The sequence below is a fragment of the Psychrobacter sp. AOP7-C1-14 genome (genome assembly GCF_052376135.1).
Classification (GTDB): Bacteria; Pseudomonadota; Gammaproteobacteria; order Pseudomonadales; family Moraxellaceae; genus Psychrobacter.
Genome location: NZ_JBQSVH010000010.1, coordinates 1 through 57,671, shown reverse-complemented (window position 1 = coordinate 57,671; position 57,671 = coordinate 1). Strand labels below are relative to the sequence as shown.

The window sequence follows — 57,671 nt, the reverse complement described above, 5'->3', positions numbered from 1 at the left end:
GGGGTATCAGAGGTCATGGCTGAACTCTCTAAGCAGTTTGACTACATCATTTGCGACTCACCTGCCGGTATCGAGCGCGGTGCACAGCTAGCGATGTATCATGCTGATGAAGCAATTATTGTTACCAATCCTGAGATTTCTTCAGTACGTGACTCAGATAGAATCATCGGTATCTTACAAAGTCAGACAAAAAAAGTAGAAGAAAGCCAAGGCACTGTTCGTGAGCATTTGATTATTACTCGTTATAATCCTGAGCGTGCGGCTGCGAATGAGATGATGGATATTGACACTATCTCTAACGACATTTTAAAAGTTCCACTACTTGGCGTTGTTCCTGAGAGCCATTCAGTGCTTGAAGCGTCTAACCATGGCGAACCAGTTATTCATTATAACGACTCTGTTGCTGGTCAATGTTATGACGACATTGTCGCCCGTTTCTTGGGTGAAGAGCGTCCACTACGTCATATTAATGTGAAGAAAAAAAGTCTACTACAGCGCTGGTTTGGGGGTTAATGATGACTAAGAAAAAAGGATTTTGGAGCAGCCTATTTGGTACTGACGATAACAGTAACGCAGGTAGTGCAAATTTAGCAACTGAACGTTTAAAAGTTATTGTTGCTAGCGAAAACAGATTGAACAATCGCTTAACGGTAGACCGTATCGAAAAAATGAAGCGTGAAATTTTGGAAGTGGTGAACAAATACGTTAACGGTGTACAAATTGATGACGTCAATATCAACCATCGTTCTGAAGACAGCTTAGATGTATTAGAGATGAATATCAATTTGCCTGAGCATCAAAAGTAATCTTCTAATAAAAACCAACCTTCTAACTGTACGTATTTTCATAATGAACAAAAAAAGCCCCAATTTTAATACTTGGGGCTTTTTCATGTTTATCGATTATAAATTATTTCATACGGGCAATGAGATTGTCTTTTTTGACAAACTGATGATACAACGCTGCCGCTATATGCAAGACGGTAAAGCCAATAATCATTGGCCAAATAATCTCAGTATGCAAGTTATTATAAAAACGTGCCAAACTTCTATCTGTGTCAACAAATACTGGAATCTGAAAAATACCAAAGATATCGACCGGTCGTCCGCCATACACTGTCATCAACAAACCGACCAAAGGCATAGCAATCAATATGGCATAAAGCGCAAAATGGGAAAGCTGAGATATTAGCATCTGCCACTTTGGCATAGGCAATGCTGGTGGCGCTTTAGTAAAGACACGATTGATGACACGGGCAATCATCCAAAACAATAAACTTACGCCAAATGCTTTATGAAACCCAATGTACGAATTGCTATCTAGATTTTGATGTAACAATATCATTATCCATGTTACCAATAGCAAGACTGCACTGATCCAATGAAAGATACGGCTGCTAGCTGACCACTTTGATACATTCGAGTTGGCATTATTCATGAGCGACTCTACTACCTCTGTCAGGAATTATCTCTAAACAATTTTATAAGCCCGCTAATAACTATTTAATGGGTAAAATCATTAATATTATTGGCTAACTATTCATAGAATGGAGAATACCTTAAATACAGATAAGAATCTAGCCATCCAAATCAATCAGATGGTGGGCAATTTTATCTAAATCTGGCACTAAATAGACTTCGTCGTCAATCATTACTGTTTGATATAGGTAGGATGAAACATCGTTTTTATCAAAATATGCTTCTCCCTCTCCAACATCAGTACTACTAAACTGTTCAGGTGTCTCTATATCTTTTACTTCAGCAATACGTGCTTGCATCTGGCGTAAATTACCCGCAGTCTGTAGCGCAAAACGGTGCTCAGTCGTATTACCTTCCAAGATAATTATTTTATTTGGTATTTGGTCTTGTAATAACAAATGAAAAACCGCCAAATCTTGCTGTTGCCAGTTGTAACTAGAGACCTGCTGTTGACAATCATCCACACTCAAAATTAGAGTACTTGGAATGATCCAGTCCGGTTGATTAACTGCTGGAACAATGGTGACATCAAGCATGCCGTTGTTGGTAGTCAACAGACTGACAGCTTCAAACGAATGTTTCGAAATTTGTTTCATACGTCGCTCGCAACGAGTTAATGTAAATGGATAGTTGCCCTTTCACTAATGTAATCGATTAGTTTTTTTGCTAATTCGGTAGGGCTACCAACAAAGCCACAGTACCCTGAATCAATAATAGCCTTAGGTTGACTTGGACATGCACTCAAGCTTGGATCTTGTGCCCACAACTGACTATTATTGTCTTGGATTAAATCTAAATACTGAGAGCCGTCGTTACCCATACCTGAGAATATAATATTGATAAGCTCGCTACCATGAACATCACTGGTATTTTTGAGTAATTGTCCAATTGCAGGCTTATATTCACCACACCATTCTTGATCCAATAGTATCACGCGGCCTGTCGAATCACAGACAACCTGTTTATCAATAGGGACTATCAGACACTGTCCTGCTCGCAATCGCTGTGAAGAGGCAATCACTTTACAGCGCCAGTCATTATGGCGGTTAAGTATACGGGGTAACGTACCAATCATAGCCTGATTGAAGTGATGTGCCAATAAAATACATACTGGTAATGTGGCTGGTACATTATCTAAAAACTCTTTTACCGCACTAGGACCACCCATAGAGGCGCCCAAGAATACGACATAACACCAATCATTATCATTGCTCTTATAAACTGGAGCATCTGCCAATATTGGCAAGTCAAGCAATTGGGCAAACTTACGCTTCAATTTACGTTGCCATTTTGCGTATTCATGGGATTCATTTAGATATGGAGCCGGACTGAAGCCTACCAATACTGCTGCTGGTCTGGATGCTACAGTCGCGACTGCCACATTGTCATCATAATCACTGTCTATTAGCCAAATATCAATAGCTTCATGAGACAATGCATGTGTCTCCTGCCACTGTGCTCGTGAAACGCAGCCGACCAGCGTAAAACCAAAACCACGTACCGTATCTGAAAAAGCCATGCGCTGGCGGTGATCTTCTGCCACCACCATCACCTTAATATCGTTTTTATTTTTTTTTCGCAGCGCTAAAACACGTGCATTATCATTCATTAGTCAGGCTAACCCCTTCACCTAGTAATTTTTGCATTTTATTAAGCAACTCTTTTTCTTGGAATGGTTTGCCCATATAATCATTTACGCCAATCTCTAGGGCACGCTCACGATGCTTTTCACCAGTACGTGACGTTATCATAATAATTGGAATTTGTTTCAGACGACTACTATGTCTGACTTGAGTCGCCACTTCGAAGCCATCCATACGAGGCATCTCGATATCAAGTAATATCATATCTGGAGTGACGTCTTGCAGTATCTCGATCGCATCAATACCGTCTTTAGCGACTGCCACATTGAACCCTTGACGCTCTAAGAAACGTGAGGTTACTTTACGCACCGTCACGGAGTCATCGACGACTAGAATATTAGGTTTGGACTCTATGCGCCCTTTTTTGGTGTCAACAGCTTTCGTAATGTTTTTGACCAACTGCGCATTACGCATGAGAGCAATCAAATCTAAAATGAGCATCACTGAGCCATCGCCCATAATAGTAGCAGCTGAAACCCCTGGAATATTTGATAATTGCTGACCTAAAGGTTTGACGACGACTTCTATGCGCGAGCCTGCAATCTGATCCACTTGCAAAGCAATATTCTGTCCAGTACGGTTTTTAATAATGATAAGCGGTAAGCTAGTATTGGTATTTACAACCAACTCATTTAATTTATTACCTGATAGAATCTCATTTAGATAGCGTACTCGATACTCAGTATCTTCAATATTTAGCGTGGCGTCATTTGATTGATAATAGTCATAAAGTTTCTCTGGATTAACCCGAACCACACGCTCAATCTGTACCAATGGAATCGCATAGTAGCGATCTGCAGCACGAACAACCAATGCATCAGACACAGCTACCGTTAATGGTAGACGCATTGTGAAACTTGAGCCTTTGCCAGATTCTGAAACAACAGATACCGCCCCACCTAGCTGACGAATTTCACTAATAACAACGTCCATACCAACGCCGCGTCCAGAAATCTGAGTCACTTGCTGACTAGTACTTAATCCAGCATTGAAGACATATTGCATAATATCAAGGTCTGACAAACTATCATCGTCTTTATCAATCAGACCTTGAGAGACGGCCTTACTACGTACTGCTTCAACATCAATACCACGACCATCATCTGTTAGCTTTATGATGATTTCACTACCTTCACGATTTACCTCAAGAGTAATACGTCCACTACGCTCTTTGCCTGACTTCAGACGGGTTGACGTGGTTTCAATACCATGATCAACAGCATTACGTAACATATGCTCAAGCGGTGAAGTAATTCGCTCTAGAATGGTTCTATCCATCTCGTCATCAGCATTGATGATAGTCAAATCAACAGACTTATTAAGCTCATTGGCTGTTTGACGTACGATACGTTCAAGACGTGGTGTCAAGCGCGTAAATGGCACCATACGTGAGTTCATCAGGCCATCTTGCAGTTCAGTCTGGGTACGAGACAACTGTAGTAGCAAACTCTCACTGTCGCGTGTCTTTTCTAACAATGTATGGTTAATATCAACCAAATCTGAAGCCGATTCTGTCAATGACTTGGATAACTGATTCAAAGAGGAATATTGATCCATTTCTAGAGGGTCAAAGTCTTCGTTATGTATGAGTTCATCATCTATTTGAGACAAAATCTGTGCTTCCAGCTCAGTTTCCATACGACGTAACTGATCTGCCAAACGCTGTACCGTTGTACCCATTTCTTCAATACTGTTTGTTAAACTACTGATACCCATATCAATACGAGCACGGTTAATTGCTGACTCACCAGATAGATTAATCATATGCTCGATCAAACCACCCGAGATACGAATCATTTCATTACTACTAGTGCTCTGTTCTTCTTCGTGAGTATCTCTAAGCATAGATGGCATTTCACTGATATCTTTTGCAAGATACTGTGAGTCTTGGTTTGCTTTGGCAATTAAGACTGCTTCACGCTGCGTTTGTAAAGACTCTTTAGGTATTGTTTTTAGACTGTCAGGGTTTTTGCTAAACTGCTCTAACGCTTCAATCAATAACGTCGGTGTCGGTGGGTTAACCTGCTGTTGAAGAATAAATACTGCGTCAGCTAGCCAGTCATGACTTGCAACCAGCAACTCTAATACTTTTTTAGTAGCTGGACGTCGATTACTGACAAAATCGGTATAGACTGACTCCATCTCATGCGCCAAGTCAGCAATACCGGAGGCGGTAACCATTCGCGCCCCACCTTTTATGGTGTGCAAATCACGCTGGAGTGCTTGTAATGCTGTGGTATTACCTATGTCTTTCAAGAACAATTGCAGATACTTATTACGATTGGTAAGCTCTTCTGCTTCTTCTAAAAATACCGCTAATATATCAGGGTCAGGCAATCCATTAGCCCACGATTGCTTAATCATGCTATCTAGACTTAGGGTACTCAATAACTCATTGTTCTTGTCAGCAATATCGTTAGCAAGGCTACTCTCTGTAGGTTCGAAATGACTTTTCGGTGCTGGTATGACTAAATTAATTGTTTCTGGTAAAGCTTTCGCTTTTTCAATTTTTTGCAACTGCTCAATAAGCTCTGGAGTAAAGAAAGACTGTTTATGATTCACAATGTGCATTACTTGCTGCGACATTGTATCTTGCACCATTTGCATGATTTCAAGCCACTGCGCTGTTGGTGCTCTCCGGTTTTCTACAAACGACTCATAGACACTTTCTGCTTCATGGGTCAAATCACCAATACTACGGATACCCGCCATCCGTGCACCACCTTTAATTGTGTGCAGGTGACGCTGTAAAACCTTCAATGCATTTATATTTGTGATATCGACACGCCATTTATTGAAGCTTTCATCTAGTGCAGTATCAAGCTCTTGCGCCTCTTCTAAAAATATTTCTAATAGCTCAGCATCAGTGTCAATGGTCTCAAACTGTAGGTCAGGTGCTGGAACCGCTCTAACAACGAAACCAACGTCTTCGTTATCGTCACTTTCTTGATAGATACTCTGTAGCTCATCGATGACTTGTTTATCTACTTTTAAAGACGTACTTCCAGCTAAAGCATCAAACAAGCCTATTAGTTGAGCATGACCTGCATGCAATATTGCTTGAATGTTTTTATCTTGGGCTTTATCAAGATTATTGCTCAAATAACGATACACATTACCAAGTTCATCAAGAATTTTGACAAACTTTGGAAATGCTTGCGCCTTCTCCAGGAGAGAAGTTATTTGTGATACTTGCTGATCTACATAACCTTGGACATGCTCTACATCAGTATGATTCAATGCATCATCTAATTCCCACTCAGCATCAAGCAACGTATCAATATTACTATCTAATAACTCTTCTATCGTCGGTTTCTTATTCGTGATAATGGTAGTGTCATTAACCACGTGTTGCTCACCAAGCATGGCTTGCAACGACGCTATATCATTTTGACTCTGCGAACCATCATTCTCTAGCAAGTCATCATGCTGTTCTATATTTTGCTTATAATTATTTAGATAGCCATCTATTAATGTAGCTGACTGAGCTAACGCTTCCAAGTGTTGAGCATTCATCCCTCTATCTTGTTGTTGTAAGAGCTCTAAGCTATACTCGATAGTTGCACTGACCTCGCTGATTGCAGCCAAAGCACTAGATCCAGAAGCGCCGCGCAAAGTATGGAATGCGCGTACAATTTCATCTGTGATTTCTATATGATTTTGGTTTCTATTATCTTTGACAAACTGTTCGATACAATCAAGCAGCTCCTCTGCTTCATCGATAAATATCTTACAAAATGCTTTCTCTTCCTCGGTTTGAGGACTAAGGACAATCCTTGCCTCTGCCATTCTTTCATTGACTGAGTGAAAGGTTTGCAAGGTCGAGTCTATTGCTTCACTATCATCATAAGCATCGCCAGTATCAGCCATATCAGGCCACGATGTCGTCTCTTCATTTATCTCATCTGTAGGACTATCTACTGATTGTGCAAACAAATCAACATAGCTGAATTCACTACCCTTCTGTTTACTATACGCATTAGCACACGCAATCCACATTGGAACGACAGCTGGATAGTCTTGAGTATTATATTCAAATGCTGTTAGCATTTTAGGATAAGCCGCTAGTACATCTGTAATCAACTGACGCATATCAGCTGACATAGCAATACTACTATCTAAAACGCGGTTAAGCATGTTTTCTATAGACCATGCCAGTTCAGCTGTATAGTTAGCGCCTACCATACGGCCTGAACCTTTTAAGGTATGAAATCCACGGCGAATATCTTTTAGGCCTTCTAGGTCGGTCGGTGTTTTCTGCCAGCTTTCATATAAAGGTACGATTTCTGCCAATACTTCATTGACTTCTTCTATAAATATCTCTTTGATATCAGGATCTGCATCGTTGGCATCAGCTGGTAGTTGGTCGGTGTCTTTAATAAAAGGTGCCAGGCTCTCTGAAATAGCCAATGTAGATAGATATTCGTTGATATTGGCTTCTTTGTTACTCGAGTTAGTAATTAACGAGGTGCGGTCGTTATTAGAATCGTTATCGGTATCATCAATCTGTATTGGTGATTTTTCTATTTCTACATCATCTAACACAGCCGTTTTAGGTTCAAGTTCAGCTAGCGTCAGTCCAGCATTGACAGGCTGCTGGCTCATCAAATTACTGCTTCGTAAAATAGCAATCGCAGGATCAAAACTTGGTGGTCGCTGCGCTGAAAAATCTGCTACCAATACTGGTAGAGTTTTTGTTGTCTCAATTACTAGATTTACAACCTCATCTGTTACTGGTAATGTTTTATCCAATAAACGATTGAGTAAGTTTTCGATTGACCATGCTATCTCACTGATACTAAAAGCACCAACCATACGACCTGAGCCTTTTAGGGTGTGAAAACCTCTGCGCACTTCGGTCAATGGTGTTAAATCTTGTGAGTCTTGCGCCCAAATAGGAAGAAAATCTTCAAGATCAGTAATAACTTCTGTCACTTCTTCGATAAAGACATTGTGTACATCTTCATCCGTCTCAAAGTTGTCAAAATTATCGGGCTTCACGTTTTCACGCGCCTGTTTTAGTGCATCACTTTCAGTATTATTGGACGGGCTCGAGTTGTTTTGTTCAGCTACATGTTCATCATCTATATTAATGATTGGGTCGATCTCACCACTATCATCGTAACGTACAACATTTGTCGCCGCTAATTTCTGGGTGACTGCAGTCTCGTTAGTCATTTCTGGTGATGCGATATAAGTATTAAGAAGTTGTGTTGCTCTGGCCGTATGTTCGTTTGCTAAAGTGAGCAACTGCTGATCAAAAACCTGCTGTGCAAGGTAATCAAGTAATAGCTCAACAGAGGTTAAGCTCTCAGCCAACGCTTGCACCAAACTCCAACTTGGGGTGGTGATATTACGAGTAGTTAACTGTGCAAATAGGCTACCTATATCCTCTACTGTATGACGAATTTCTGGTAGTTCCATATCATCAAAGGCCTGACCAACACTGGTGAAATCAGTAGTCGTTGGCAACAATCCAATATCTTGATGTTGTATATACTCGTTGAAACTTTGCTTTATCCCTTCTACGGCTATTCGCAGCTCACGTAAGCCGTCATTGGTAGGAATGGTCTCATGCTTACCTGTCAACTCTGTCTCATGACTACTAGTCACTTCAGGCACAGTAGCGAAAGAAGTCGCATCACCAATTTTAAGTGAAATGGTTTGCTCAGTACTATAAATAGCGTTATATAGCTCTTGCAGCTTGCGCTCAATTTGCCATTGTTCCTGCGTAAAGCTTGTTTCTGATACGAGAGACTGCTTTAGATCTGTAAGGATTGATTCCACTTGAGACACATAATAAGTCCAGCCTCGGTTTCTGAGTTGTTCTTTGATATGTTGTAAAGGTGCTACCAAAGTATCAGGCTCATCTAGCTTAAAGATAAGCGCCTCAAGCTGAGTTAATAATTGCGGTAAAAAACGTGGCGCTGTCGTGGTGCTCTGCAATACCTCATCTAAAATAGACTGGGTACGTTTGCTACTGTGTGTTAGATAACTCAATTCGACATAGATTGCTATGGTCAATTTTACAACGATATTTGAAGGCACTTCATTTGACTGGGCACAAGATTCTATAACTTTATCAAGCTGACCTAATAATGGTGCATAACACTCAGGAAGCGGCGTCTCGTTGTAGGCTAGGTCGCTGAGCAGTGATTTGGTCAAGTACCATAGTTTTTGTAAGTCGCTATCTTGTGTTGTTTGCCATAGATACTGGCTAGCTTTTTCCAAAGTACTGAGTACTGATGGCTGATTTTTATTGGTGCTCAGTAATACTTGCACTTGCTGACGCCATACGAGTAACAACTGCTGGCACTGTTCGCTCGTTAGGTTAGTATTTGCTTGATTTGACGGAACAGCCGCTCCAATACTATTGATGATATTTTCGTAATTAGCATGATCATCTACGTACTCACGCTGAATATCACTAACGTTGATAAGGGCTTCAGTTTCTATTCCTCGTTGAGACAAGACTTGGGCCAGCTCATCAACTGCCCTACTTATTAGCGCTATATGATAGATGCCTGTACGCGCATACTGATTAATCTCACGTTTTAACAATAGATGAGAGAATTGACCTATACGGCGCTCTTCAGTAGAAAACTCATCATAACTTTCTACTTCTGCAAGTTGACTCAATTTACTAGCAATACTTGCTAGCAACGGCAGGTTGAGCATGGTGAGCGCACCACTAATCTGATGATAACTTGATGTTAGCTGCTCATAATCGATGCTAGATTCACCTAATTGCCAACCGTCAGTTACCTGTGATAACTGCTGATTGAATAATGGTAGCAACCACTCAAACGTCACTATGTCATTGGGCTGGTTTTTCATAGGTTTATCCTAACTCTTCTATGCACTAATTTAGGCACTAATTTTTTGCCACACATTAACTTGTGGGTGCGCAATACGGCGCATATTTGAAGGACGCCAGAACAACGCCTCACCTGGAGCCAATATAATATATCCCTCTAACGCACACTGCTCTGATAACCGTGCCAAAATATCACGCTGATCAAATTTTCTAAAATATAGCAGCATGTTTTGGCAAATAATAACGTGCTGAAGGTGCGTAGTGGGTGGTTCTTTTTCCAAAATGTTATGTACAGAGAAATTGACATGTGGCTGCAATATAGGCGCTATTTGCCAATTATCTTGCATCTTATTAGCCATTTCTGACGTGGCAGCGTTTAACCTGCTTTTAGCTGGCAGCAGCTGAACAAATGGTTGACACGATTGCGGAATCAAGGACTGCTGCCTGTTATCGTACTGTCCTAACCGTGCGCTTTTAATAGCCTCTTCGCTGACATCTGTCCCTAATATTGTATATTCTCGACAGTGCTGTGCTGCTAAGCTCATAGCCAATGACCAAGCTTCTTGTCCACTTGCGCAACCAACACTCCAAATACGAAACAAACTATCAACCTTGTCCGCTTTATGATGCTGCAAGGCATAATCTGCGATAAAGTCGATAGAGGGTTTATGTCGAAAAAAACGACTCTCATGAATGAGCACTTTATCTAATACTTGCTGACGCAACTCATCATTTTCTGATAATCGATACCATAATTGTTGAACGCTCAATCCGTTTGATAGTGCTGTACAGTCGACTGCATTAGCCAACCACTGCAGTTGTATATCTGGCAGTACAAACCCAGTCTCTTGCTCTATGTACCTTTGCCATCGATGTACATCTAAACTATCAACTTTCATCAAAATATTACCTAACATCAGCCTAGCTATATTAAGTAGATAATTTAACTCACTAATATTATTTGAGCTAAATATACCACCTACTATAAATACAGCTTCTTCGATCACTCTCACGACAGCGACTTTATTCCATATGAAAAATCATACATGCTGCCAGTCTGGTTCGAAAATAATAGCTACTTATTAAACACTTTCTCTTAACGCACTGTCAGCATCCAATGCGTCATAATCTAATAGTTCATCATCGTTCGTCACTTTAAAACCAGTTACCGATTCTTGAAGGGCTGCTGCCATTTCACTTAGCTCACCAATAGAACGGGCTGTTGCCATCGTTCCAGAAGAAGTTTGTGAGGTAATATCTTGAATGATGTTCATGGTATGAGAGATGTGACCAGCAGACTCAGCCTGCTGTAATGCAGCATTTGAGATGTTTTGGATCAAGTCAGCTAAGGTGTTAGAAACACTCTGTACTTCTTCTAGTGCTTCACCTGCATCTTTTGCTAAGCGTGCACCGCGTACAACTTCAGAAGTTGTTGATTCCATTGACATAACCGCTTCGTTGGTATCGGTCTGAATCGTTTTTACCAATGTTTCAATCTGCTTAGTAGCATTCGCTGAGCGCTCAGCCAGACGCTGAACCTCATCAGCAACAACCGCGAAACCTCGACCCGCTTCCCCTGCCATCGATGCCTGAATAGCGGCGTTCAATGCCAAAACGTTAGTTTGGTCAGCAATATCGTTAATCAGTCCAACGATATCACCAATCTCTTGCGAAGACTCACCAAGGCGTTTGATACGTTTTGATGTTTCTTGAATCTGATCACGAATAACGTTCATACCTTCAATAGAACGTTGTACAACTTCTGCTCCATTGTGAGAGATAGCAACTGAACGCTGGGCAACCGTTGCAGATTCTGCAGCGTTGTTCGAGACTTGGTCAATTGAAACTGTCATCTCATTAATAGCCGCTGATACACCAGCAATTTCTTGTGCTTGGTGTTCGGAAGCTTCGGCTAATTCAACAGCATTCATCTGCGTTTGATCTGAAGACTGCGATACTCGGTCAGCAGTACTGTTAATAACAAGTACCAACTGTCTTAATTGGTCAATTGCAAAGTTGACTGAGTCAGCAATAGCCCCTGTAAAATCTTCTGATACAGTCGCATTGACAGTCAAGTCACCCTCTGCCAAATCACCCAACTCATCAAGTAAACGTAAAATAGCGATCTGGTTACGTTCATTTTCTTCTTGAATTTGACGAGCTCGCTCGGATTCAGCCTCTGCTTCTTGACGGCGACGTAAGGTTTCTTTTTCAATAAGCAATCGCTCTGATCCACCACGTTGTTTCAGTAGCTGATACAAGGCAAACAGGATTCCTAATGCTCCGATTGCAAATACAGCTGCCGGTAAAACAACCGATTGGTTAAAACTATCAAAATATTGACTTACCAATGATAGCGAGTTAACTAGCCAAATCAGACAAGCCAAACTTAATAGAACAAAAAACCCCAATAAAAGCTTCCAAGTATTATCAGCATTTTTGCCATCTACAGGTTTTTTTATAACATCACTCATCTTGCGTCTTCCTTTCAAACAGTCATCAAAGTCTAATTGTGGCTGACTTTGACAATCTTATTGTTATCTAAACAATGATTAGCAAAGCCTGTATAATTGCTGAGTTTCTGGCATCAAACTTTATTATGCCAGTCGCTATTATTCTGTTATTACTCGACAGGCAGGTGTCATATAGTCAATAGCTATATCGCAGCATCTGAATACTGAGGGTCCTGTGCGAGCAAGCTTGGCATAAACACATACCAGTCTTGCTCGTTTTTAAAAAACTTACCGTGGTTGTAAGGCGCAAATGGTGACTCTGGGTCAATGGCCTCTGGACGATATTGTTCTTGCGTGAACTGTTCGATGCCAAGCACTTGATCGACTAATAGTCCTGAAAAATTATTATCATAATCAATGACAATAACTTTTCGTTGGCTCATTTGTGTTACACGACTTGGTACTTGTAAAAAGTGTGATAAATCTGTCAAAGGTAACAATCGCCCTCGAACATTAGCAATACCTAGCATCCATGGCTTTACTAGAGGTAGGCTAGTGTACTCTGGCATAGACAACACCTCTGATACCTGACCCATAGGGGCAACTAATCGCTGCCCACCGATTTCAAATACCACACCTTGCCAATCAAACTCTTGACCACCGCGGCGACCACTTTTGCGCGCACGTGCCAAATCTGCTAAACGCAGAAGCTCGATAAATCCTCTAGAAGCCACAAGTTACTCCATCACTTTACGAATCATATTGACCAATCCACTTTCATCAACTGGTTTGTTCATATATTCTTTGGCACCTTGACGCTTGCCCCACACTCTATCTGTCTCTTGGTTTTTGGTGCTAATCATAATGATAGGAATGTGCGCAGTGGTTTTACCGCGTGTAATCTTACGTGTGGCCTGAAAACCATTCATCTCAGGCATTACCACATCCATTAAAATCACATCTGGTAGATGTTCAGCTGCCATTTGGCAGCCTTGCTCACCATTGGACGCTTCCAACACTTGAAAGTTGTTTTTGGCAAGCATATCGCGAAATTTCGCCATTTCTGATGGCGAGTCGTCAATGACTAAAACAGTAGTCATAGCAAATTCCTTTATGTTCTAAAATATCTATGAAAATATATTGATATATGGTTCAGATAGAATGATTAAAAATATTACTGATAAATCTACTGGTAACAATTTTTCAATCGTGATCACTCTGTATTGAATAATCTGGTGCGATAATATCAACCACTAACTTTAAGTCTATATTTATTCGATTAACGGTACTGATTGATAGCATCAAAAAGCTCATCTTTGCTAAATGGCTTAGTCAGATATTCATCAGAGCCCACAATACGACCACGTGCCTTGTCAAATAGGCCATCTTTAGATGACAACATGATCACAGGCGTGTTCGCATAATCAGGATTGTTTTTTATCAACGCACAGGTCTGATAACCATCTAAACGTGGCATCATAATGTCGACAAAAATAATATCTGGATTGTTATCTACAATCTTTGCTAATGCATCAAAGCCATCTATAGCGGTCACTACTTCACAGCCCACTTTTTGTAATAAAGTCTCTGCCGTACGGCGGATGGTTTTTGAGTCATCAATTACCATTACTTTTAAACCATTAAAATCATTTTCCATTCTCATTATCCTATAAAACGACTATTTGTTCGTAACGCTATCTAGCAATACAAAATTTTCTTGGCTATTTTAGCTTTTATATCATTCATTGTCAGATCGATATAATTGCCTACGCTTGCATTGTTTACGTTGAAATTTGTGTTGATAGCGACTCTTTGCAGATTGATATGTATCAACCAATTGCGGTATCAACATAGCGTACTATACGCATTTTGTAGTTATTAGTCTCATGGAATCTAACGTTATTTGAATACTCTTAATTGGCTGACTTACCCTTCAAATATATAATGAAATAATACATATATGATATTTATTCAAATCTTGCTAAGACTACTGCAATATATTAGTTTTCATCTGAAGGGGAGCTTAGTTCGAAAAAAGAAGCTCTTCTTATGCTTGCCTATTGTATATATTCAATGGAAACCTTACTGGATAATTTTCATTTGTAATAAAAGTGTATCAATATATTTTATAGTGTTTGTTTTAGCATAGCTATTATTTCTTTTCCAGTGAATGACAAAACTATATCCAAACTCATCGGTATTACAAACAGCTGTACTTATTGTCTAAAAGCATAATTTTAAATTTTTTATGTCTTAATAGGCAGTTATCTCGAGGTTAGCAAATGTCTTACTGTCATTTCACCGCGTTGCAATTCACTATATAATGATATGACGACTACAATGGTGACATCTATGACAGCTTCTCGATATTTAAGAAAAAGCCTCTACTTATTCAGCGTGCTATTTGTTGCTGCCTGTCAGCCGTCACCTGTAAATGAATCAGTAGTTACGGATGCTAAAGAAGAGAGTGCTGACACGCCGCTTACTATCACAAATGACAGCGTCACAATGACGCCAGAACATATACTAAGTATTAAAACTTCAAGATATCAACCAAGCCTTGGATTACAAGGTAATATCGAACCTATCCAGCAGACCACATTTGTTGCGGTACATCCAATTACGATAGAAGAGACATTGGTTAGTGAAGGTCAGTGGGTAGAAAAAGGGAGCCCATTAGTTACTTTTAGGCGTGTGGGTACTGCCAGTAAAGTTGAAGACTTGAAAAAATCTACGCAAGAGACTCTAGAATCAGAGGGTGCTAATCAAATCAAATCAGAAAATCCGCAAAATCCTGATACTAAGTCCCCTGCTCTATCTGCACCAAATGCAGATATTGCGGTTGTTAGAAAGACTGACAACGTTAATGACAAAACATCGGAATCAAACTCTGCGATAGATACGGATAGCAAGAACCCTATTAATCAGAATGCAGACGTTAATACCGTTAAACAGGATGCACAGTATAATTTGATTACCATTCATGCTAGCTTCTCAGGTCGAGTAGAGAGCTTATCCGCTATTGCAGGACAAAAATTAGCTGCTCGCGACTCCCTACTGCAAATCAGTGATGAGACCAAACTACATTTTATGTCCACTCTTCCTATACAGGCAAAACCGCAGCTTTCAGTAGGTCAAACCGTTAACTTTACTGTAGAAGGTCTCTCGGATAAATTTACAGGACAAGTCAGCAAGCTGGTGTCGACCAGTCAGCCTAAAAAGCTCTTGGTCTATGTTAATGTTATCGACAACGAGGCTAGTCGCGATAAATTAAAGCCAAATATGAAAGTCACAGGGCGCGTCAATTATGGTCAAATAGATGTAGGTACTATCGTACCTGAGCGCGCGCTACATGATGTTGATCTGACAGAACTACAAACACCTCCTTATATGCCACTTCAACCATTGACTGCAAATGTTTGGATAATTGGGCAAGATCAACGTTTGACACGCCAACCTATCGAGGTAGTCGAGTACAATCCTACCACGCAGCAGTATTTGATAGCAGGTGTGAGCAATGATAGCTTAATTTGCTTGGCTGACTTACCTATTGATTCTAAAGGTAAAAAGGTAATTGTGTCATAATAGCTTATGTTGACAGTTACATTGCGTAGAAACATTAACAAAGCTTCTCTTGTTTTGTAACAGCAAAATTAGGCAATATAGACCTATTATATATAGCACTAACCGAGTATTAAGATACTATTTATATCTAATTATGCACTATTCTGTATATTTGAAAATGTAGAGGCTCAAAAGTTTAATTATTCGTCATTACCGAAAACGTTATACTTTTTATAAACCATAACAACAATTAAAGGAAATTCCATGAGTAAGCAAATTTTATTGATTGAAGATGATCCAGATTTAGCTGAGCTGATCAGCGACTACTTGACCATGAATTATTACGATGTGCATCACGCTGGCCTTGGTCAAGAAGGACTCGATCTCTTAGATACAAAAGACCGTGATATCGACTTAGTTGTGTTGGATCTTATGCTACCTGATATGGACGGTATGCAAGTGTGTCAAAAGATTCGTGGTAACAAAAACAACATGACCAACAAAGTACCTATCATCATGCTGACCGCAAAAGGTGATACAACTGATCGCGTGTTGGGTCTAGAAATGGGTGCTGATGACTATATCGCCAAGCCTTTTGAGCCACGTGAACTTTTAGCACGTATTCGTGCTGTTATCCGTCGTCACGAGCAACCAAATCAAGCTGACAGTCAATCAGATAGCTTAACTTTCGGTCGTTTAAGTGTATTCCCTGATAGTCATGAAGTCACTATCGATGATCAACCAGTACGTCTAACCACACACCAGTTTCAGTTACTACATTACTTTGCCACTCATTCTGGTAAAGTATTGAATCGCGAGCAACTGTGGCAAGCAATGCCAAACGATGACAGTTCAGACAACATTGACCGTGCGATTGATGTACATATTTCACGTCTACGTGCCTTGATTGAGGATAATCCACGTCAACCAAAACGTATCATTACTGTACGCGGCGTCGGTTATCAGTTTGCTACAGATCAGGTCTAATCGTAAAGAATACCTAGTTAGCTGGCTCATAGTGTAAACTTTATACTATGGGTCGATACAAGCGCTTAATAATAGAGATCGTTTAATGCAGCAATTGGGTTTTCGTTCCGTATTTGCTAAGCTATTTGCCAGCGTTATGCTGGCACTTACTTTATTCGCTGTGGCAATGGTGCTGTTGACCCAACTTGTCCATGATAAAGACGCAGGTATTCGATCAGAGATATTAGCGACGCAAATCTTAGGGCAAATCGATCCATTTTTGCATGAATTAAATATCTCTATCAGCAAGGATAATCGTTTACAGTCGCGCTTTATGCTAGCTGTCGTTAAAAAAAGCTTCGATATTTTTGATGAATCATTACAAGCAAAAATGGGGTTGTATGACAGTGAAGGTCGACTGCTCATGCAAACTGACAACAGCGATCTACCCTTAGAACTGCCCCCTACCCCGTCTTTGTTCTCGCGTGTTTTCCCGTCACTTGCCGATACGTCACCTACCAAACAAGCTCAAGTATATAGCAGTACAGGTTATACATTGCTGTACGAGTCACGTTTGACGCCCAAAAAGCCTGTCTTATCTGCGGCACTGAACTTGTTCACTGGTACCTTGCTACTCTTGTTCATTATGGCAGGTGTGCTGTGGCTGATTGCACGGACGATGACATGGCGTATTGACCATTTAAGTCAGCAAATGACTCAATTGGGTGACGGGGATTTTACTGTCCGAGTGAATGCGCGGGGTAATGATGAAATCGCCGCACTAGCACGTGGATTCAATCAAGCAGCACAAAAAATTGAGCACTTAATTGATGCCAATAATTTGCTACTAGCACATGCCTCTCATGAGCTACGTACACCTATTACGCGCATTCGTCTGCAGATTGAGATGATGGATATGCTAGCTGGTTCGCTGCCAACTGATACTAAAGCAAAATTTGACAAACGTGCAAAAGCTATTAATCGAGACTTATCAGGTCTTAACGACTTAGTAGAAAGCATATTGTTGGTTAGCAGGTTGGATGCAGGTCATGCCTTACAACAAGTTGAAACCTTAGATCTATATGATTTAGTAAACCAAGAACGTCAGCATTATCCTGAGGCCACGTTGATTGGTGAACATATTGTGATAGATGGTCAGTCATCAATGCTGACTCATTTAATCCGTAATTTGCTCAATAATGCGATGCTACATGGCGTGCCACCTGTGACTGTACTACTATATGGTGTTCAGAGCTTAGAAGAAGCTGGAACTGTGCCTGACTATTTGCTACAAACAGTGTTATGCAGTAGTTTTATCGATTATAACTGTTTAGACTTCGACGATTACGAAGAAAACACTGATGCCAAGGTAGTTGAGCACCAAGCTGCTAGAAGCGACGTTACGAGTTCGGCTGATAAAAGCAAAACAGCAACGACCGACTCTACAGTAAAGCTACCGACACCGACTATCTATAGAAACGGTGAAGACATAGCTGCCAAAAATGAAAATAACGAGAGCAATGATGATGCCAGCCTTGATAACCGTCTTGCAGATGGAAGCACAATAGACAGTGCTAGCAACCCTTCACCTACTACTATTGAGTCATCACTACTTGCTGATTATTATCGCTTTACCGGTGAGTTGACCGACAAAATAAAGAAGGTTGTTTGGAGGGCTGTTCAAGATTCTACTGAACCTACTGACGACACTGATAATACTAGCTTAACTGAAGTAGCGTCAAAAAATTCTACAAACAACATAGTTAGCGATCGTGCTGACACTATTAAGAATGGTAATGCTCAAAATTCCGATCAACCTATTACTGATACAGACATAAAAAATAATAGTTCAAGCAATACAAAAATTGACGGTAAATCTAACAGCTCAAACGATGAGAACTCAGGCGCAGTAGTGCGTAAAGAGGGCTTGTTTGCTAAGCATATGAAAAAAGCCAAAACTGAACCTGAACGTCCTTTGCCAAAATATGTTGTACTAGCCGTAATCGATGAAGGAACTGGTATCCCTGAAGGCAAACGAGAAGAAGTCTTTAGCCCCTTTGTACGTTTGCAGCAGAAAAATAAAGGCTCCGGATTAGGGTTATCCTTAGTCTCACAAATCGTTACCGCACATCAAGGACGCATTATTACAGATACGCTAAATGGCCATACTAGATTCTTAGTGACCATCCCAGTTCATCACGACCCTCATTACAACTATCACGAGTAACTAACTCCCATCTTTATACAGATAGCTATTGCGCTATCGCTCTCATATTTACCGTTTTAACTGCTTATGATTAATAGCTATTAATCATAAGCAGTACACGTATGTGCATATCCAAAGTATCTGATAATATGCTATATTACCGCCCCTTATTATACGGTTATTGACTGTTGTCACTTTGACGGGCTTCTTAAGTATTGAAAGAGGCCTGATGACGTAATTCTAACCATTAAAAAATTTATTAAATTTTGAGCCCTCCATGAATGACATGATTGTCTTAAACGATGTGACCAAAAGTTTTTTAAGCGACCGATCAATCAAAGACAAAGACGGCAAACCACATTGGTTTACCGCTGTTGAGCCGACCTCTCTGACTATCAAACAAGGCGAAATCTTTGGTTTAATGGGTTACTCAGGCGCAGGTAAATCTACCTTATTACGCCTAATTAACATGCTTGAGCGTCCAGACTCGGGTCAAGTCATGATAGATGGTACTGACCTAACCACGCTGTCTGCCAGTGAACTGCGTATTGCCCGTCATAATATCGGTATGATTTTTCAGCAATTTAATTTGATGTCTAATCAAACTGTTTTTGATAACGTGGCATTTAACTTGAAAATTTCTGGTTATCCAAGTCGTGACATTCATAAACGCGTCATGGATTGTCTTGCGATTGTTGATTTGACCGATCGTGCTGGTCATTATCCTGCACAGTTATCAGGTGGGCAAAAACAGCGTGTAGGTATTGCTCGCGCGATTGCTCCTAGTCCAAAAGTATTGTTGGCCGATGAGCCAACCAGTGCACTTGATCCTGCAACGACCCGCAGCTTGCTAACTTGTTTGCGCGATATCAATGAGCAACTTGGCGTAACTATCGTCATCGTGACCCATGAGATGAGTGTTATTCGTAGACTTTGTGATCGCGCAGCATTATTGCATCAAGGACAACTGTTAGAAGTTGCGGATGTGCGAGATGGTCTGATTCAAGCAACCACCCCGATTGGTAAAGGCCTAGTCGTCGAGGACTAATGAGGCAGGAGAAATAGATATGTTAACTGGTACTGAATTATCCGCCTCTATAGACAAGCTACTTGTGTTACGCAAAGAGATCGTGAGCGCGTTTATTGATACGTTTGTGATGCTCGGTATTTCAACCACGGTAGCAATTGTCATCGGTGGGCTATTTGGCGTATTTTTGTTTTTGTCTAGCGATCGGCAGTTTCTGCAAAACAAGACACTGTACGCTGTGCTTGGCGGTATTACCAACTTTATGCGTGCTTTCCCTTTTGTAATTTTGATGATTGCGATGAGCCCATTTACCAAAGCCATCGTTGGTACAGGTATTGGACCGATCGCGGCATCACTCGTACTTGCTATCGCTGGTTCGTTTTATTTTGCACGTTTGGTCGAGCAGAATCTGCGTGAAGTACCGCGCGGTATTATCGAGGCAACTGAGTCAATGGGTGCACGACCTTTTACCATTATTAAAGTATTACTCAACGAAGCTCGCTCAGGTTTGGTATTGTCAGTCACTATTCTTTGTATCAGCTTGCTATCTTATTCAGCAGCGGCTGGTATGATTGGTGGCGGCGGTTTGGGCGATTTAGCTATTCGTTATGGCTACTACCGCTATCAAACTGAGGTAATGATTTTTATCGTGATTGTCCTATCCCTCATGGTCATCTCGATTCAAGCTTCTGGTAACTGGCTCGCCAATCGTTTAGACAAACGTTAAACCGCTTTAGAGAATACTTGACTTTACGAGCGACTAGGTTTATTTTTGGCAATACCTAACCCTTATCTCAGCTCTTATACAAAAGCAGCATTACTATTTATAATGTTGCTTTTTTAATGTTCAGACGATAAACGTTTTACTCAATCCCATTCATTATTAAGGACATATTATGAAATTAACAGATATCAGCCGTCAGTTAGCCAGCGCATTTGCGGCTGTTGGTGTATCAGGTCTAGTCTTGGTTGGTTGCAGCAACTCATCAGCGCCAGAAGCGTCTCAAGAGCCAGTAACCGAAGGTGCAACTGCAGAAACTGCTGCTAGCGATATCGATCCTGATCATACCAAAATCGTTATCGGTACGACTGAAGGTGATTTTGCTGATATGGTTCGTAACCAAGTAAAAGGTACGCTTGAAGAACAGGGTTATGAAGTTGAGTTGATTGCTTTTACTGACTATGTCCGCCCTAACCTTGCATTGGCTGAAGGCGATTTGGATATCAATATTTTCCAGCATAAGCCTTATCTTGATACCTTCAAAAAAGAAAACAACCTTGATTTGGTTGAAGTATTCCAAGTACCAACTGCACCACTTGGCATCTACTCAGGTAAAAAGACTAGCCTTGACGCTGCATTCAAAGGTATGAGAGTTTCTGCACCAAACGATCCAAGTAACTTTGCTCGTGCTTTGGTTATGATGGATGATCTTGGCTGGATTAAGCTAAAAGACGACATCGATCCACTGGCTGCCTCAAAAGCTGATATTGCTGACAACAGCAAGTATGATATCGAAATCGTTGAACTAGAAGCAGCTCAATTACCACGCGCGCGTGATGAAGTTGACTTCGCAGTAATTAACGGTAACTATGCTACCGACTCTGGTATCGAGTTGACCGAAGCGCTGTTCCAAGAGCCAAGCTTTGCTTACGTAAACTGGTCGGCAATCAAATCTGCTGATACTGGTAAGAAATGGGTTGAAGATGTAACTAACGCCTATAATTCAGAATCTTTCAAGAAATACGCTCATGAAACATTCCCTGGCTACAAGTACCCAAAAATCTGGGGTAATGACCACAGCGCACATATGGAGACTGCTGCTGAAACTGAAAGCGCTGACGCTTCAGAAACTGCAGAAGCAGCTGCTCAGTAAGACTTTAGGTCGAAAATACCTAGTTTTAAGGTGTCATGATTAATATAAATGCCCATTACTGAGAGTGATGGGCGTTTTTTTGTTTTCGATTTTGAGAACATTGTCTCCCTAGACAGTTGATAAAATGCTTAATACCTATCAAGTAACTATCAAAAATCACGTTACAGCCTGTGTACCCTTTGTAGGAAACCGTCACTCACTCTTCCACTTATCTTTAGTTTTTCTTATAGTAATCGAGCTCGATAACTTTTTAGTTCAGTTTGCGCTAGTTAAATTTAGCCCAATTCAATTTCGTGGTCATTTAATTTGACTATAATCGAATGATGCTAATGCTGAACGCTTAAATTTATCGAAAACTACAAAATATAAATAATAAGGATAACAACATGAGTGCTAAAAACTATAATATTCGTACCGCTGGACAAGCAAATATTCCAATTCTAGGGTTAGGTACCTGGCAATCAACTGGGCAAGACTGCGTGGACGTGGTCAAAAAAGCGTTAGAAATGGGTTATGAGCATATCGATACTGCTCAAGCTTATAGTAATGAAAAAGAAGTTGGTGAAGGTATCAAACAATCAGGCGTCGCTCGTGATAAGTTCTTTTTGACTACCAAGATTTTTCCAGATGATATGAAGTTTGAGCCAGAGAAATTGGTTGCAGCAGCGAAACGTTCTTTAGAAGATTTAGATACAGACTATGTCGATCTATTGCTATTGCACTGGCCCGATGACCGCGTGCCACTATCTGAGACTATTCCTGCGCTGTGTGAGCTGCAAAAACAAGGGTTAACACGCCATATCGGTGTGTCAAACTTCAGCATTGATAATATCATTGAAGCTAAGAAATATGCTGATGTGCCTATTGTTGTGAATCAAGTAGAGTTTCATCCGTTTATCAAGCAAAACACGCTACAGACTTTTTTGAATAACCATCATATTCTGCTAGAAGCTTACTCGCCGCTAGCGCGTGGCGACGTATTTGATAACGAAGTGATTAAAGAGATTGCTAATAAGCATAATGTAACGCCAGCGCAAATTTCGCTAGCATGGATCTTATCAGACAAGCATCGTGTGGCCATTCCAAAAACGTCTAATCCTGATCATCTGCAAGGTAATCTAGATGCTACTAAGGTTGAGCTAACTGCAGATGAGTTAGAGAAAATCGGTAATTTAGCAAGCTCTGATGGTCGTAAAATTGAGCATCCTGACTATAGCCCAGTATGGGATGACTAATAGAATTAACAAATAGTTAATTAGCTAATCACATTTCAATAAAAAGCCACCGATAATCGGTGGCTTTTTTATATGGTAGGAAAACTCATAATATTTATTGTAGCGTTTCAGTCTCATGAACTTTTTCGGCAGGACTGTACTGTTCAGAAGAAGGTACCGCTCCGCTGCGATTGTTTTCTTTCATCGATTTGGCGACTTCAGGGGGCATATAGTTTTCATCATGCTTAGCCAACACTTCACCTGCGACAAAAGTATCGCCCTGCATTTTACCCGTAGCAACGACGCCTGAATTTTCAGCAAATAAGTCTGGCAGAATACCTTGATATGTCACTGGCACTGTTGATTGAAAATCAGTAATCGCAAATTCAACATTTAATGGATTATCTGCTGCACGCTGTACACTACCTGAGACCACCATACCGCCAGCACGAATACGTTTGTCTTGAGGCGCTTCACCTTGGGCAATAGCGGTTGCATCAAAGTAGTAGTCAGTTTGCTGCCCGATGGCATAGATCACCAACATTACTGCTACTGCCGCACCTGCCAGCGTAAACATAACCCACGTCAGTTTTTTCCGACGAACTGCATTCATACCACTACCCCATTAATGAGTCACTGTCTTATAAACCATAATCCATTTATAAAACAGAAAATTTTAAAGAAACTACCATTAGAAAAACGTTCTAAAAATGTCTTTCTAATCGTACTCTTCTAATCGTTATATGGTAGCATTTTTCAGATAAACCAATAAGTACCATCGCCACCTGCAAAGTCATATTTTTGTCGGTGTAAGGATACAGCTTCTTACGCTAAAACTATGATATTGGGATGATTTTTTATTTAGCTTTTTTGGTCACAGGTACTGAGGTTTTAGTCGTTCGCTGTGCTTGACGCGCTTGCTGGATAGTCAGCTGTTTGATGAGTGACTGTCGTTGTTTGCGGCTATAGATAATAAACGCCAACATCACGCCGATCGTTATCGCCCAGCACGACCACACAAAAACCCCATGCTTACCCATGGCGAAAAACTCAGATACGCTATAAAAGTAAGGCTGCATAGTATTTTCCTAGCCGTTATTTGTGTTGACCACGAATGTATTCTTTAACCCACGCTTTGCCTTGATCACGGTATAGAATGAGCGTGTTAGTACGATAAATCGCTAATGTCGCAACCAGTAAATAGCTACCGATAATCATCAGTAGCAAAGGCATCCACATACCTGCCGACATCTTCGGTGCTGCGGTCAAACTAAAGGTCGCGCCTTGATGCAAGGTATTCCACCACTCTACTGAGTACTTGATAATAGGCAGATTCACTGCCCCCACGATAGACAAAATAGCAGCCGCTTTACCACGATTGGCTGTATGCTCAAAAGCGGCAAACAGTGCCATCACGCCCGCGTATAGAAACGCCAATATCAGCATTGAAGTAAGGCGTGCGTCCCATACCCAGTAAGTACCCCACGTTGGCTTTGCCCAAATAGAACCTGTAAGCAAACTGATGACACATAGCAAAAATCCCATCGGGGCAAGTGCCTGCGCAACCAAACTGGCCGTCTTAACCTTCCATACCAAATAAATCACCCCTAAGACGGCAAGGGCGAAATAGATAGAAATGGCAATACTAGCCGCTGGAACATGGATAAAGATAATGCGATAACTATTGCCCTGAAGATAATCAGGCGGCGCAAAAGCAAGGCCCCATACGCTACCAATGAGCAGACAGAGACTGGCCAATATCGCTAACCACTTAACCCAAGGGCTAAAGATACGAAAAAACTGCTTGGTACCCACAGTGGTCAAGAAACCCTGCCAAATGCGCTGCCATAAGCTAGGGGATGAGACGTTATTCAGGTTGGGCATGGTAAGAAACCTATTACACAGCTTACTGGCGATAAATAATGCGGTCTACACAAGCACCACTATCAACTCACCTGCTGGCGTTAAACACTGGATAGAATCTACAAAGAGCTGTTTACGTATTCAATTGACTATTATAGCAAAATTGCCAGTTTTCACCACGGTGTTAATACACAAGGTTCAAATGGCTAAGTTTAGATAATCGAATCTAGATAACTGAACTTTAAGATTACAGCAAGCAAATCACTTAATTCAGCCATGACATCCTTAAGGTGGTAGCAATCACCCAAGGCATGACCAAAACAGAAACAATACTTCCTGCTAGTAATAAGGCTAAAATAGGTAAACCATTAAGCCCAGAGGCAAATAAATCAACCGCACCCGTAGCAAAAATTAATACTGGCAACTGCATCGGTAAAGCAATCAAAGGAACCAATACCGCCCCATTCTTTAACGATAGCGTCAAGCTACTTGCGACTGCGGATAGCATTAGAAGCATTGGACTACCTGTCACGATAGAAGCCATCAATATCCATGCTTCAAACCAACTGAGCTGAAACAACGGCACGGCAAGCAAGCTAAGGACAGCCACAATACCACTGCTAAAAACCCAATGAATGACCAGTCTAATCAGCACCCATAACGGTAGTGACGCTTTAGCCACGACTAATTGCGCAAGCGTACCATTATCAAGCGCAGGCTTGAATAACCCATCAACGCCCATTACCAGTGACAGCAATGCAGCAATCCACACCGCTGATACGCCCAGACGCTGCAATAGCACAGGCTCACTACCGACTGCTAATGGAAACAAAGTAATAATCACTAAGAACAGTACCAATGGATACAACCATTGCACCGCTCCTTGCTGCTTAACTTGCCATTCGCGGCGCCAGAGCTGCATAAACCCAATACTGCGAGGCACTGTGGCAATAGCATTTGGTTTTTCATTCATAGCGGCTACTGATCCTACTTGTATTGGTCTGTCTGTCATCATTTGTCCTTGCACATATACTGATGGTACTGATAGCAAGCAAACTCATACCATGTAATCTGACAAATCGAGCACTTGATTGGCAACACCAACTGCCTGATGACTGGTCATTAGTATCGACCCGCCAGTCTGTGTAAACTCACATAGCCGCTCTTCCATACGTGCCACCATATCGACATCTAACGCCGTAAAAGGCTCATCAAGTAACCAGATTGGTGTCACATCAGGAGTTAATAGGTACAATCGCGCCAGTGTAATACGCCGCGTTTGACCAGCAGACAGATGACTTGAGCTAATCGTTTCAAACCCTTGTAGCCCTACCCATGTGAGTGCGTCATCAATATCGGTAGCGCTTGGCGTGATACCATATAAATTCAGTAGAAACGTCAGGTTTTGCGCCACTGTCAGATTCGGATGAATACCCAACTGGTGCGAGACATATAAAGGCTGAATTGGCAAACCCGACTGTCCTTGATAAATAACCTTACCTGACAAAACAGGCAACAGCCCTGCCAGCTGCATCAGTAATGTGGTTTTTCCTGTCCCATTTGCCCCGATTAGATGGCAAATACTACCCGCAGATAGCCGCAACGTAACTCCTTCACACAGCGGTATCTCACCGCGCTGAACCGTCAGCTCATCAAGCGCAAGTAAAGGTGTATCCAAAACCGTCATCAAAACCTCTGGTTATTTATCAAGCAGCAATCAATATTCATCACAAACAAAGGCAATGTTCGTGGCATAATACCCTATGCTCGCTACAAACACACAGTATAACAAATTGTCGATTACTCTGACTTCAAAAAGTACGACCTCAAAAAAATACAACTTTAAAATATGACTTCAAAACCTATGCCGACTTCACTAGATAGCCAAAAACCTAATACTGCTGCAGAAACTAAAAATGACAACGCAGACCCCAGCTTGTCGAAAGAGCCATTAAACAGTCGTTTGACCATTGATAGCTTGATCGATGCTCAAGTCAACTTTATGCAGCAGTGGCTACACAATCAAGCTGAGCCACTAGCGATGGAGGCTTGGCAATGGTTTGGTGCACAGCCTTTAAGCAAATACATCACCTGTGACCATTTACAGCAGCTGATGAAAGGCTGGCTGTTAAATCAGCCAATGACTGAAGTAATGCGTACTGATATCCGTGATATTTTGCACACTATTATTTATCATCCAGTCAATGACAACGTGCCTTTATCTGAGCTGGTCGACGATACTCAAATTGAAACTTTGGCTAACTATATCGGCAGCCATGAGCAGCAACGTAACATATTGATTCATACATTGGTCGGTAACGAAACTTTTGCGGATCTATTGACCCAAACACTCTATCACGCTATCAATGATTTTATGGAAAGTACGCTTGATAAAGCAGGTGGCGTTGGTAAATTGATGAAGCTTGGTCGTAGCTCTTTTGAAAAGGCAACCAACAGAAACCTTGATGAAAAACTACAAACGTACCTGCATCGCAATATTAAAGATTTGACGCGCAAAGCTGAAGCCAATGCCCAAGAGCACCTATCCAACGAAGAAGTTGCACGCTTGATGGTCATGGGCTGGGATCGTATCAAAGACCAACCGATCAGTGAACTGCAAACCTACTTAAGCGATGAGCCTGGCAACAGTAGCATTGACCATATCGAAGCCAGTATCCAGCAAAGCTACAACCGTCTGCGACTGTCACCGTATCTGCATAGCTTAGTATCGTCAAGCATCGACACTTGGTATGCCAATCATCAGTCTGACACGATGGCGACCATCGCTGCGAGTTTGCACATTGATGACGCAGCCATGAAACAGTGTAGTACTGCTCTACTGCCTATAATGTACGAAGCTCTTGAGACGCCTTGGTTGACAGCTCATATTCGTGAAATGCTAGAAGCGTTTTATGCACAGTCTGCTATCAAAGAAGATTTGGCACTCAATCATGGTTAATTTATAACCCCTATTTGTCAGCATACTATTATGAGTCAACACAATAAACTCAGCTTGTGGCAAAAGATCAAACGGTTACTGACTGCTTCCGCACCTCAGTCAGTTGTCAATGAGGCAAGCGAGCCCGCACACTCACCACTTGCTGAGAGCATGACTGATAATACAGCGAATATATCGGCTGATATTCCTAATATCAGCACTCAAGCTACTGATATCAATGCCTCTGATATCTCTCATGAATTAGAGGCAAAGCAAGGCAGCGAACAGCATAACGCTCAAGCAAATGCATCTCAACTCAAAACCGATAGCTTAGAAACCGATAGCGCAGATGCAGAACCCCAAAACCAAAGTCACACCCCTATCGTCGACTGCTTAAAACAATACTTCAATGACAAACAGTGGCACTATACGCATTATCGACCAAAAACTAACGACAGCCAACAATCTCATCATTTATCCCTGAAAATGCGTCATAAGCAAATAAACTGTAGTTATCTGTTTCGAGTGCAAGAAAAAAATAAGCTACTGGCCGTCTACGGTATCTTGCCATTTTTGATACCAGAAAGTCATCAAAGTGCCGCGATGCTGCTCATTACCCAAATCAACTATGACATGCTAATCGGCAATCTAGAGATGGATGTCAACGATGGTGAGATACGCTACAAAAATGCTATCGATGTCGAAGCAGTTGGCATTGATAATGAGATTATCGAGCATTTACTACAAAGCGTGGTTGCGATGACCACTGTCGCCAACGAGCTGTTTGTGGATTTGATTAATAATCAAGATCCTGCTGAAGATATGCAGACGCTACTCTTGGAGTTACGCCAACAGACAGACGCACGGACATTCTTTTTGCCGACTCAGTTTGTTCAATAACTCAGTTTGTTCGATAAACTGCTTTTTTAATCAAGCCATAATCCGCGATAGCTGATACTTATCTCTTTACTTTTCTATCCAAAACATCATCAATACTAAGCTAGAATTCTTATGCTAAAAATTGCCTACTCTGACGTCTTTCGCTACTCCGTACCAGAAAAGCACCGCTTTCCCATGCAAAAGTACATCATGATTCCTGAGCGTCTAGTAGCAGAAGGGACTATCAGCCAAGATAACTTCTTTGCTCCTGCTCGCTTAAGCGAAGATGAGATTTTGACCACTCATACCGCCGAGTACTGGCATCAGCTTAAAACCCAAACATTACCACGCAAGGCTGCTCGTACGATCGGATTTGAGATGACGCCTCAATTGGTCGAGCGCGGACGTTATATTGCCCATGCAACGTATGAGTGCGCGCTATATGCTCAGCAGTATGGCGTGGCCATGAATGTCGCAGGCGGTACGCATCACTCTTTTGCTGGTCATGGAGAAGGTTTTTGCGTTTTCAATGATGTCTGTATCGCTAGCAATCTACTATTAAATCGTGGACAAGCACAAAAGATTTTAGTTATCGATTTGGATGTTCATCAGGGCAACGGCAACGCCAGCATTATGACAGATGAGCCACGCGTCTTTGTCTTTAGCATGCATGGTGCAAAGAACTATCCGTTTCGTAAACAAGTATCAGACTTAGATATTGAGCTAGACAATGATACAGGCGATGCTGAGTATTTACAGATATTAGAAGATACGCTGCCACGATTAATCTCTGAAGTTGTACCAGATATAATTTTTTATCAATCTGCTGTCGACGTACTCGCGACCGACAAGCTAGGCAAACTTGGCTTGACACAAGCAGGTTGTAAGGCACGTGATGAATATGTCCTGCAGCAAGCAAAAGCCGCTAATATTCCTGTTGCTATCGTGATGGGCGGCGGCTACTCAGAAGATATCGAAGATGTGGTCGAAGCGCACTGCAATACCTTTCGTTTGGCACAGCAGATATTTTTTGAAGAATTGGTCTAATAAAATATCGCTGACAAGGTAAAGATGATTTCTGAACTGAAATGGCTTGTATAGTTTATCTATAACAATGCGGTAATACCTTGCCAGCCAACGCGTATCCCAAGCACGATCAAGATTAATAAAATAAGCTGACGGAAACGTGCTTGTGGTAAATAGCGACGCAAGCGGATTCCAACTAGCAGTGTGACTATAGACAGCACACTCAAAAAGGCAATCAGCTGCCACTCACCACTGCTCAATGCCATGATGGGCTCACGTAACACCATAATTTGGGCAGTCTTTCCTAAAAAGTAGCACATATTGCCAACTTTGGCGATGGTGTTTTTATCGTCACTGGCAGACAGCAGATACATCATCAATATCGTCGACATGGCGTTGGTCGAGCCGCCAATAACACCTGCACCAAAGCCAACGGCAACCAACATAGGCTTAGTATTTGGTAAACGGATTTGCTTGCCGAGTAAGCTACTCACAACGTAGAAGGCAATGACCGCGGCCAACAACAAGAGAATATAAGCGCTATCGACCCATAGCAACAGCTTCGCACCTAAAATGCTACCTAGTAAGCTGGTAAGCGCAAGCAGCCAATAGCGTCTGCCGTAGTAGATAAAGTTTTGCCAAATGGTGCGCTCACCACCGACTAGCCACGTCATGGCATTGACTACTAGCGAAGGGAAAATCACCAATACAATGGCGTGTTGTAGTGGGTACATGCTAGCAAGCGCAGTAGTCGTCACTAGCGTTGCGCCCAGTCCACTAATACCGTGTAGCAGTGAAGCAAGCGCAAAAATGACCGTCAGTACTAGCATCTGAGTGCTATCGTTACCAGCTATATTTACCATATCGGTCACACCATTTTAGGCTCAGCGTCTGTATCTATACACTATCTACAAGCTAGCTATCAGACTTAGCGCCTGTATTTTTAACTATTTTTACGTTGACCGATTGTTTCACCGATGATGCTAGCTAACTGCTCAGCAATTTTGTCTTTACTGGTTTTTTCAAGTGCTACCGCGTCACGCTCATAGCACTCAGAGAAAAACACCTGCATAGCATTGTCATCACTGGCAAAACCAATATCTGCACGTGAGACATCATTACAGGCAATCATATCTAAATCTTTTGCGACCAATTTACCACGAGCATAACGCTCGACATCCTGCGTCTCTGCTGCAAAACCGACGACAAACAATTTTGGATGCGCAAGAGAAATCGTTGCTAGAATATCAGGGTTTTTAACCAGACTGAGCGTCATGGCATCTTGCGTTTTTTTGATTTTTTGCGGTGCGGCTTCTTCCGTACGATAATCTGCCACGGCTGCGGTCGCAATAAAGATATCTGCTTTCACATATTGGCTGCCATCATGAGACTGTAATGAGTCATGGTTGACGTTATGGTCGTTTATATCGTCATCACCGCAACCACAGTCGCCATGATGGCGTTCGTGAGAATGGTTATGGGAATGATTGTGCTCATCTTCAAAGACCAATTGAAGCTCACTATGCGTGCCATCCACACATTGCTGCGCCGCTGTCAGCATATCTTCGGCAGACAATACGTCGATCCGTGTGACATTAAGCGGTGTAGGCAATGCTACTTTACCACCAGCGATTAATACAACGTCTGCACCAGCAGCGACACAGGCACGCGCCAATGCAAAGCCCATTTTTCCCGAAGAGTGATTAGATAAATAACGTACAGGATCAATCGCTTCTACTGTTGGACCTGCGGTAATGACCACTCTTTTGCCTGCCAGCAGTTGCGGCGTTGTATTCATCGCGATGAACAGTAATACCTCATCCAACAATCGCTCAGGCTCAGGCAAGCGCCCTGCTCCGACATCACCGCACGCTTGCTCACCGCTGGCTGGTTGGATAATTTGATAATTCATATCGCGCAATGTTTGCACGTTTAGGTCAACTGCTGGATGTGCCCACATCTGCTGGTTCATAGCAGGAGCGATAATAATAGGCGCAGTAGTAGCAAGGCACACTGTGGTCAATAGATCATCGGCCATACCCATAGCCAGACGCGCAAGCGTATTGGCAGATGCAGGTGCAATCACGATTAAATCGGCCCACTTAGCCAGCTCAATATGTCCCATGCCTGCCTCTGCTTGTTCATCGAGCAATGAGACATGTACCTCGTTACCTGTCAACGCTTGTAGCGTCAGTGGTGTGATAAATGCTTGTGCACCTGTCGTCATGATAACGCGCACATCAAAACCTGCCTTAACTAACAAGCGGGCAAATATAGCAGATTTATAAGCGGCGATACCGCCAGTAATAGCAAGCACAATATTGGACATAAGCGTGACTTCAATAAAAAAGTAAAAAGATAAAATTGCGCTTATAGTAACAATTATGAGATAAATTGGGTAAGATTTTCCGTATCTATCTCGATAACGAGTATCAACCCATTTTCAAGGAGTGACAATGGCGATCAAAGACTGGCATGAGGATGACAGGCCACGCGAAAAACTTTTAAAATTTGGTGCAGCTCATTTGTCTGATGCAGAGATACTGGCTATATTTTTGCGGACAGGCACTCAGTCACAGTCAGCGATTGAATTAGCGCGGCATTTGATTGATCAGTTTGGTAGCTTAGCCGAACTATTGGCCGCTCCTCAAAAAACAGTGCTTGCCTGCCATGGTATTGGCCCTGCAAAATACGCCCAAATATTAGCCTCCCTTGAGATGGGTACGCGCTATCTAGACAGTCAACTCAAAACTGGGCAGTCGCTCGGCCGCTCACAAGCGGTCAAAGATTATATCAGTACCCAGCTGCGGGGTGAGCGTCGTGAAGTATTCGCGGTACTCTGTCTGGATAACGCTCTCAACCTTTTAAACTTTGAAATACTATTTACTGGTGGCATCTCATCATGTTCAGTCTGTATCAAGCACGTACTGCGACATGCATTAAGTCACGCTGCTAGCCAACTTATTATCGCCCACAATCATCCTCATACCGATGCCAAGCCGTCGACGGCAGATAACTTACTGACCTATGAATTAAAAAAGGCCTGTGATTTGTTAGATATCTCGCTTGTCGATCACATTATCGTTGGACGTAATGATACTTTGTCTTATGCCGAAAGCTGTACTGCCCCTTTTGGCTAGCTTATTGGTTAATTATAGATAGTAGCTAGTTATAGATGACAGCTGGCTATGTAATCTACGTAGCTGCTTGTCAAACCTCCAAACCATCATGTTTGATACATATCATCGACAGAGCGTAGCATTTTGGCTCTTGATAGTTATAGACAACTGTTTCATATTAGTAGCCATTATTGTCATTTATTTGTCAATTACTTGCTAGACCGTTAATACTAGTATTTGAAAGACGTAGAATCGAACACTTAGTGATTAACAAACCATTCGACATACTTATAAAACAGTTAGTGACAAGACGAAAAATAATTATAGTCAGTTTTTTCACTCACATACTTTTCGCAGTTTTTATTCAGCATTTTAAAGGAGATAGTCATGGCAATTGGCTTATTTATTTTGGCAGTCGTCATACAGTTAGCCGTGGTCTTGGCCATCTTTTTGTTGTCCTTATCACGTGTCACGGGTAGCATCGTTGCCCTAGTTACGGTTATCGTCACCGCAATTATCAGTCCATGGTCGCTCATTTTGGGTATACCACTAGCACTACTGTGTTTAGTGCTACTGATATCACCGTTGCGTCAATCATTGATTACTAAGCCTGTCTATAAGGCATTGGGCGGCGCGATGCCGAGTATGAGTGACACAGAGCGTGAAGCGCTTGATGCGGGTACCAGCTGGTGGGAAAAAGAGCTGTTTATGGGTGCGCCGAACTGGGATACCTTTGCCAACTATCCTTATCCGCAGCTTTCAGAAGAAGAGCAAAGTTTCATTGATAACGAAGTAGAAGCCTTATGTGTCATGCTTGATGAGTGGCAGATTCAACATAAAGATAAAGATCTATCGCCTGAGGCATGGCAATTTATCAAGAGTAATGGTTTCTTAGGTTTAATCATTCCAAAAGAGTTTGGCGGTTTGGAATTTAGCTCTTATGCGCAAAGCCGTGTAATGAGTAAAATCGCTTCGCGCTCGCCAACGGCTGCTGTGACCTGCATGGTTCCCAACTCGCTCGGTCCTGGTGAGTTATTGATGCACTATGGTACAGAAGAGCAAAAACAGCGCTGGTTACCAGGTCTTGCAAAGGGTGATGAAGTGCCCTGTTTCGGTTTGACTGGGCCCGAAGCTGGCTCTGATGCAGGTGCAATTCCTGATACAGGTGTAGTCTGCTACGGTGTGCATGAGGGCGAGCAAGTGCTTGGCCTACGTATGAACTTCTCAAAACGTTGGATTACTTTGGCCCCTATCGCTACTGTCGTTGGTCTAGCATTCAAAATGCACGATCCAGAAGGTCTGCTTGGTAATCCTGAAAAAACCGATTATGGTATTACTTGTGCTCTGGTTCCCGCTGATCACGAAGGCGTCATAACAGGGCCACGCCATAACCCAATCGGCTCACCATTTATGAATGGTACGGTCGATGGTAAAGATGTCTTTATCCCGTTAGATTACATCATTGGCGGCGTTGAGAACGCTGGTCGCGGTTGGCGTATGCTGATGGAATGCTTGGGCGTTGGGCGCGGTATTTCCTTACCTGCTCTGTCAACATCAGCCAGTGAGATGACCTATCTATCTGTTGGCGCATTCGCAAAAGTCCGTGAACAGTTCAAGATATCTGTAGGTAAGTTTGAAGGTGTACAAGACGCCACTAGCCGTATGGCGAGTAATACCTATATGTTAGAGGCGTTCCGTCATTTAGTCACTTGCGGACTGAATCAAGGTGGTACGCCATCTGTGATGACGGCTATGGCAAAATACTACGCGACTGAAACCATGCGCAGCGTCGTCAATGACGGTATGGATGTAGTCGGTGGTCGTGCGGTACAAATGGGTCCACGCAACTTCTTGGCCACGCCTTATCAAGCGATTCCTGTCTCTATCACCGTTGAAGGCGCAAATATTCTGACGCGCTCACTCATGATCTTCGGTCAAGGTGCGATGCGTTGCCACCCTTACCTGTTTGATGAACTTCAATTACTACAAAGCGAAGATAAAGCTGCTGCTACTAAAAAATTCGATACCCTTTTCTTCAAACATTTAGGGTATACGTTTAACCGTGGGGCAAAAGCCTTTGTAGCAGGTTACGTTGGTGGTAGTAATGATGCACCAAATTTCGCTGATGCATTTACGCGCCCCTACTACAAACATATTAACCGTCTGAGTGCGAGCTTTGCCTTGACTGCTGATATGGCATTGGGTCTATTAGCAGGCGATTTAAAGCGTAAAGAAATGCTCTCTGGTCGTTTAGCAGATATCCATAGCCATCTGTTTATTGCGACTGCTATTTTGCAATTCTATGAGCACGGCAGCAAGTCTGAATCTGAACGCTTGCATGCCGAAGTTGCGCTACAAACCAGCTTATATACGATTCAAGAAGCCTTTGTTTCTTTCTTTGCCAACTTCCCTAATCGTATGGCAGCCAATGTGGTTAGCTTCGTAACTTTCCCAAGTGGACGTATCTTTACCCCTGCAAGCGATGAACTGAAACGTCAATTGGGTGATACTTTCATGGATGACTTTGCAGCCAATCCGTTCCGCGACTATCTCAAAACCATGGTTCATTACAATACTGATGTAGATGACGTGACTGGTCGTATGGAGCATGCTTATCAGACTCTAATCGAGATTGAACCATTATGGCAGAAATTCAAAAAGGCGGAGCATAAAGACAGCTTTGAAGGGTTAACCTTTGAAGACCATGTGGTACACGCCAGTCAAAATGGTGGCATTACCGAAGAAGAAGCAGAAGTGCTCATTCAATATAATGCCATGCGTTTTGATTCATTATTGACTGATACATTTGATGCGCACCTATCAGAAGCGCTAGAGCGTAACAATCCACATGCCCTCGAAAACGCGGTTCACCAACTGACTGACTACGCAGAGCTAAAAAGACAAGCTCAGAATAAAAACGGTATCGCTGTGGATAGCGATGCATCTGCTGTTGACGAACTAGCCACTAATGAGATAGGCAGTACTGCAGATGCAGACAACCATACTGGCGACGCCAATCCTAACCATGGTTATGAGAATGATGGCGATGTAGAGTTAGTCAGTGAGCAAGATACTGTCGAAGAAGTAAACTCGCAGACAGATTTTGAAGAATCAAAACCTGAAGTAGAGGCACTAGATCATCGCCATCGTGATGCTGAATCACATCTTAATGAGCGCATGGGTAACAACCATAATCGTCACATTGCACCATCTGACGAAACAAATACTGAAGCGGGTGATAATGACATTAAACCATTAGATCACCAGTCTCCTTCGCCCCGTGAAGAAGATGATAAGGTTTAATGGTCTACGCTGTTTTTAATATTATTATTAGACGGTGGGTTTAATTATAATTTATAATAAAATTTTCACTTCTTATCAGCCAGACTATCTATAAACGATAGTCTGGCTTTTTTTTAGTTCTACCGAAAAATTGAACCCAACCAATCGTATAAATATTACACTTCTCTTTCCATTTTAATAACTTGAAATCACTAGCTCTATATAAATAGTTTGATACGTTCACTTATTCTAAGCGCTCTTTCATAAATATTTTGTTTCATATAAGAAACAAACCGTTTAGAATAAATATTGACTGTATTATGGGCACATAGTTATAACGAGAAATGTACATTTAGAATAAAATGAGAAAAAAAATCTTGCAGTGCCCTTAGCTATTCTTTTATATTGTCCACGAAAATGTGACATCGAGCGACAATCACAGGAACTTAATAGTCATAACAAGCTTTGCAGTAAGGCTGATAAGTACAACCATGTTGGCTAATAAACACTTACTATAAAGCTGTTATGCACACAAAGGATATGAATTATGTGGAAGAATTTGGGACTGACGGGCAAGATCATTGTTGCCATGGTGCTCGGTATTATACTGGGTCTATTCATAAACTACTCAGGACTAAACGGCGAAGGTAGTTTTGTTGATACTTATATTACTAATGGCTTCCTCGCCATTGTCGGTAAGCTATTTGTCAACTCGCTAAAAATGTTGGTCGTACCTTTGGTGCTTATCTCACTGATTTGCGGTGTATGCGGTATTGGTGATATTCGCTTACTTGGACGTATTGGTACCAAAACGTTCATTATTTATATGTTCACCACTGCACTTGCTATTGCAACTGCGATTGGTCTTGGTTCGCTATTCGGTATCGGTAAAGGCATGAATATCGCGTCTGAAGCTGAGTTTGAAGCAGCGTCAGCGCCGCCTCTACTTGATGTGTTCTCTAACATTGTCCCATCAAACCCTATCAGCGCGATGGCAAATGGCGATATGTTATCGATCATATTCTTTGCTATCTTGATCGGTGTCAGTATCTTGATGGTAGGTAAACCTGCTAAAGGCTTAGTGCAGAGCCTAGAGCTTATCAACGAAGTCATCTTAAAGATGGTGACAATCATTATGAACCTTGCACCATATGGTGTATTTGCTCTATTGACCAAAGCAATGGCAGAGTTAGGTTTAGACCTGATCTGGTCACTACTTGGTTATGTCGCGGTATTGGTCGGTTCATTGGCCTTCCACTTCTTTATTACGATGATGATTGTACTCAAAATCGCATCAGGTCTATCTATTAAGACGTTCCTGGCAAAAATGCGTGAAGTTCAAATCTTTGCATTTAGTACGTCAAGCTCGAACGCGACGATTCCTATTACGTTGCGTACTGTGACCAAGCGTATGGGTGTAAATAACTCAGTTGCGTCGTTCACTGTTCCTTTTGGTGCTACTATCAACATGGATGGTACGGCCATTATGCAGGGTACTGCAACCATCTTTATTGCCAATATTTATGGTATTGATTTGGGCATAACCGAATACTTAACCGTTATCCTGATGTCAGTACTAGCATCTGTTGGTACGGCTGGTGTGCCTGGTGTTGGTCTCATCATGCTATCTATGGTATTTGCTCAAGTAGGTCTACCAATCGAAGGTATTGGTCTAATCTTGGGTGTGGATCGTATTCTGGATATGTTACGTACTGCTGTAAACGTGGGCGGTGACGCTGCTGTTACCACTATCGTGGCAAAATCAGAAAACAAAATGGATCTGGCTATTTACAACGATCCTAACGCTGGTGCAAAAGACGTATTTGATGGTCACATCGATGAAGACAATGGACGTGAATTCTCTGAAGTCTTTAGTGATGGCATCATGGGTAGTGAATACGATGATGTTGATCGTCGCCGCTAATCCAATCTTGCTAGATGAAAGTGCATAAAATAAAAAACCTCAGTCAAATTGGCTGAGGTTTTTTTATAGGCAATAATCAGCAAATAGTAATAGTTGATACTATTTAGCCAAACACATACTTAGTCAGCATCGCCAAACAGACCAATACAATCACTGGGCGAATCAATTTGCTACCGCCTTTGACTACCATATGTGAGCCAAAGTAAGCACCGATGGTTTGTCCAACCATCATCGCCAGCCCCACTTTCCACAGTACGTTACCACCCAAAATAAAGAAGATTAACGAGCCAATATTGGTCGATAAATTCAATACTTTAGCTGCGCCTGTCGCTTCGATAATTTGACGACCACGTAATGCTACATTACCAAGCGCAAAGAACATACCAGTACCTGGACCAATATAACCATCATAAAAACCAATCAACGGCGCTACTACTTTTTGCCATTTACTCTCTGAGATACGCGGTGCCGCTTCTACTTCACCCAATCTAGGAGCAAATAATGTATAGATACCGATAGCCGCGATCAAAAATGGAATCACTTTTTCGAGCAAGTCAGGTGGTGACATCTGTACAGCAATAGTGCCGATAACGGAACCAATAAAAGCGGCGATGATAGCTACTTTGATACGTTGTGGTTTGACCACCCCTTTTCTAATCATAGTGACAGACGCAGCTAGCGCGCCTGATGCAGCTTGCAGTTTATTGGTACCGAGCGTTAATACTGGTGGAATATTGGCCAGTAGCATGGCAGGGATGGTCAACAGTCCGCCGCCGCCAGCGATAGCGTCAATAAATCCTGCCAATGCGGCCACCGCAGTAAGCATTAAAATAATCTCTAACGAGAAAGTTAAGTCCATGACACTGACCTGCAAAATTTTATAAGAAAGAAAAAGGAGTTCTAGGATAAGATTAAAGTGTCACTATTGATAAGCTGACCGCTTACCAGTACTGGCAAAAGAAATAACGACACGTCGTACAGCGCTGCTCATTATAAAGATAAAACCGCAAAAAAAGCCAAAAACGTCACAAAGTCTGCTAAATTTGTTCAATAACGTTCCGAATATACTCAATCAAATAGCCACTTATTAAAAAGATGTAACGACTTACAACTATTGTGCTCGTTAAATCCTCTTTATAATATTGCTATTGTGAATATAAAACAGTAGACCGTTAGCGTTGGCTCGACGTATTTTGTTGTCTATATTGATAAGAGTATGAGAAACTGTTTCTGTCTATTTGTTACTTCAACATTATAAGTAGCGCAGACATTGATGGATATTTGAGGTTATTTAGTAAATTGCACTTAGCGAATGAGGATGATATGGCAATACGAAGGATTAAGGCATTTTTTGAATTTGAGGCAGCAGGCGGAATCGTCTTAGCATTGGCTGCCGTTGCTGCAATGATCATTGCCAACTCCCCTCTTAATGTGTGGTACGAAAGTTTTATCCACGCACCAGTTGCGATTCAAATTGGTGACTTTGCTATTGCAAAAGATGCTCACCACTGGATCAATGATGGTCTGATGGCAGTGTTCTTTTTCTTGGTTGGATTAGAGCTTAAGCGCGAAGTACTGATTGGTGAGCTGTCCAACGTCAAGCAAATCATTCTACCAGCTGGTGCAGCATTGGGCGGCATGATTATGCCAGCAATTGTATATATACTTTTTAATCTCAATGAGCCTGAGTATTGGAAGGGCTGGGCAATTCCTGCTGCAACCGATATCGCATTCGCACTTGGTATTTTAAGCCTGTTAGGTAGCCGCGTACCCAACTCCCTAAAAGTCTTCTTAGTCTCTATCGCTATTTTTGATGATATTGGTGCGATTTTGATCATCGCTCTATTTTATACCAGTGAATTGTCATTAGAGTCGTTAGCAGTAGCTGGTCTATGTCTGCCATTCTTATACCTGCTCAATCGTCGCAATGTGACCAATATCACGCCTTATCTGCTGATCGGTATCGTCATGTGGATTGCGGTACTCAAATCAGGTATCCATGCAACATTGGCAGGTGTGGTATTAGCATTATTTATCCCTATGTTTGACCGTACTGATCCTGAGCATTCTCCGCTAGAGGAGCTAGAGCATGATCTCCACAACTCTGTCGCCTTTGGTATTTTACCAATATTTGCTTTTGCTAATTCAGGCATCTCACTCGAGGGTGCAGGGCTTGCTGAGCTATTCCACTCAGTCCCACTAGGTATCGCTGCAGGTCTATTTATTGGTAAACAGGTAGGCGTTATGGTCATGTGCTGGTTAATCTTTAAGCTTGGTCTATCTACTATGCCAAAAGGCATGGACTATAAGCAAATATATGGCGCAGCATTATTATGCGGTGTTGGTTTCACCATGAGCTTGTTCATCGGTGGCTTGGCTTTCGCTGGCGACACCACTATGTTTGATGAGCGCTTAGGCATTATTATGGGTTCAATCGTCTCTGGTATCGCGGGTTATATCATGCTGAAAGTAAGCTTGAAAGACAATGTTAGCAGTACATCAGTCGATTTGACTCGTCCGCATTAATGGAGTTGAGAGTAGCTTATAGTAGTACTGCTGAATCGCAATACCACTTATAAGTTACTTTTATTTTGTTCATGTGTGCGTTATCGAAATATCTATAAGTGACTTAGCAATCAATCACAAAGCTGCATAATGTAGTTGATTGCTAGCATCGTTTATTTGCGTTCATAGTTATGATAGTTATCGGAGCTAACCGTGTACCGACCTATACACCGCGTTGTACGTCATCTGACATTGGGATTGTCTGTTTTCGGTAGTATCTATCTGTTAGCAGGCTGCGCAACACTATCAAAGCAAGAATGTCTCATGGGTGACTGGCAAACTATCGGTTATAACGATGGCGTCGCAGGTTATCATTCAGACCGCTTAGCGTCCCATACCAAAGCCTGCGCTAAAGCCAGTGTCACACCTAACTATCAAGCGTGGGAACATGGTCGCAAGCTTGGTCTACAGCAATACTGTACTATCAGTAATGCCTACAATATTGGCAGACGTGGTCGTCAGTTAAACAACGTTTGCCCAATCACTATGGTCAATACATTGCAATCGGCTAATCGAAAAGGGTTAGATTACTACGCTTTAGACAGTCAGTTAGACGAAGACAATCGCCTCTTAGATACTTATCAATCAGAATTCGATAAATTAGAAAATGGTGAAATGCTCGATTTTGCTAATGAAAAAGAAGCCCGTGCAAGGCTACTATCGCTGTCTGATGAGATTCGTAATACTAAACGCCGTATTCAAGCGACGCGACAGCAATTGGATTCATTGAATCAGTCCAATAGTTTTTATGAATGATTATGATAAACAACTATCGTAATGCAAGTTTTACACTCTAAAGCGCGCTCTCACTCTGAAAATGGTACTTGATAACTATGGATAAAAAAATCATCAATACGGCAAGTACTCCAACTGACAAACCTGACCTCCAGTCATCGAATGCTTATCAGCGTCATGGACGTACCACTGATATCAATGACCATAGCGACTTACAAGTTTTAAAACGAATTAAGCGTTATCTATTACCAAAAGACTTTACGATCTCACCTGCTCTACTTGATGAAATCGTGGCAGGTTATGATATTGGTGACCCACTCGCAGACGCGTTAGCTGCTCAAAACATAAAATTTGTAAAGCCTTTACAGCAAACTATTCTCGGTAACCGTTTAAGTGACAATTTAAATAATAGTCTAAATAACGACCTTATAACCAATCCTTCATTTAGCGCGCTCACTGAGCAATTTAGCAGCCATCCCGACTGGTTCGACCCGAAGCTTGCCCAGATAGGGGCGGTTGCCTACCGCCGCTATCCATTAATGCTCATTTGGCTACTGCGTAATGTGGCCCTGATGGCAGGCTATAGCATTCCTGCTCTTTCACTACCGCTCATTCAGACGGGCGCACTGATGCACGATGCACTACCTCGATTGATGCGTACTTATGCCTATATCTTAGCCGTGTCTGAACACCCTTCATCCGATACAAGCACACGTAACCAACACAAACCTATCGATCAAGTGCTAGCTATCGGTTCTGAGGGTTGGCGTCAATCTATTCAGGTGCGTCAGATACATACCTTAGTACGGCAAAAACTACTCAAAGGAAAAGGCAATGCTGCCACAGGCGTGATACCAAATGCTGAGCAACATCATAATTCTGATGGTAGTTGGAATACCGACTATTGGGGCATACCTATCAATCAAACCGATATGATTGCCACCCATTTGCAATTCTCATTACTGATTATGCGTGGACTACGATTGCTAGGCGCACGTATTAGTACAGAAGAAGCCGAAGGTATCTTACATCTATGGAATCTTGCCAGTTATTGGATGGGTGTTGATCTAGATCGCTTACCAAAAGATGAGGCCGCGTGTTGGGAGTGGCTCTATACCTATCTATCGGTACAGCAGCTAGACTTTAAGATGGGTCAACCACTAGCAAAAGCATTGCATGATTTACCTCGCCAGCTAATGGGTGAGGACAATCGCCGTGGGCGTTTTGTGGAAATGGTCAACGCAAGTGTCACTCGCACCTTGGTCGGTGATGATATTGGTGACGGGCTAGACTTACCAAAGTCAAAGATACGCTTTGGTGTGTTGTCCTCAGTACCAATTCTTTTTGCGCTCGATACTGCACGTCAGCGTAATGCGTCCGTTGCTCATAAGCTAGAGACATTCCGTGCCAAACGCCAAGACAATATGAACTGGTGGCTTAAGAAAAATGATGATTATTATAAGTAGATAACTGTGTTAAGTAGATGACATCTATTAGCGTTTATTTGCTACGCGGTAATACCACTCTAGTTGTCGATCAAAGCCTGTTTCTAGTAGGTTTGCAATCACACGTCCTGTTAGTCCCCAAACCGTCTCACCATCGACTTGCCAGCTAGGTGTTAGGAGGGTCGCGATTTCTTCTTGCATCTTATACTCAACTTCATACTCTACAGTTGGTTGAGTAACTAGTGACTCAAAATCAGCCCAAAAAATACGTGATATTTCTCCAACTTCAGGTACTAGTATTAGACCAGGAGCGATGAGTGCCACGATTGGACGTACGCTCAGACCACTTTTTGAAGTTTGAATAGGCAATTGACCAAGTAATTGGACTTTGTTAGGTGGTAACGCTGTCTCCTCACAGGCTTCACGCAATGCAGTCACGACGTTATTGCCATCCCCTATCTCATACTTACCACCAGCACAAGATACCTCGCCAGCATGACTATTCATATGGGCGGCGCGGCGTGTCAGTAGTAGTTTAGGCCTACGCTCATGAGTAATGGCGACCAATATTGAGGCATCGGCAATCGGTGTCTGATACAGACTGTCTAAAACACGGTTACTATGAGAGGTATTATGAGCCTCATACATCGCTGGACTTGTCAGCGTATTTAGAGTCTCATGTTGTACTCGTTCAGCTAACTGACGAAGCGTCGGATGTCGAATGAAACTAGGTACAGCGACTGATAGGTTATCGAAACTCACAGCCTCCGGAAGGGATAACATTATAATTGCCCTATGTTTTTATCATTATTAAGTGGTATCAATAGCATCGTTCTCGTCTTTGTTCATTAAAAATACGGCTACCAAATAAAACCAGTAATGTATTTATCTTTTTTGGCTATTTGATTGATTAGTATCTATGGTCTCAATAACTACTGACCACTCACTAGACTAGCGCAATATAATAGTAGCTGCATGCTATTTATGTGACTGATTCATTGCTTATCAATGCTCAACAACGGCACTTTTAATAAATGATAGCCAGCCTATCTGTGAAATGATACGTTACTGTTATCGTGATTCTGTCCGTCGATAATATGTGCTATCTTAAGACGATGGCTGTTTCTTAGAATAATATATTATATAGTTGAGCTCATATAAGTCAGGTACATCTGCATTAGATACGTTTAAATTAGGTATGTTTAAATGAGGCACGTTTGAATGAGGTACATTGTCAGGTTTAACCAATCTACTGCGTACAATATTTGTCTCATCACTCTTAAATCTGACTTATCTTCAAACACTGACACTGACACTGACACTGACACTTCAAAATATAGGTCTTATAATCTATAAAAAACATCATACACAATAACTTTTACAACAAGGTAGTTAATATGCACTATTGCCTCCAATGCGGTCATAAAGCAGAACGAAAAATCCCACCTACGGATAATATGCCGCGTTTGGTATGTCCAAATTGCAACTATATTCACTACGAAAACCCAAAAGTTATCTGTGGTTCGCTAGTCGTCCATGAAAATAAAGTATTACTCTGTCGCCGTGCTATTGAGCCACAATATGGCCTATGGACAATACCTGCAGGCTTCATGGAGAATGGCGAAACCATGGCTGAAGGCGCAGCGCGCGAGAGCTACGAGGAAGCAGATGCGGTGGTGCTGCATCCACATTTATACTGCATTTATGACTTGCCAGATATTGGACAAATCTACTCTATCTACCTAGCCGATCTAAAAGACGGTGCGTATGGTACTGGCTCAGAAAGCCTCGAATGCGCATTATTTAGTGAAGAAGATATCCCGTGGGATAAACTCGCATTTGAAGCTATTCGCCGTACTTTAAAAAGCTACTTTGCAGATCGCAAGCAGTTCAATGAGCTGTCTGAATTCCCAATTCATCAAGATAAAATTGGCAAAGATTTGAGTATCAAACGGTTTTAATCAACTACCTAACCGCAAAAAGCCAAGCATCATGCTTGGCTTTTTTGTACTTAATAGTAGGTTTTACTGATTTAGCCCTTTATTCTACAAACCTCAAAACCCAGACCTTTTACTGTCTCTTCTTTATCATAAGGCGCTAGTACCGCACGTACATGCTTTTGGCCTTGCAGGTATTGCTTTGCAACACGCTGTAAATCAGCGACCGTCACAGCCAAGATTGATGCACGCATTTTACGTTGCCAATCAGCACCGCGATGATGCAAATTCGCAAAACACGCTTTGATCGCCTCACCTGCTGGAGAACCTGGCTTATCCATACCTGAGATAATACCTAAGATAGCCTCTTCCAGTTGCTCATCAGTTTGTGGTTCGTTCAATAGCCATTCAATACTATCGTCAAAGTGAGCAAAGGTCTCAGCGCATTGCGGATCACGATAGCTAAAGAATTTAAAGGCGCAAGCATTGGCATCGTAACCTGCACCGCCACCATAGGCACCGCCGCGCTCACGAATCGCACTGTGCAAATAACCGTTACGTAAGTAAGGCGCTAATACCATAAGTGCAGCGGTATCAGGATGATCAGCAGCAGATACAGTATAAGCACTGGCATTATGATAGACGTTGGTTGGCACTAGCCATGCCAAGTCTTCAACATCGAGCGTCACGCCATTTTCTAATGCTTTGACTGCATCAGTCGCGCCATTTAGAGCCGTATCTAGTTGCAGGTTTGCAAACTCGCTTGGGATATTTGCTGCCGCATTTGTTAAATCGTTACTAGCGGTTGACGCTTGGCTGTCTTTCCAACTATCGACGATCAAGCTGCTTAAGCGTTCGGTTTGCTCTGCTTCACAGATAATAACGGCATGTTTCGGCAAGCTGATCAGGCGTTGATGTAAGTCCATCAAGCTCGTTGCCAGTTGATCCCATTGAGCATCATCAGTACTGGCATGTGCCAAAAAGTCTTTAAGTGCGTTCAATGCTGGTAGGCCGCTGCGTACGTATTCCAACTGTGCTTGGCGGCTCATACCGCGACTGGCCGTTTGCATCGCATATGAATGCCCTGAACCAGCAAGATTTGACTGCCAACCTGCTTGACGCTGTTGTAAGATCTCTTTGATACGGTCATGCTCAGAGAAGATACTGTGCTCCATCACTTCTTTGAGCAGGTCAATCGCTTCAGGTTTGCGATTCAGCGCACGCGTTGCCACGACAAAATAACTGCTAATCGCTTGGCTGTCATCGACGTTGGTACGTTGGCTAATACGAGCGGTCACACCAGAAGAATGTGCCGCTTGCTTGGCTTGCATTTCGTGAGCGCTAAGTGAATCAGTACCTAACTCAGACAGTAGACTCAAATAAATAGGCAGCAATGGATGATTAATCACATCATTGGCTGGTAACTCATCTGCACTCGTATTGCCAATTGCCTCAGTAAGCGGAACGATCACTTGATAGTAATAGATGCCATTGGTGCCAGCTTCATATTCAAATAGCGTGCTGTCCTGTCCGCTCAGACGCACTTGCTTTTGCGCACCTTCTTTAAAGCTAATATCCGTTGGTACGTCTTCTAGACCTACTTTTGGCAATAAGCTCAAATCATCTGGCGCGGCTTGACGTGCTGCCAAATCTAGAGCTTGTTGCTTTAGGATAGCTTTGTCATCAGCAGTCAAATCCATCTCGATAGTATCAAGACGCGTCTGCTCAGCTGCTGCCAAACGTGCTGTTTTTTCACTATCAGGAGTCATCGTTACGCGTACACGATGCGGATTATCCAATAGATGCGTTTTGATTAAACTCGGTAACCACTGTTCATCTTTTACTTGCTCGCGTAACCACTGTAGATGCTCGTCTACTTCCCAAACGTCGATAGGATTACCATCATGAATGGCCGTACTAAAACCCTCTAACATGAGGTTCAGGCCATAAGGAATGCTATCGCCGCCGATATGACGTTGATCAATTTCAATCTGATGCAGAATGGTTTCGATTGTCTCGTCATCGACTGGTGAGTTGGCTACTTCAGTCAGCAAGTCAATAATGCCCTGCTCTACTGCTTCGGCATGCTCAGGGTTCGAACCACGCAGACCTGTATAAAAGGCCATTTCATAATGGCTATCATCAAGCCCTAATAGCGGACTTGGCGCTTTGCCCAGTGGATGGCTATCAAGATAAGCGCGCAATGGCGAGCCTGCATGCTCAATCAATACACCCTCTAACAGACGTAATGCTAAGCGCTGCTTAGGATCAGTAATCGACGGCAATAACCAAGCAACTACGTGATGAGTTTGATCTGGCCCCGCTTCATCCGCAGTATAAGTATCGACCGCACTCACTGGCGCAGACAAACGCTGCTCTGGACGCGATACGTGCTTTTTACCGGCTTCAAACTGAGTCAAGGCATCTTCATGTATTTTCGCTTGCGTCTCAGCAACAGGGATATTACCGAAACTCATGATGACGCTGTTTGACGGATGATAATGGCTCTGATGAAATTCAGTCAGCTCAGTGTGCGTCAAGTCAGGAATGTCAGCAGGATCGCCGCCTGAATTATAGTGATAGGTCGTCGTTGGGAATAGGTGATGCGCAACCGTATGATACAGCTGATCGATCTCACCGCTCATCGCGCCTTTCATTTCATTAAAGACGATACCTTTAAACTGTGGCTTGTCATTTTCGTCAAGCTCGACGCGGATACCTTCTTGCGCAAAGTCGAGCGGATGGATATTTGGGAAAAATGACGCGTCAAGATACACAGCGAGCAAGTTAAAATAGTCATTTTTGTTTTGCGTCGCATACGGATACGCAGTCCAATCGGCGGCAGTCATCGCATTCATAAACGTGTTTAATGAGCGTTTAATCATTGAGAAAAACGGATCACGCACTGGGAACTTGTTCGAACCACACAAGGCCACATGCTCTAAGACATGCGCCTCACCCTTTGAGTCCATTGGCTGGGTGCGAAAGCCGACCAAAAACGCATTTTCATCACTTGGGTGTGCCAGATGATAATGCATCGCTCCTGTTTTTACATGCTGACTGATCAGCACATCCATCGATAGCGCCTCGATATGGCGATGCTCAATCAACTCAAATGCTGGATGCAACGTTAAATCAGCAGTAAATGGCGTGTCCGTCATAGTTATCCTTATCGCTTATTATGCGTATAGAGCCCTGTCTATCAGGGAAAATAGAGTAATAAATTGGCTAAAAAAGAGTTGGCTTAGCGCTATTAGTGGGGCTGCGACATGGATAAGTCAAGGCAGCAGCCATGCAATAATCTATGCTGCTATTAACTTTATTCATTGAATACTTAGCACGACAAATTTAACAATAACCATACTTTTATTGTGGTTTTTATACTTAACGAAGGTAGTTCGCGCTGCTAATATAAAGTTAACTACCTAAAAGGAGCTTCTTATGAGCTACCAACATATCTTACTGGTGACTGACCTACTGCCTGACGCGGATGAAGTAGCGCTAAAAACCAAACGTATTCTCGCAGGCTCTCCTGATGCCAAATTATCTGTGCTGCATATTGTCCAAGATGACATGGTACGCTTTGGTTATGAGCTAGTACCTGCTTCGAGACTCTCAGGTGATGTCGATGGTGAGAAATGGCAAGAAGCACGGACTAAACTGGCAAAGTTTCTCGAATACAATCAGCTAGAAGCTGCCAACTATGAAGTGACAGCCGCCATTTCTAATAGCAAAGGTATCGTTGATTATTGTCATGAAAAAAACGTCGATTTACTGGTTATTGGACGCCACGAGCGTCATGGTATCGCCGCGTGGTTGGTAAAAGCAACCGCCGATAGTATATTACCCAGCGCCCCTTGCGACAGCTTGGTTGTTCGACTGGATAAGCCTGTACCAGAATAATGAGCAATGTTTGTCGCATGCTAGATCTTCAATCAAGCGGGCTACTTACGACGACTGTAACGACCGGTCTTGGTAGACCACAAAAGACGACAAGCTTCACTTAACAGTGCCCTAGAGTAGTGCTATAGTAAATACTATCTGACATGAGGAAGACGCTATGAGTTACGAACATATTTTGCTGGTTACCGACTTACTCTCTGATGCCGATATAGTCGCCCAAAAGGCCAAGCGCATCGTCGAAAACCGTCCAGGCTCTAAGCTATCTGTTTTACATATTGTCAAAGACACCATGGTTGGCTTCGGCTATGAGCTGGTGCCTGCCTCTAGCCTATATGATGAAATTGATGACGAGCGTTGCCAGGAAGCGCGTGCCAAGCTAGCACAGTTCCTTGAACGCAATCAGCTAAATGCAGCAACATCAGAAGTCACGACTGCTATCTCTAGTAGCGAAGGCATCGTCAGCTACTGTCATAAACACGATGTCGATCTATTGGTCATCGGACGTCACAAGCGTACCGGTATTGCTGCATGGATCAGTGGCGCAACTGCCGATAATATACTACCCAATGTACCTTGCGACAGTTTTGTGGTTAGGCTGGACAAACCTGTTCCAGAATAAAAAAATACGCTTTAATTGTCTGATGCTCCCAGAAAACATCTTAAACATAAAAATGCCGTGTCACTTTTAACGCGGCATTTTTATTGTCTGTCGTTTTAGATTTATCGTCTAATCTTATTGAATGATATCTATAAAGGTTTGCCAAATAGGATTTTGGTGGCGGGCTTTATGCCAGACTAACCACCATGTCCTTGATAGGTCAATTCCTGCTACATTTACTTGTACTAGCTCACCTGTCGCCAACTCTGTCTCAATCACATGCTGCGATAGACAACCCAGTCCAATATCTGCACTTACCATGTGTTTGATGGCCTCAGACTGATGTATCGCCTTTACCACCTCTGCATTGGGTAGATATTTTAGTAATTGCTCATCGATAATCTGCCGTGTGCCTGATCCTGCCTCGCGTACCAGTAACGGTAACTGCGCTAGCTGGTTAATGGTCAGCTGATAGCACTTTTCATCTTCGTTATAGGTAGCAACATCCTTTAGCCATTTGCTATCACACTTGGCAAATATCATCAGCGTATCGGTACGCCACTCACGCTGTTCAATGGCTTTCATATCTATCGGACGCGGCATACCTTCTACCAGTGCGATATCGATATTTAGCTGCTCAACCTCGCTCACCACTTCTTGAGTATTGGCAATATACATATCGACATTGGCATCGGGTAGCACCTCATATAGCTTGCCAAGCAACGACGGCAGCACATAGTTACCGATAGTGGTACTAGCGCCGATATGAATCTGTCCTGCTTGATACTGATGATAATGCTCAAGCGTGAGTGACTGCCCCAAAATAGCCTGGGCTTGTATATAAATAGGATGAGCATTGGGATGCTGATTGAGCCGACGACCGACACGCTCAAATAGCGGCATTTGTAGTCTGGACTCTAACTCTGTCAGCGCGCTACTAACTGCTGATTGTGATAAATGTAGCTCCTCACTAGCACGACTGGTGCTGCCTGTTTGATAAATACTGACAAAAACAGCAAGCTGCTTAAGCGTGATTTTTGGCAATGTCTGCACAGATTTTTTCATGTTATTGAAAATGCCTTATATTGCTTTATGTCAATTTTTCATCTGTCTTATTCGTTAGGTATGTTTTTTTTGATGCTCATGCATGGTATATCGAATTTCACAACAAATATTAACCTAAAAAATCGATAGTTTATATCTTATTAATCTGTTTTTATTATAAAAACAGTGGGCTTATACTGTTTATTCATAAGCTTATGCTTATCTTAATATAAGTAATAGGATGCCGCACTATGCATACACTTGTCCAAACAGTCAGCAACGCTGTTCACAACTATACTCCTAATCACCGTCACGTAGCGGGATTGCTAGTCGTTCTGATGGGTAGTTTGTTTTGTTTATGGTTGGACAGCAGTTTGGATGTATGGTCAAACGGACGTATCGTCGGTTTATCCTCTTTAACGCTAGCGATATTGCTAGGTATGATCTTAGGCAATACCATTTACCCCAGATTCACTGAACGTTTAAACGGCGGCGTCTGCTTTGCAAAGGGGCAAATCCTACGCCTTGCGATTATGTTCTATGGGTTCAAGCTGACGATGACCCAAGTTGCTAGCGTTGGTATGCCAGCGATTATGACCGATGCGCTCGTACTAACGTCGACCTTTCTGCTGACCTATTGGTTAGGTACTAGATGGTTAAAAGTTGATAAAGAAACGGTTATCCTGATTGGCTCAGGAGCGAGTATTTGCGGAGCTGCTGCCGTCATCGCCGCAGAGCCAGTGGTCAATGCAAAAGCGCATAAGGTCACTATTGCTGTGGCAACCGTCGTAGTTTTTGGGACTATCGCAATGCTGCTGTATCCTTTTTTGTATCATCTCGGCTGGTTACAGCCTTGGCTAAGCGCCCAGCAATACGGTATGTACACAGGCTCAACCGTACATGAGGTGGCGCAAGTCGTGGTCGCAGGTAATGCCATCAATACCGAGATTGGTGATACTGCTGTCGTAACCAAGATGATACGCGTCATGATGCTTGCGCCTTTCTTACTCGTGCTGTCTTTCGCATTAACTAAGGATCGTACCGTTAATAATGCACCTGTCGAAGAAAGTAATGATAAAGACGAGACCACATCATTTATGACCCGAGTCAAACAAGTAAAGGTACCATGGTTCGCATTTATCTTTATTGGTATTGTATTGATACATACTTGGGTGCCAATATCTGAGAGCATCGTACGCAGTATGATTATGCTAGATGATGTGTTACTTACAATGGCTATGTTTGCACTAGGTCTGACCACGCATCTGAGCGCGATTAAGCAAGCTGGCGTTAGACCGCTTATCCTAGGTGCCATTATGTTTGGTTGGTTGATACTGGGCGGTGGTCTGATTAATATCGGCATCAGCTTTATATAACAATCTGTCTGACCATTCTCAGCTTTTTACTCCATCACTGAATACGAAAAGCCTCCAACTATTTATAGTCGGAGGCCTTTTTATATCTATCACTTGGTCTAGTATGATTGGCTCAAACTTTTAATCCTGAACTAACATTAAACTTAATACTTTAAACACCAAGGCTTTAAATACTAAATCATAGACGAAAAAAAACGAACCCGAAGGTTCGCTTTTCTACATCTATTTATCTATCTGTCTATAAGGACAAATTAGATAGCAACGATGTTATGTGCTTGTGGGCCTTTTTGGCCTTGAGTTACAGTGAACTCAACTTCTTGGCCTTCAGCCAAAGTTTTGAAACCTGAACCAGTGATTTCGCTGTAATGAGCAAAAACGTCTGCGCCGTTTTCTGGAGCGATGAAACCAAAGCCTTTAGCTTCGTTGAACCACTTAACTGTACCTTTTTGAACGTCTGACATAATATAATCCTACTTTTAAATTTATTAATGGTCTAGTGACCGGTAACGCTTGCAAATAGCTACTGAACGATAAATATTAAAACGAAGGATTATAACTAATACTACGAGGTAATGATTTGGTGCAGAACTGCTCTTAAGCTTGGGCATATTATAAGTCGAACATCCTAGTATCGCAAGTCTTATCTCATGTTTAGTGTAACTAAAGCCCTTTATTGATCAATTTTTGCCCAAATTGCAACGAATTTAAGCATTTGGTAAACGGAACAAATATATCGCAACCCCACTACAAACAGCGGCTACCAGCCATGCCAGCCACATCATATCAGCAGGCAATCGATAGAATAACATGATGGTCGATGCTGCCATCATAATAGTCGCTAAGCACTTGGCATACAGTGGAACGGCGTGTTTCTCCTCCCAATCTCGGACGAATTTGCCAAAGTATCTGTGATTGATCAGCCAAAAATGAAAACGTCGAGAACTGCGTGCCCAGCACCCTGCTGCTAGCAAAATAAAGGGCGCGGTAGGCATGACAGGTAATAGTATCCCGATAAGACCCAATATAAAAAACACCCAGCCAAGTATCACAAATGTCCAACGCAACATCGGATGCTTGGATTGATCAGTTTTCGGTCGGTAATAAAATACTTTTTTATTATTGGTCATAGATTTCATATCATTGGAAAAATGGTCATTGGTGCCAGTAGTGAGCCACCTAAGAATGATGACTACACGAGGTATAGCATGCCGTAGTCAGACAAACTGTACAAGACAGCTTATATGGCGTTTTTGCTATCGATGCGTATATTTGGTGCGTAATTGGGTAAGTATCAACGAGAAACAATGCATTAACGAGAAGTACGGCGTTCTTCTATCAATACTTGTAGTAGAAGCAACTATTACTAACCGCTATCGACAGGAGCTGTCATAACAACCTATTATAAAAAGCTGCTATCGAATATAAGCCACTACCTATCTTGCGATGACCTACCATTACCATGCCATACATACTTGCGTCACCTCTTATAAGTCGTCTATGATGACGCAGTAGCTATCGATTATCGATAATAGCCATTAGTAGTACGATTCAGCAGCAGTATTTCTTAAAAATTATGTAATACCAATCAATCTTGTCGGGGTGCTTTGATTTAACGCTGTAAATACAGCCCAGATCATCGCTGAGACATACCCGTGAACCTGAAGCAGTTAGCACTGACGTAGGAAACAAGCGCGACACGCCTTAAAAAGTCTACAAGTAAGAACAGTCTATAGATGTTGTACTGGTGCCAAACATATCGAACGCTAAGCACCTGATAATTAGCATCGAGACGTCACCTCTCTTATTTGGCCTTTCTTGTTTTACCTTAATAGCATCAGTCTGATTGTTTCCCATACTCAAAAAAGGAAACAACCATGCAGCCAAACACTAAACTTACTCTAACTCTCGAATGGTTTTTGAACCCTGACCATCTACCCTTTATCGCTGGTGTGACGACAGGTGCATATGAGCAAGCAGGGCTTGATATTACCATTATCGAGCCAGATGACCACTATGACGGCTTTGCTGAATTACAGAACCAAAGTATCGACTTGCATGTCAATGAGCCTATCCATTTGTTTGAGCATTATGCGCCCAATCTGCGCGCGCTAGGCTGCTTTTTTGAGACTGATGGCGGCATACTGATGCAACGCGCGAGCATGGATAAATTAAAGAACAATCAGCCTATTCGCATCTGTACCCCTGCCGCTGAGGAAAAAACCAATCGTATTGGCTTTGAGATATTAGCACGCTATGCCAAGAAAAACGGCTTTACTATCAGCCGTGATAACGTGAGCTTTGTGCAAAAGGACTTTTATCATATAAAAAACCTGCAAGAAGACCCAAGCCTAGATGGCGCATGGCTATGCTTTTATAACTTTGAGGGCGTTGAAGCGACTCATGAAGGGTTGGACTTTACATTTATTGATCAGAACCTGTCACCTTATCCTAACTTCTCGGCGTTAGAAATCCTCACGACTGATGAGATCTATACTGCAAAAAAAGACGCGATAGATACCTTTATCCAAGTGACCAGCCAGATGACTGAGCTGTGCAAAAATGATCCAGATGCTGCCCACCGTATGTATTACGACTATAGTAAAACCGAAGCCGATGCGCTGATGGATGCCATCATTGATAATACGCTAGGCAGATTGATCACACCGATCACGCCTGATGCAAGTAAATGGCAAGACCTACGCGAAATGCTAGCTGAGATCGATATCGTGACATTGACTGACGAGCAGTATCAATCTCTGTGGGCACTGTAGGCATTTTATACGTTAAGTTATTTTAGAAACTAAGATATTGTAAATAATAAAAAACCGCCATCGTATTTGCTGTGGTGGTTTTTTAGTCAGTAATAATTAAACGGCGATAATCAAATAATCAGATTATTGCTGCACGATATGATCGGTTCAATTTAAAAGTAGTACAAGGCAATCGAGTGGTGACGCAATAATACTTTTATAATGAAGTGACGATACCAAGTTGCTTGGCTTCTTTTAGCCAGCTTGGAAACTCTTCTAGCATGTTTTCATACAAGGCTTCTTCACTGATATCATCCAAATCATCGAGTTCAAAAAAGTCGCAATTATCAATCACACGCCCTTCCATGTCATCTAGTTTTTTGAGGATGCCATAACCACGACCACCCAAGCCCACAAACTGCCAAAATATCGGCAGTTTCGCCGCTTCCGTCATAACTCTAGTGATACCGCGATTGTCATTCACCCCGCCATCACTGATAAATAGCACGTATATAGGCACATCCAAGCCGTCTTTTTGATAAAACTCCGTTACCGCTTTCATGACTTCTGCTTCATTATTGATACGCGGGCCAAGTGCCCATTTGCGCCAGCCGCCATGAGCGTTTTTAATAAAACCGTCATAGTTGCTCAGCCCAATCTCGCCCAAATACTGCGGATCTCGGGCAAACGCCCAGCAGTCTAGCGCTTGGTCATCATCGAAGTTCACTGCTAATGGCAATATGCGGTTGACCACTTCTTGCACACGGCCTTTTTTGTACTGTCTGTTCATTGAGCCTGAGGCATCTAGCACCAACGCGACCTTTGCGGTTAATTGCTGCAGTTGGCGTTTCTCAAGCGATATCGTAGCTTTTTTGGCGAGATTGACCAGTTTTGGCGCTTTGTCTAGCATGACCTTTTCGAGCGACGGTTTTGTTTGCGCTGGTGTGGCGGTTACATCCGCTGCTTGTGGGCTGCTCTCTTCTACGTCGCCACCGAAATGCTGCACGATGGCAGCAAGTCCACCATTAAAGCCTTGCGCGACGTTAGATACTCGCCACACACCGCCTTTACGATAAAGCTGCATCAACATACTGGCTTGCTGCTGAGCAAAGTCTGCTGCTTGATACTCTGCCTGTGCCTTTTGCGACTGTTGCCAAATGCCAATCTCTAACGATTGAATTTGATTGAGCGGTGTGTCGGCTGATAATACAAAAAATAAGCTGTCTATATTAGTCGCCAGTTTGGATAAATTAACTTCAAACTCAGCTTGAATGCCTTTACTCGCCGTTGGCTGCGACTCGTAATGGGTGAGCTTGATTTGCCCACACGGAGAGGTTGGCTGATTATAAAACACCATGTAATCATCATTAATCAGTTTGCCCGCTGCGTCTAAGGCAAAGCAGCTAATGTCCATCTCTATTGGGCTTTGGCGAGTGAATTTGAGCGTGATAGGTGCGGTATCGTCAATAGCAAGGTTACTTAAAGGCGCGCGTTGTCCGACGGTGAGATGGTTCATGATGTTCCTTACGTTAGCGTGTTATTCCTTTAGAGATAATAGACTAATTACTGATATAAAAAAACCACGCCCAGTTTGAACTATGCGTGGTTTCTAATATCCAATCAGTTATTAAACAGTAATCTAAAGTTACTCGCCACATTAATTATTAAGGATATTCTCTCTCTCCACCGTAAAAGCTTTAAGAAATATAGGTTCTCTAAGCTCTTTGAGCTTGTCAAAATTACTTATATCAGAATACATTTGGTAGTCATCCTTTGATATAAAAGCATATTTTTCAATTTGATCCTTCAACCAGTTGTCAGTTATTTCAACTAAACGTTTTTTACCTTTACTAGCATTTTCATTTTTAGGTAAAAGTGCTAAATTGAAAAGGCTATGCACTATAACTTCTTTATTGGCTATGACAGAGTTTTTGAATAAATCTTGTGGAATTATATGATCCACCTCAATCTTACATCTTGAATCAGGGCCTTGTATCTTAGAAAGCGCATAGAAATGATAAAGTAAGGGATCCATCAAGGCACGAGTAATTTTATTGCCATCAATAGTTTGGTTATTAAAAATCTCACTTAACAACTCTCGCCACCTCTCTTGTTTTACTGGTGTAAAAACATCACCCTTACTTTCAAAATTACTGATATTGTTAGCTATTTTTGAGTCGCTAGAGCCTCGCCAAACTTGGTTTACATACTCATAGATAAGCGTATCAAATAAGATAAAACTATTTTTTTGGAACTGTCTCATTCTTGAGTCATTACCTATGGGCTTGCCTTTTCTAACCCAATCTTTATATACCAAAATTGTAAAGTTAAGTGCTATAGCATCACTTAAGCGATTAGTAACTTCAAACTTCCAAGATTCTAAATATTTGAAGTAATCATAACTTAAAATAATCTTATGAAGATTATTGATTTCAGATATTAATGTCTCGAACTTTACATCCCATTTGATATCTTTATCTCTACCTAAACTATCAATATCTTCTTTTCTTACTCCACTTTCTAAAATTCCAGACAAGAGCTTAAAACCTAAAGTAATGGTTTTCGATAAGTCTGTGTGAGTTTCCGAAAAGCTTTTGAAGAAAAATTGTGAGTAATCTAATCTTGATAGCAATGTAGCTGGTAAATCCCATTTGACTATATCAGTATTAGGTACGTTTATCTGTTTATAGAGTTGTTCAACAGCTGCGGCTTGAGATGAGTTAAGATTATCTATAACAATATTCCAACTTGGCTTAGCTGATAAAATCTCAACAGCGCTTAACTTAGTACCTTTAGAATTAATAATATTAAATATTTTCTGAGAATCAACAGAACTTAAGTTCTTAACTTCAATTAATCCTATCTTAGAGTTTAAATATATATTCGTAATCTTATCTAGAATCTCGATTCTCTCTATTATCTTTTCCCAGTTTCGATCAATCTTAATATCAACTTGCTTCTTTATGTTATCATCATAAGAAAAACGTTGATTAAAAAACTCCTTGAAACTACCTTTGTCCTTATAGTTGATCCCTTCATCACTAC

Annotated in this window: 46 protein-coding genes and 1 pseudogene (1 of these 47 running past the window's edge); 23 read left to right on the top strand and 24 right to left on the bottom strand. The window is 42.1% G+C overall.

Features of this window, described 5'->3' with window-relative positions; translation table 11 throughout:
- A protein-coding gene (gene minD / locus ACT3QN_RS08460; RefSeq protein WP_444523884.1) for a septum site-determining protein MinD crosses the window boundary here: on the top strand, nucleotides 1-513 show its 3' portion. The gene continues 300 nt to the left of window position 1, outside the view; 513 of the gene's 813 nt are visible here — the last part of the coding sequence; the start codon falls outside the window, past its left edge; the stop codon is at nucleotides 511-513.
- A 2-nt stretch (nucleotides 514-515) separates the two neighbouring features.
- On the top strand, nucleotides 516-806 hold the full coding sequence (gene minE / locus ACT3QN_RS08455; RefSeq protein WP_444520357.1) for a cell division topological specificity factor MinE: 291 nt from the start codon (nucleotides 516-518) through the stop codon (nucleotides 804-806).
- A gap of 103 nt (nucleotides 807-909) precedes the next feature.
- Here minE and ACT3QN_RS08450 read toward each other — a convergent pair whose 3' ends face one another.
- From ACT3QN_RS08450 to pilG, 9 genes and pseudogenes are all read right to left on the bottom strand, one after another.
- The gene (locus ACT3QN_RS08450; protein WP_444523885.1) at nucleotides 910-1,437 is read right to left on the bottom strand and encodes a cytochrome b; all 528 of its coding nucleotides are present in this window, start codon (nucleotides 1,435-1,437) and stop codon (nucleotides 910-912) included.
- Between the two features lie 139 nt (nucleotides 1,438-1,576).
- On the bottom strand, nucleotides 1,577-2,074 hold the full coding sequence (locus ACT3QN_RS08445) for a hypothetical protein (RefSeq protein ID WP_444523886.1): 498 nt from the start codon (nucleotides 2,072-2,074) through the stop codon (nucleotides 1,577-1,579).
- A 17-nt stretch (nucleotides 2,075-2,091) separates the two neighbouring features.
- Nucleotides 2,092-3,087 carry a chemotaxis protein CheB gene (locus ACT3QN_RS08440; protein WP_444523887.1) on the bottom strand — a complete coding sequence of 332 codons (996 nt, stop codon included), beginning with the start codon at nucleotides 3,085-3,087 and terminating at the stop codon, nucleotides 2,092-2,094.
- A complete protein-coding gene (locus ACT3QN_RS08435) occupies nucleotides 3,080-9,958 on the bottom strand; it encodes an Hpt domain-containing protein (RefSeq protein WP_444523888.1) in 6,879 nt (2,292 codons plus the stop codon). Before ACT3QN_RS08435 ends, ACT3QN_RS08440 begins: the two co-directional genes overlap by 8 nt.
- Before the next feature lie 30 nt (nucleotides 9,959-9,988).
- Nucleotides 9,989-10,837 carry a CheR family methyltransferase gene (locus ACT3QN_RS08430; protein WP_444523889.1) on the bottom strand — a complete coding sequence of 283 codons (849 nt, stop codon included), beginning with the start codon at nucleotides 10,835-10,837 and terminating at the stop codon, nucleotides 9,989-9,991.
- 183 nt (nucleotides 10,838-11,020) lie between these two features.
- A pseudogene (locus ACT3QN_RS08425) lies at nucleotides 11,021-12,307 on the bottom strand (methyl-accepting chemotaxis protein); the annotation flags it as partial.
- A gap of 287 nt (nucleotides 12,308-12,594) precedes the next feature.
- Entirely contained in the window at nucleotides 12,595-13,125 is a 531-nt protein-coding gene (locus tag ACT3QN_RS08420) for a chemotaxis protein CheW (RefSeq protein WP_444523890.1), read from the bottom strand.
- Nucleotides 13,126-13,128: 3 nt separating this feature from the next.
- Nucleotides 13,129-13,491, bottom strand: coding sequence for a response regulator (locus tag ACT3QN_RS08415; protein ID WP_444520269.1), 363 nt, complete (start codon nucleotides 13,489-13,491; stop codon nucleotides 13,129-13,131).
- Between the two features lie 179 nt (nucleotides 13,492-13,670).
- Nucleotides 13,671-14,048 carry a twitching motility response regulator PilG gene (gene pilG, locus ACT3QN_RS08410; RefSeq protein ID WP_444520270.1) on the bottom strand — a complete coding sequence of 126 codons (378 nt, stop codon included), beginning with the start codon at nucleotides 14,046-14,048 and terminating at the stop codon, nucleotides 13,671-13,673.
- 695 nt (nucleotides 14,049-14,743) lie between these two features.
- On the opposite strand from pilG, the gene ACT3QN_RS08405 reads away from it, so the two are divergent.
- The 7 genes from ACT3QN_RS08405 (at nucleotide 14,744) to ACT3QN_RS08375 (ending at nucleotide 23,263) form a co-directional block, all read left to right on the top strand.
- A complete protein-coding gene (locus ACT3QN_RS08405) occupies nucleotides 14,744-15,976 on the top strand; it encodes an efflux RND transporter periplasmic adaptor subunit (protein ID WP_444523891.1) in 1,233 nt (410 codons plus the stop codon).
- A gap of 243 nt (nucleotides 15,977-16,219) precedes the next feature.
- The gene (locus ACT3QN_RS08400) at nucleotides 16,220-16,942 is read left to right on the top strand and encodes a response regulator transcription factor (protein ID WP_444520272.1); all 723 of its coding nucleotides are present in this window, start codon (nucleotides 16,220-16,222) and stop codon (nucleotides 16,940-16,942) included.
- Nucleotides 16,943-17,027: 85 nt separating this feature from the next.
- On the top strand, nucleotides 17,028-19,148 hold the full coding sequence (locus tag ACT3QN_RS08395; RefSeq protein ID WP_444523892.1) for an ATP-binding protein: 2,121 nt from the start codon (nucleotides 17,028-17,030) through the stop codon (nucleotides 19,146-19,148).
- 256 nt (nucleotides 19,149-19,404) lie between these two features.
- Complete coding sequence (locus ACT3QN_RS08390) at nucleotides 19,405-20,175, top strand: methionine ABC transporter ATP-binding protein (RefSeq protein ID WP_201568700.1); 771 nt, start codon at nucleotides 19,405-19,407, stop codon at nucleotides 20,173-20,175.
- Nucleotides 20,176-20,194: 19 nt separating this feature from the next.
- A complete protein-coding gene (locus tag ACT3QN_RS08385) occupies nucleotides 20,195-20,881 on the top strand; it encodes a methionine ABC transporter permease (RefSeq protein WP_444520275.1) in 687 nt (228 codons plus the stop codon).
- 169 nt (nucleotides 20,882-21,050) lie between these two features.
- On the top strand, nucleotides 21,051-22,028 hold the full coding sequence (locus tag ACT3QN_RS08380; RefSeq protein WP_444523755.1) for a MetQ/NlpA family ABC transporter substrate-binding protein: 978 nt from the start codon (nucleotides 21,051-21,053) through the stop codon (nucleotides 22,026-22,028).
- A 386-nt stretch (nucleotides 22,029-22,414) separates the two neighbouring features.
- Nucleotides 22,415-23,263: an aldo/keto reductase gene (locus ACT3QN_RS08375; protein WP_444523756.1), complete on the top strand. Its 849-nt coding sequence runs from the start codon at nucleotides 22,415-22,417 to the stop codon at nucleotides 23,261-23,263.
- Between the two features lie 94 nt (nucleotides 23,264-23,357).
- Here the strand turns inward: ACT3QN_RS08375 and ccmE are convergent, their stop codons facing one another.
- The 5 genes from ccmE to ccmA form a co-directional block, all read right to left on the bottom strand.
- Nucleotides 23,358-23,855, bottom strand: a complete 498-nt coding sequence (ccmE, locus tag ACT3QN_RS08370) for a cytochrome c maturation protein CcmE (protein WP_444523757.1) — start codon at nucleotides 23,853-23,855, stop codon at nucleotides 23,358-23,360.
- A 244-nt stretch (nucleotides 23,856-24,099) separates the two neighbouring features.
- The gene (gene ccmD / locus ACT3QN_RS08365) at nucleotides 24,100-24,321 is read right to left on the bottom strand and encodes a heme exporter protein CcmD (protein WP_444523758.1); all 222 of its coding nucleotides are present in this window, start codon (nucleotides 24,319-24,321) and stop codon (nucleotides 24,100-24,102) included.
- Nucleotides 24,322-24,337: 16 nt separating this feature from the next.
- Nucleotides 24,338-25,126 carry a heme ABC transporter permease CcmC gene (ccmC, locus tag ACT3QN_RS08360; protein ID WP_444523759.1) on the bottom strand — a complete coding sequence of 263 codons (789 nt, stop codon included), beginning with the start codon at nucleotides 25,124-25,126 and terminating at the stop codon, nucleotides 24,338-24,340.
- 244 nt (nucleotides 25,127-25,370) lie between these two features.
- Nucleotides 25,371-26,027, bottom strand: coding sequence for a heme exporter protein CcmB (locus ACT3QN_RS08355; RefSeq protein WP_444523782.1), 657 nt, complete (start codon nucleotides 26,025-26,027; stop codon nucleotides 25,371-25,373).
- A gap of 135 nt (nucleotides 26,028-26,162) precedes the next feature.
- Nucleotides 26,163-26,792 (bottom strand): heme ABC exporter ATP-binding protein CcmA, encoded by a 630-nt coding sequence (gene ccmA / locus ACT3QN_RS08350; protein ID WP_444523760.1) that lies wholly within the window; start codon nucleotides 26,790-26,792, stop codon nucleotides 26,163-26,165.
- A 177-nt stretch (nucleotides 26,793-26,969) separates the two neighbouring features.
- Here ccmA and ACT3QN_RS08345 point away from each other — a divergent pair, with 177 nt between their 5' ends.
- The 3 genes from ACT3QN_RS08345 to ACT3QN_RS08335 all read left to right on the top strand — a co-directional run bounded on the left by ACT3QN_RS08345 (nucleotide 26,970) and on the right by ACT3QN_RS08335 (nucleotide 29,969).
- Complete coding sequence (locus ACT3QN_RS08345) at nucleotides 26,970-28,064, top strand: hypothetical protein (RefSeq protein WP_444523761.1); 1,095 nt, start codon at nucleotides 26,970-26,972, stop codon at nucleotides 28,062-28,064.
- Between the two features lie 30 nt (nucleotides 28,065-28,094).
- A complete protein-coding gene (locus ACT3QN_RS08340; RefSeq protein ID WP_444523762.1) occupies nucleotides 28,095-28,943 on the top strand; it encodes a hypothetical protein in 849 nt (282 codons plus the stop codon).
- A gap of 111 nt (nucleotides 28,944-29,054) precedes the next feature.
- Complete coding sequence (locus ACT3QN_RS08335; protein ID WP_444520284.1) at nucleotides 29,055-29,969, top strand: histone deacetylase family protein; 915 nt, start codon at nucleotides 29,055-29,057, stop codon at nucleotides 29,967-29,969.
- A gap of 59 nt (nucleotides 29,970-30,028) precedes the next feature.
- Here ACT3QN_RS08335 and ACT3QN_RS08330 read toward each other — a convergent pair whose 3' ends face one another.
- Nucleotides 30,029-30,811 carry a TSUP family transporter gene (locus ACT3QN_RS08330; RefSeq protein WP_444523763.1) on the bottom strand — a complete coding sequence of 261 codons (783 nt, stop codon included), beginning with the start codon at nucleotides 30,809-30,811 and terminating at the stop codon, nucleotides 30,029-30,031.
- Between the two features lie 80 nt (nucleotides 30,812-30,891).
- A complete protein-coding gene (gene coaBC, locus ACT3QN_RS08325; protein WP_444523764.1) occupies nucleotides 30,892-32,277 on the bottom strand; it encodes a bifunctional phosphopantothenoylcysteine decarboxylase/phosphopantothenate--cysteine ligase CoaBC in 1,386 nt (461 codons plus the stop codon).
- 127 nt (nucleotides 32,278-32,404) lie between these two features.
- Here coaBC and radC point away from each other — a divergent pair, with 127 nt between their 5' ends.
- From radC to ACT3QN_RS08310, 3 genes are all read left to right on the top strand, one after another.
- The gene (radC, locus tag ACT3QN_RS08320) at nucleotides 32,405-33,088 is read left to right on the top strand and encodes a RadC family protein (protein WP_444523765.1); all 684 of its coding nucleotides are present in this window, start codon (nucleotides 32,405-32,407) and stop codon (nucleotides 33,086-33,088) included.
- A 366-nt stretch (nucleotides 33,089-33,454) separates the two neighbouring features.
- Nucleotides 33,455-36,370, top strand: coding sequence for an acyl-CoA dehydrogenase (locus tag ACT3QN_RS08315; protein ID WP_444523766.1), 2,916 nt, complete (start codon nucleotides 33,455-33,457; stop codon nucleotides 36,368-36,370).
- A 526-nt stretch (nucleotides 36,371-36,896) separates the two neighbouring features.
- On the top strand, nucleotides 36,897-38,273 hold the full coding sequence (locus tag ACT3QN_RS08310; protein ID WP_444523767.1) for a dicarboxylate/amino acid:cation symporter: 1,377 nt from the start codon (nucleotides 36,897-36,899) through the stop codon (nucleotides 38,271-38,273).
- A gap of 103 nt (nucleotides 38,274-38,376) precedes the next feature.
- Here ACT3QN_RS08310 and ACT3QN_RS08305 read toward each other — a convergent pair whose 3' ends face one another.
- Nucleotides 38,377-39,132 (bottom strand): TSUP family transporter, encoded by a 756-nt coding sequence (locus ACT3QN_RS08305; protein WP_444523768.1) that lies wholly within the window; start codon nucleotides 39,130-39,132, stop codon nucleotides 38,377-38,379.
- Between the two features lie 464 nt (nucleotides 39,133-39,596).
- Here ACT3QN_RS08305 and nhaA point away from each other — a divergent pair, with 464 nt between their 5' ends.
- The 3 genes from nhaA (at nucleotide 39,597) to ACT3QN_RS08290 (ending at nucleotide 43,039) form a co-directional block, all read left to right on the top strand.
- Nucleotides 39,597-40,799: a Na+/H+ antiporter NhaA gene (nhaA, locus tag ACT3QN_RS08300; protein WP_444523769.1), complete on the top strand. Its 1,203-nt coding sequence runs from the start codon at nucleotides 39,597-39,599 to the stop codon at nucleotides 40,797-40,799.
- Nucleotides 40,800-40,991: 192 nt separating this feature from the next.
- Nucleotides 40,992-41,594, top strand: a complete 603-nt coding sequence (locus ACT3QN_RS08295; RefSeq protein ID WP_444523770.1) for a DUF2799 domain-containing protein — start codon at nucleotides 40,992-40,994, stop codon at nucleotides 41,592-41,594.
- Nucleotides 41,595-41,671: 77 nt separating this feature from the next.
- Nucleotides 41,672-43,039 (top strand): oxygenase MpaB family protein, encoded by a 1,368-nt coding sequence (locus ACT3QN_RS08290; protein WP_444523771.1) that lies wholly within the window; start codon nucleotides 41,672-41,674, stop codon nucleotides 43,037-43,039.
- Nucleotides 43,040-43,066: 27 nt separating this feature from the next.
- On the opposite strand, the gene ACT3QN_RS08285 is transcribed toward ACT3QN_RS08290, so the two are convergent.
- Nucleotides 43,067-43,801 carry an NUDIX hydrolase gene (locus tag ACT3QN_RS08285; protein WP_444523772.1) on the bottom strand — a complete coding sequence of 245 codons (735 nt, stop codon included), beginning with the start codon at nucleotides 43,799-43,801 and terminating at the stop codon, nucleotides 43,067-43,069.
- 614 nt (nucleotides 43,802-44,415) lie between these two features.
- Between ACT3QN_RS08285 and ACT3QN_RS08280 the strand changes: the two genes are divergently transcribed.
- Nucleotides 44,416-44,979 (top strand): NUDIX hydrolase, encoded by a 564-nt coding sequence (locus tag ACT3QN_RS08280; protein WP_444523773.1) that lies wholly within the window; start codon nucleotides 44,416-44,418, stop codon nucleotides 44,977-44,979.
- Nucleotides 44,980-45,050: 71 nt separating this feature from the next.
- Here the strand turns inward: ACT3QN_RS08280 and ACT3QN_RS08275 are convergent, their stop codons facing one another.
- A complete protein-coding gene (locus ACT3QN_RS08275; RefSeq protein ID WP_444523774.1) occupies nucleotides 45,051-48,116 on the bottom strand; it encodes an insulinase family protein in 3,066 nt (1,021 codons plus the stop codon).
- A 280-nt stretch (nucleotides 48,117-48,396) separates the two neighbouring features.
- On the opposite strand from ACT3QN_RS08275, the gene ACT3QN_RS08270 reads away from it, so the two are divergent.
- Both ACT3QN_RS08270 and ACT3QN_RS08265 read left to right on the top strand, forming a co-directional pair.
- Nucleotides 48,397-48,858, top strand: coding sequence for a universal stress protein (locus tag ACT3QN_RS08270; protein ID WP_444523775.1), 462 nt, complete (start codon nucleotides 48,397-48,399; stop codon nucleotides 48,856-48,858).
- A 157-nt stretch (nucleotides 48,859-49,015) separates the two neighbouring features.
- Nucleotides 49,016-49,477 carry a universal stress protein gene (locus tag ACT3QN_RS08265; RefSeq protein ID WP_444520298.1) on the top strand — a complete coding sequence of 154 codons (462 nt, stop codon included), beginning with the start codon at nucleotides 49,016-49,018 and terminating at the stop codon, nucleotides 49,475-49,477.
- Between the two features lie 114 nt (nucleotides 49,478-49,591).
- On the opposite strand, the gene ACT3QN_RS08260 is transcribed toward ACT3QN_RS08265, so the two are convergent.
- A complete protein-coding gene (locus ACT3QN_RS08260) occupies nucleotides 49,592-50,521 on the bottom strand; it encodes a LysR substrate-binding domain-containing protein (protein WP_444523776.1) in 930 nt (309 codons plus the stop codon).
- A 230-nt stretch (nucleotides 50,522-50,751) separates the two neighbouring features.
- Here ACT3QN_RS08260 and ACT3QN_RS08255 point away from each other — a divergent pair, with 230 nt between their 5' ends.
- The gene (locus tag ACT3QN_RS08255; protein WP_444523777.1) at nucleotides 50,752-51,876 is read left to right on the top strand and encodes a YeiH family protein; all 1,125 of its coding nucleotides are present in this window, start codon (nucleotides 50,752-50,754) and stop codon (nucleotides 51,874-51,876) included.
- 251 nt (nucleotides 51,877-52,127) lie between these two features.
- Here ACT3QN_RS08255 and cspE read toward each other — a convergent pair whose 3' ends face one another.
- Nucleotides 52,128-52,337, bottom strand: a complete 210-nt coding sequence (gene cspE, locus ACT3QN_RS08250) for a transcription antiterminator/RNA stability regulator CspE (protein WP_068403593.1) — start codon at nucleotides 52,335-52,337, stop codon at nucleotides 52,128-52,130.
- 243 nt (nucleotides 52,338-52,580) lie between these two features.
- Nucleotides 52,581-53,003, bottom strand: a complete 423-nt coding sequence (locus tag ACT3QN_RS08245; RefSeq protein WP_444523778.1) for a YbaN family protein — start codon at nucleotides 53,001-53,003, stop codon at nucleotides 52,581-52,583.
- A 747-nt stretch (nucleotides 53,004-53,750) separates the two neighbouring features.
- Between ACT3QN_RS08245 and ACT3QN_RS08240 the strand changes: the two genes are divergently transcribed.
- Nucleotides 53,751-54,647, top strand: coding sequence for an ABC transporter substrate-binding protein (locus ACT3QN_RS08240; protein WP_444523779.1), 897 nt, complete (start codon nucleotides 53,751-53,753; stop codon nucleotides 54,645-54,647).
- A gap of 196 nt (nucleotides 54,648-54,843) precedes the next feature.
- On the opposite strand, the gene ACT3QN_RS08235 is transcribed toward ACT3QN_RS08240, so the two are convergent.
- Both ACT3QN_RS08235 and ACT3QN_RS08230 read right to left on the bottom strand, forming a co-directional pair.
- Nucleotides 54,844-56,142: a VWA domain-containing protein gene (locus tag ACT3QN_RS08235; RefSeq protein ID WP_444523780.1), complete on the bottom strand. Its 1,299-nt coding sequence runs from the start codon at nucleotides 56,140-56,142 to the stop codon at nucleotides 54,844-54,846.
- A 141-nt stretch (nucleotides 56,143-56,283) separates the two neighbouring features.
- On the bottom strand, nucleotides 56,284-57,671 hold a 1,388-nt coding region (locus ACT3QN_RS08230; RefSeq protein ID WP_444523781.1), incomplete at its 5' end, for a hypothetical protein.

Coding starts and splice junctions, on each gene's coding strand:
- minE (WP_444520357.1), top strand. CDS start 516: ATGACTAAGAAAAAAGGATTTTGGAGCAGCCTATTTGGTACTGACGAT.
- ACT3QN_RS08450 (WP_444523885.1), bottom strand. CDS start 1,437: ATGAATAATGCCAACTCGAATGTATCAAAGTGGTCAGCTAGCAGCCGT.
- ACT3QN_RS08445 (WP_444523886.1), bottom strand. CDS start 2,074: ATGAAACAAATTTCGAAACATTCGTTTGAAGCTGTCAGTCTGTTGACT.
- ACT3QN_RS08440 (WP_444523887.1), bottom strand. CDS start 3,087: ATGAATGATAATGCACGTGTTTTAGCGCTGCGAAAAAAAAATAAAAAC.
- ACT3QN_RS08435 (WP_444523888.1), bottom strand. CDS start 9,958: ATGAAAAACCAGCCCAATGACATAGTGACGTTTGAGTGGTTGCTACCA.
- ACT3QN_RS08430 (WP_444523889.1), bottom strand. CDS start 10,837: ATGAAAGTTGATAGTTTAGATGTACATCGATGGCAAAGGTACATAGAG.
- ACT3QN_RS08415 (WP_444520269.1), bottom strand. CDS start 13,491: ATGACTACTGTTTTAGTCATTGACGACTCGCCATCAGAAATGGCGAAA.
- pilG (WP_444520270.1), bottom strand. CDS start 14,048: ATGGAAAATGATTTTAATGGTTTAAAAGTAATGGTAATTGATGACTCA.
- ACT3QN_RS08405 (WP_444523891.1), top strand. CDS start 14,744: ATGACAGCTTCTCGATATTTAAGAAAAAGCCTCTACTTATTCAGCGTG.
- ACT3QN_RS08400 (WP_444520272.1), top strand. CDS start 16,220: ATGAGTAAGCAAATTTTATTGATTGAAGATGATCCAGATTTAGCTGAG.
- ACT3QN_RS08395 (WP_444523892.1), top strand. CDS start 17,028: ATGCAGCAATTGGGTTTTCGTTCCGTATTTGCTAAGCTATTTGCCAGC.
- ACT3QN_RS08390 (WP_201568700.1), top strand. CDS start 19,405: ATGAATGACATGATTGTCTTAAACGATGTGACCAAAAGTTTTTTAAGC.
- ACT3QN_RS08385 (WP_444520275.1), top strand. CDS start 20,195: ATGTTAACTGGTACTGAATTATCCGCCTCTATAGACAAGCTACTTGTG.
- ACT3QN_RS08380 (WP_444523755.1), top strand. CDS start 21,051: ATGAAATTAACAGATATCAGCCGTCAGTTAGCCAGCGCATTTGCGGCT.
- ACT3QN_RS08375 (WP_444523756.1), top strand. CDS start 22,415: ATGAGTGCTAAAAACTATAATATTCGTACCGCTGGACAAGCAAATATT.
- ccmE (WP_444523757.1), bottom strand. CDS start 23,855: ATGAATGCAGTTCGTCGGAAAAAACTGACGTGGGTTATGTTTACGCTG.
- ccmD (WP_444523758.1), bottom strand. CDS start 24,321: ATGCAGCCTTACTTTTATAGCGTATCTGAGTTTTTCGCCATGGGTAAG.
- ccmC (WP_444523759.1), bottom strand. CDS start 25,126: ATGCCCAACCTGAATAACGTCTCATCCCCTAGCTTATGGCAGCGCATT.
- ACT3QN_RS08355 (WP_444523782.1), bottom strand. CDS start 26,027: ATGCAGCTCTGGCGCCGCGAATGGCAAGTTAAGCAGCAAGGAGCGGTG.
- ccmA (WP_444523760.1), bottom strand. CDS start 26,792: ATGACGGTTTTGGATACACCTTTACTTGCGCTTGATGAGCTGACGGTT.
- ACT3QN_RS08345 (WP_444523761.1), top strand. CDS start 26,970: ATGCCGACTTCACTAGATAGCCAAAAACCTAATACTGCTGCAGAAACT.
- ACT3QN_RS08340 (WP_444523762.1), top strand. CDS start 28,095: ATGAGTCAACACAATAAACTCAGCTTGTGGCAAAAGATCAAACGGTTA.
- ACT3QN_RS08335 (WP_444520284.1), top strand. CDS start 29,055: ATGCTAAAAATTGCCTACTCTGACGTCTTTCGCTACTCCGTACCAGAA.
- ACT3QN_RS08330 (WP_444523763.1), bottom strand. CDS start 30,811: ATGGTAAATATAGCTGGTAACGATAGCACTCAGATGCTAGTACTGACG.
- coaBC (WP_444523764.1), bottom strand. CDS start 32,277: ATGTCCAATATTGTGCTTGCTATTACTGGCGGTATCGCCGCTTATAAA.
- radC (WP_444523765.1), top strand. CDS start 32,405: ATGGCGATCAAAGACTGGCATGAGGATGACAGGCCACGCGAAAAACTT.
- ACT3QN_RS08315 (WP_444523766.1), top strand. CDS start 33,455: ATGGCAATTGGCTTATTTATTTTGGCAGTCGTCATACAGTTAGCCGTG.
- ACT3QN_RS08310 (WP_444523767.1), top strand. CDS start 36,897: ATGTGGAAGAATTTGGGACTGACGGGCAAGATCATTGTTGCCATGGTG.
- ACT3QN_RS08305 (WP_444523768.1), bottom strand. CDS start 39,132: ATGGACTTAACTTTCTCGTTAGAGATTATTTTAATGCTTACTGCGGTG.
- nhaA (WP_444523769.1), top strand. CDS start 39,597: ATGGCAATACGAAGGATTAAGGCATTTTTTGAATTTGAGGCAGCAGGC.
- ACT3QN_RS08290 (WP_444523771.1), top strand. CDS start 41,672: ATGGATAAAAAAATCATCAATACGGCAAGTACTCCAACTGACAAACCT.
- ACT3QN_RS08285 (WP_444523772.1), bottom strand. CDS start 43,801: ATGTTATCCCTTCCGGAGGCTGTGAGTTTCGATAACCTATCAGTCGCT.
- ACT3QN_RS08280 (WP_444523773.1), top strand. CDS start 44,416: ATGCACTATTGCCTCCAATGCGGTCATAAAGCAGAACGAAAAATCCCA.
- ACT3QN_RS08275 (WP_444523774.1), bottom strand. CDS start 48,116: ATGACGGACACGCCATTTACTGCTGATTTAACGTTGCATCCAGCATTT.
- ACT3QN_RS08270 (WP_444523775.1), top strand. CDS start 48,397: ATGAGCTACCAACATATCTTACTGGTGACTGACCTACTGCCTGACGCG.
- ACT3QN_RS08265 (WP_444520298.1), top strand. CDS start 49,016: ATGAGTTACGAACATATTTTGCTGGTTACCGACTTACTCTCTGATGCC.
- ACT3QN_RS08260 (WP_444523776.1), bottom strand. CDS start 50,521: ATGAAAAAATCTGTGCAGACATTGCCAAAAATCACGCTTAAGCAGCTT.
- ACT3QN_RS08255 (WP_444523777.1), top strand. CDS start 50,752: ATGCATACACTTGTCCAAACAGTCAGCAACGCTGTTCACAACTATACT.
- cspE (WP_068403593.1), bottom strand. CDS start 52,337: ATGTCAGACGTTCAAAAAGGTACAGTTAAGTGGTTCAACGAAGCTAAA.
- ACT3QN_RS08245 (WP_444523778.1), bottom strand. CDS start 53,003: ATGACCAATAATAAAAAAGTATTTTATTACCGACCGAAAACTGATCAA.
- ACT3QN_RS08240 (WP_444523779.1), top strand. CDS start 53,751: ATGCAGCCAAACACTAAACTTACTCTAACTCTCGAATGGTTTTTGAAC.
- ACT3QN_RS08235 (WP_444523780.1), bottom strand. CDS start 56,142: ATGAACCATCTCACCGTCGGACAACGCGCGCCTTTAAGTAACCTTGCT.